At 44.6% G+C, this 53,629-nt stretch carries 59 protein-coding genes and 3 tRNA genes; 41 read left to right on the top strand and 21 right to left on the bottom strand.

What is annotated here, in order from left to right:
• Window positions 1-186: 186 nt before the first annotated feature.
• The 4 genes from thsB to O8C68_10905 form a co-directional block, all read right to left on the bottom strand.
• Window positions 187-1,827, bottom strand: a complete 1,641-nt coding sequence (gene thsB, locus O8C68_10920; GenBank protein MCZ7396304.1) for a thermosome subunit beta — start codon at window positions 1,825-1,827, stop codon at window positions 187-189.
• 319 nt (window positions 1,828-2,146) lie between these two features.
• Window positions 2,147-3,211, bottom strand: coding sequence for an ice-binding family protein (locus O8C68_10915; GenBank protein MCZ7396303.1), 1,065 nt, complete (start codon window positions 3,209-3,211; stop codon window positions 2,147-2,149).
• A gap of 43 nt (window positions 3,212-3,254) precedes the next feature.
• On the bottom strand, window positions 3,255-3,434 hold the full coding sequence (locus O8C68_10910; GenBank protein MCZ7396302.1) for a CsbD family protein: 180 nt from the start codon (window positions 3,432-3,434) through the stop codon (window positions 3,255-3,257).
• Between the two features lie 372 nt (window positions 3,435-3,806).
• Window positions 3,807-4,052 (bottom strand): pro-sigmaK processing inhibitor BofA family protein, encoded by a 246-nt coding sequence (locus tag O8C68_10905; GenBank protein ID MCZ7396301.1) that lies wholly within the window; start codon window positions 4,050-4,052, stop codon window positions 3,807-3,809.
• Between the two features lie 226 nt (window positions 4,053-4,278).
• Between O8C68_10905 and O8C68_10900 the strand changes: the two genes are divergently transcribed.
• Together O8C68_10900 and O8C68_10895 are read left to right on the top strand one after the other, a co-directional pair.
• Window positions 4,279-4,431, top strand: coding sequence for a lmo0937 family membrane protein (locus O8C68_10900; protein MCZ7396300.1), 153 nt, complete (start codon window positions 4,279-4,281; stop codon window positions 4,429-4,431).
• 52 nt (window positions 4,432-4,483) lie between these two features.
• On the top strand, window positions 4,484-4,813 hold the full coding sequence (locus O8C68_10895; GenBank protein MCZ7396299.1) for a DUF488 domain-containing protein: 330 nt from the start codon (window positions 4,484-4,486) through the stop codon (window positions 4,811-4,813).
• A gap of 38 nt (window positions 4,814-4,851) precedes the next feature.
• Here the strand turns inward: O8C68_10895 and O8C68_10890 are convergent, their stop codons facing one another.
• Complete coding sequence (locus O8C68_10890) at window positions 4,852-5,061, bottom strand: hypothetical protein (protein MCZ7396298.1); 210 nt, start codon at window positions 5,059-5,061, stop codon at window positions 4,852-4,854.
• Between the two features lie 90 nt (window positions 5,062-5,151).
• On the opposite strand from O8C68_10890, the gene mgtA reads away from it, so the two are divergent.
• From mgtA to O8C68_10870, 4 genes are all read left to right on the top strand, one after another.
• Window positions 5,152-7,674: a magnesium-translocating P-type ATPase gene (gene mgtA / locus O8C68_10885; protein MCZ7396297.1), complete on the top strand. Its 2,523-nt coding sequence runs from the start codon at window positions 5,152-5,154 to the stop codon at window positions 7,672-7,674.
• Window positions 7,675-7,824: 150 nt separating this feature from the next.
• Window positions 7,825-8,394, top strand: a complete 570-nt coding sequence (locus O8C68_10880; GenBank protein MCZ7396296.1) for a DNA-3-methyladenine glycosylase I — start codon at window positions 7,825-7,827, stop codon at window positions 8,392-8,394.
• A 103-nt stretch (window positions 8,395-8,497) separates the two neighbouring features.
• On the top strand, window positions 8,498-9,007 hold the full coding sequence (locus tag O8C68_10875) for a nitroreductase family protein (protein ID MCZ7396295.1): 510 nt from the start codon (window positions 8,498-8,500) through the stop codon (window positions 9,005-9,007).
• Window positions 9,008-9,352: 345 nt separating this feature from the next.
• On the top strand, window positions 9,353-10,867 hold the full coding sequence (locus O8C68_10870) for a catalase (GenBank protein MCZ7396294.1): 1,515 nt from the start codon (window positions 9,353-9,355) through the stop codon (window positions 10,865-10,867).
• Between the two features lie 133 nt (window positions 10,868-11,000).
• Here O8C68_10870 and glnA read toward each other — a convergent pair whose 3' ends face one another.
• Window positions 11,001-12,455 carry a type I glutamate--ammonia ligase gene (gene glnA, locus O8C68_10865; protein ID MCZ7396293.1) on the bottom strand — a complete coding sequence of 485 codons (1,455 nt, stop codon included), beginning with the start codon at window positions 12,453-12,455 and terminating at the stop codon, window positions 11,001-11,003.
• Window positions 12,456-12,711: 256 nt separating this feature from the next.
• Here glnA and O8C68_10860 point away from each other — a divergent pair, with 256 nt between their 5' ends.
• Window positions 12,712-13,014 carry a hypothetical protein gene (locus O8C68_10860; protein MCZ7396292.1) on the top strand — a complete coding sequence of 101 codons (303 nt, stop codon included), beginning with the start codon at window positions 12,712-12,714 and terminating at the stop codon, window positions 13,012-13,014.
• Here the strand turns inward: O8C68_10860 and O8C68_10855 are convergent.
• Window positions 12,995-13,312, bottom strand: coding sequence for a hypothetical protein (locus tag O8C68_10855; GenBank protein MCZ7396291.1), 318 nt, complete (start codon window positions 13,310-13,312; stop codon window positions 12,995-12,997). The genes O8C68_10860 and O8C68_10855 overlap by 20 nt on opposite strands.
• Before the next feature lie 120 nt (window positions 13,313-13,432).
• Between O8C68_10855 and O8C68_10850 the strand changes: the two genes are divergently transcribed.
• Window positions 13,433-13,687 carry a hypothetical protein gene (locus O8C68_10850; GenBank protein ID MCZ7396290.1) on the top strand — a complete coding sequence of 85 codons (255 nt, stop codon included), beginning with the start codon at window positions 13,433-13,435 and terminating at the stop codon, window positions 13,685-13,687.
• The gene (locus tag O8C68_10845; GenBank protein MCZ7396289.1) at window positions 13,680-14,081 is read left to right on the top strand and encodes a PIN domain-containing protein; all 402 of its coding nucleotides are present in this window, start codon (window positions 13,680-13,682) and stop codon (window positions 14,079-14,081) included. Before O8C68_10850 ends, O8C68_10845 begins: the two co-directional genes overlap by 8 nt.
• Window positions 14,082-14,133: 52 nt before the next feature.
• On the opposite strand, the gene O8C68_10840 is transcribed toward O8C68_10845, so the two are convergent.
• A tRNA-Val gene (locus tag O8C68_10840) sits at window positions 14,134-14,207 on the bottom strand.
• 169 nt (window positions 14,208-14,376) lie between these two features.
• Here O8C68_10840 and O8C68_10835 point away from each other — a divergent pair.
• From O8C68_10835 to O8C68_10805, 7 genes are all read left to right on the top strand, one after another.
• Window positions 14,377-14,592, top strand: coding sequence for a DUF5371 family protein (locus tag O8C68_10835; GenBank protein MCZ7396288.1), 216 nt, complete (start codon window positions 14,377-14,379; stop codon window positions 14,590-14,592).
• Complete coding sequence (locus tag O8C68_10830; protein MCZ7396287.1) at window positions 14,589-15,077, top strand: type IV pilin N-terminal domain-containing protein; 489 nt, start codon at window positions 14,589-14,591, stop codon at window positions 15,075-15,077. The genes O8C68_10835 and O8C68_10830 overlap by 4 nt, the downstream gene beginning before the upstream one ends.
• Before the next feature lie 124 nt (window positions 15,078-15,201).
• The gene (locus O8C68_10825; GenBank protein MCZ7396286.1) at window positions 15,202-15,573 is read left to right on the top strand and encodes a hypothetical protein; all 372 of its coding nucleotides are present in this window, start codon (window positions 15,202-15,204) and stop codon (window positions 15,571-15,573) included.
• Window positions 15,574-15,678: 105 nt separating this feature from the next.
• Window positions 15,679-15,960, top strand: coding sequence for a hypothetical protein (locus O8C68_10820; GenBank protein ID MCZ7396285.1), 282 nt, complete (start codon window positions 15,679-15,681; stop codon window positions 15,958-15,960).
• Complete coding sequence (mer, locus tag O8C68_10815; GenBank protein MCZ7396284.1) at window positions 15,961-16,890, top strand: 5,10-methylenetetrahydromethanopterin reductase; 930 nt, start codon at window positions 15,961-15,963, stop codon at window positions 16,888-16,890. It abuts the gene before it with no gap.
• A complete protein-coding gene (locus O8C68_10810; GenBank protein MCZ7396283.1) occupies window positions 16,891-18,234 on the top strand; it encodes a Coenzyme F420 hydrogenase/dehydrogenase, beta subunit C-terminal domain in 1,344 nt (447 codons plus the stop codon).
• Between the two features lies 1 nt (window position 18,235).
• Window positions 18,236-18,748, top strand: a complete 513-nt coding sequence (locus O8C68_10805; GenBank protein MCZ7396282.1) for a nicotinamide-nucleotide adenylyltransferase — start codon at window positions 18,236-18,238, stop codon at window positions 18,746-18,748.
• Window positions 18,749-18,750: 2 nt separating this feature from the next.
• On the opposite strand, the gene O8C68_10800 is transcribed toward O8C68_10805, so the two are convergent.
• Both O8C68_10800 and hisA read right to left on the bottom strand, forming a co-directional pair.
• Window positions 18,751-20,016, bottom strand: coding sequence for a HEAT repeat domain-containing protein (locus O8C68_10800; GenBank protein MCZ7396281.1), 1,266 nt, complete (start codon window positions 20,014-20,016; stop codon window positions 18,751-18,753).
• A 190-nt stretch (window positions 20,017-20,206) separates the two neighbouring features.
• Window positions 20,207-20,929 carry a 1-(5-phosphoribosyl)-5-[(5-phosphoribosylamino)methylideneamino]imidazole-4-carboxamide isomerase gene (gene hisA, locus O8C68_10795; GenBank protein ID MCZ7396280.1) on the bottom strand — a complete coding sequence of 241 codons (723 nt, stop codon included), beginning with the start codon at window positions 20,927-20,929 and terminating at the stop codon, window positions 20,207-20,209.
• Window positions 20,930-21,076: 147 nt separating this feature from the next.
• Between hisA and O8C68_10790 the strand changes: the two genes are divergently transcribed.
• Both O8C68_10790 and speB read left to right on the top strand, forming a co-directional pair.
• The gene (locus O8C68_10790) at window positions 21,077-21,463 is read left to right on the top strand and encodes a translation initiation factor IF-5A (GenBank protein ID MCZ7396279.1); all 387 of its coding nucleotides are present in this window, start codon (window positions 21,077-21,079) and stop codon (window positions 21,461-21,463) included.
• A complete protein-coding gene (gene speB, locus O8C68_10785) occupies window positions 21,464-22,330 on the top strand; it encodes an agmatinase (GenBank protein ID MCZ7396278.1) in 867 nt (288 codons plus the stop codon).
• 21 nt (window positions 22,331-22,351) lie between these two features.
• Here the strand turns inward: speB and O8C68_10780 are convergent.
• Window positions 22,352-22,426, bottom strand: a tRNA-Pro gene (locus O8C68_10780).
• Window positions 22,427-22,586: 160 nt separating this feature from the next.
• Between O8C68_10780 and O8C68_10775 the strand changes: the two genes are divergently transcribed.
• Complete coding sequence (locus tag O8C68_10775; GenBank protein ID MCZ7396277.1) at window positions 22,587-22,805, top strand: hypothetical protein; 219 nt, start codon at window positions 22,587-22,589, stop codon at window positions 22,803-22,805.
• Between the two features lie 70 nt (window positions 22,806-22,875).
• Here O8C68_10775 and O8C68_10770 read toward each other — a convergent pair whose 3' ends face one another.
• Both O8C68_10770 and O8C68_10765 read right to left on the bottom strand, forming a co-directional pair.
• The gene (locus tag O8C68_10770; protein MCZ7396276.1) at window positions 22,876-25,176 is read right to left on the bottom strand and encodes a DEAD/DEAH box helicase; all 2,301 of its coding nucleotides are present in this window, start codon (window positions 25,174-25,176) and stop codon (window positions 22,876-22,878) included.
• Window positions 25,177-25,191: 15 nt separating this feature from the next.
• A complete protein-coding gene (locus tag O8C68_10765; GenBank protein ID MCZ7396275.1) occupies window positions 25,192-25,410 on the bottom strand; it encodes a hypothetical protein in 219 nt (72 codons plus the stop codon).
• Between the two features lie 75 nt (window positions 25,411-25,485).
• Between O8C68_10765 and O8C68_10760 the strand changes: the two genes are divergently transcribed.
• Window positions 25,486-25,806, top strand: coding sequence for a hypothetical protein (locus O8C68_10760; protein MCZ7396274.1), 321 nt, complete (start codon window positions 25,486-25,488; stop codon window positions 25,804-25,806).
• Here the strand turns inward: O8C68_10760 and O8C68_10755 are convergent.
• The 6 genes from O8C68_10755 to O8C68_10730 all read right to left on the bottom strand — a co-directional run bounded on the left by O8C68_10755 (window position 25,803) and on the right by O8C68_10730 (window position 29,762).
• On the bottom strand, window positions 25,803-26,519 hold the full coding sequence (locus tag O8C68_10755) for a hypothetical protein (GenBank protein ID MCZ7396273.1): 717 nt from the start codon (window positions 26,517-26,519) through the stop codon (window positions 25,803-25,805). The genes O8C68_10760 and O8C68_10755 overlap by 4 nt on opposite strands.
• A 64-nt stretch (window positions 26,520-26,583) precedes the next feature.
• Window positions 26,584-26,826 (bottom strand): hypothetical protein, encoded by a 243-nt coding sequence (locus O8C68_10750; GenBank protein MCZ7396272.1) that lies wholly within the window; start codon window positions 26,824-26,826, stop codon window positions 26,584-26,586.
• 182 nt (window positions 26,827-27,008) lie between these two features.
• Window positions 27,009-27,081 (bottom strand) — tRNA-Gln (locus tag O8C68_10745).
• A 41-nt stretch (window positions 27,082-27,122) separates the two neighbouring features.
• Complete coding sequence (locus O8C68_10740; GenBank protein ID MCZ7396271.1) at window positions 27,123-27,602, bottom strand: hypothetical protein; 480 nt, start codon at window positions 27,600-27,602, stop codon at window positions 27,123-27,125.
• Window positions 27,602-28,711 (bottom strand): AAA family ATPase, encoded by a 1,110-nt coding sequence (locus O8C68_10735; protein MCZ7396270.1) that lies wholly within the window; start codon window positions 28,709-28,711, stop codon window positions 27,602-27,604. The genes O8C68_10740 and O8C68_10735 overlap by 1 nt, the downstream gene beginning before the upstream one ends.
• Window positions 28,712-28,736: 25 nt before the next feature.
• Window positions 28,737-29,762, bottom strand: coding sequence for a methionine synthase (locus O8C68_10730; GenBank protein ID MCZ7396269.1), 1,026 nt, complete (start codon window positions 29,760-29,762; stop codon window positions 28,737-28,739).
• A gap of 87 nt (window positions 29,763-29,849) precedes the next feature.
• Between O8C68_10730 and O8C68_10725 the strand changes: the two genes are divergently transcribed.
• Window positions 29,850-30,011 carry a rubredoxin gene (locus tag O8C68_10725; protein ID MCZ7396268.1) on the top strand — a complete coding sequence of 54 codons (162 nt, stop codon included), beginning with the start codon at window positions 29,850-29,852 and terminating at the stop codon, window positions 30,009-30,011.
• Window positions 30,012-30,197: 186 nt separating this feature from the next.
• A complete protein-coding gene (locus O8C68_10720; GenBank protein MCZ7396267.1) occupies window positions 30,198-30,479 on the top strand; it encodes a DUF1699 family protein in 282 nt (93 codons plus the stop codon).
• A gap of 11 nt (window positions 30,480-30,490) precedes the next feature.
• Here O8C68_10720 and O8C68_10715 read toward each other — a convergent pair whose 3' ends face one another.
• Window positions 30,491-31,069: a class I SAM-dependent methyltransferase gene (locus O8C68_10715; GenBank protein MCZ7396266.1), complete on the bottom strand. Its 579-nt coding sequence runs from the start codon at window positions 31,067-31,069 to the stop codon at window positions 30,491-30,493.
• A gap of 135 nt (window positions 31,070-31,204) precedes the next feature.
• On the opposite strand from O8C68_10715, the gene O8C68_10710 reads away from it, so the two are divergent.
• The 16 genes from O8C68_10710 (at window position 31,205) to O8C68_10635 (ending at window position 47,453) form a co-directional block, all read left to right on the top strand.
• Entirely contained in the window at window positions 31,205-31,552 is a 348-nt protein-coding gene (locus tag O8C68_10710; GenBank protein MCZ7396265.1) for a hypothetical protein, read from the top strand.
• A gap of 588 nt (window positions 31,553-32,140) precedes the next feature.
• The gene (locus O8C68_10705) at window positions 32,141-32,419 is read left to right on the top strand and encodes a hypothetical protein (protein ID MCZ7396264.1); all 279 of its coding nucleotides are present in this window, start codon (window positions 32,141-32,143) and stop codon (window positions 32,417-32,419) included.
• Between the two features lie 114 nt (window positions 32,420-32,533).
• Window positions 32,534-32,689 (top strand): hypothetical protein, encoded by a 156-nt coding sequence (locus O8C68_10700; protein MCZ7396263.1) that lies wholly within the window; start codon window positions 32,534-32,536, stop codon window positions 32,687-32,689.
• Window positions 32,690-32,819: 130 nt separating this feature from the next.
• Entirely contained in the window at window positions 32,820-33,920 is a 1,101-nt protein-coding gene (locus O8C68_10695) for a hypothetical protein (GenBank protein MCZ7396262.1), read from the top strand.
• A gap of 17 nt (window positions 33,921-33,937) precedes the next feature.
• Window positions 33,938-34,204: a hypothetical protein gene (locus tag O8C68_10690; protein MCZ7396261.1), complete on the top strand. Its 267-nt coding sequence runs from the start codon at window positions 33,938-33,940 to the stop codon at window positions 34,202-34,204.
• A gap of 332 nt (window positions 34,205-34,536) precedes the next feature.
• Window positions 34,537-35,637, top strand: coding sequence for a hypothetical protein (locus tag O8C68_10685; protein ID MCZ7396260.1), 1,101 nt, complete (start codon window positions 34,537-34,539; stop codon window positions 35,635-35,637).
• A gap of 20 nt (window positions 35,638-35,657) precedes the next feature.
• A complete protein-coding gene (locus O8C68_10680; GenBank protein ID MCZ7396259.1) occupies window positions 35,658-36,692 on the top strand; it encodes a hypothetical protein in 1,035 nt (344 codons plus the stop codon).
• 21 nt (window positions 36,693-36,713) lie between these two features.
• Complete coding sequence (gene phaC / locus O8C68_10675; protein MCZ7396258.1) at window positions 36,714-37,850, top strand: class III poly(R)-hydroxyalkanoic acid synthase subunit PhaC; 1,137 nt, start codon at window positions 36,714-36,716, stop codon at window positions 37,848-37,850.
• A complete protein-coding gene (gene fabG, locus O8C68_10670) occupies window positions 37,847-38,584 on the top strand; it encodes a 3-oxoacyl-ACP reductase FabG (protein MCZ7396257.1) in 738 nt (245 codons plus the stop codon). Before phaC ends, fabG begins: the two co-directional genes overlap by 4 nt.
• 13 nt (window positions 38,585-38,597) lie before the next feature.
• On the top strand, window positions 38,598-39,776 hold the full coding sequence (locus tag O8C68_10665; GenBank protein MCZ7396256.1) for an acetyl-CoA C-acetyltransferase: 1,179 nt from the start codon (window positions 38,598-38,600) through the stop codon (window positions 39,774-39,776).
• A gap of 5 nt (window positions 39,777-39,781) precedes the next feature.
• The gene (locus O8C68_10660) at window positions 39,782-40,633 is read left to right on the top strand and encodes a beta-ketoacyl-ACP reductase (protein ID MCZ7396255.1); all 852 of its coding nucleotides are present in this window, start codon (window positions 39,782-39,784) and stop codon (window positions 40,631-40,633) included.
• 21 nt (window positions 40,634-40,654) lie between these two features.
• Window positions 40,655-41,908: a patatin-like phospholipase family protein gene (locus tag O8C68_10655; GenBank protein MCZ7396254.1), complete on the top strand. Its 1,254-nt coding sequence runs from the start codon at window positions 40,655-40,657 to the stop codon at window positions 41,906-41,908.
• Window positions 41,909-42,143: 235 nt separating this feature from the next.
• Window positions 42,144-44,516, top strand: a complete 2,373-nt coding sequence (cdhA, locus tag O8C68_10650; GenBank protein MCZ7396253.1) for a CO dehydrogenase/acetyl-CoA synthase complex subunit alpha — start codon at window positions 42,144-42,146, stop codon at window positions 44,514-44,516.
• A complete protein-coding gene (gene cdhB, locus O8C68_10645; GenBank protein ID MCZ7396252.1) occupies window positions 44,513-45,142 on the top strand; it encodes a CO dehydrogenase/acetyl-CoA synthase complex subunit epsilon in 630 nt (209 codons plus the stop codon). The genes cdhA and cdhB overlap by 4 nt, the downstream gene beginning before the upstream one ends.
• A 5-nt stretch (window positions 45,143-45,147) precedes the next feature.
• Window positions 45,148-46,554, top strand: coding sequence for a CO dehydrogenase/CO-methylating acetyl-CoA synthase complex subunit beta (cdhC, locus tag O8C68_10640; protein MCZ7396251.1), 1,407 nt, complete (start codon window positions 45,148-45,150; stop codon window positions 46,552-46,554).
• Window positions 46,555-46,703: 149 nt separating this feature from the next.
• Window positions 46,704-47,453, top strand: a complete 750-nt coding sequence (locus tag O8C68_10635) for an AAA family ATPase (GenBank protein ID MCZ7396250.1) — start codon at window positions 46,704-46,706, stop codon at window positions 47,451-47,453.
• Here O8C68_10635 and O8C68_10630 read toward each other — a convergent pair.
• Window positions 47,434-48,366: an rRNA biogenesis protein gene (locus O8C68_10630; protein MCZ7396249.1), complete on the bottom strand. Its 933-nt coding sequence runs from the start codon at window positions 48,364-48,366 to the stop codon at window positions 47,434-47,436. The two genes, O8C68_10635 and O8C68_10630, sit on opposite strands and share 20 nt — an antisense overlap.
• 373 nt (window positions 48,367-48,739) lie before the next feature.
• On the opposite strand from O8C68_10630, the gene O8C68_10625 reads away from it, so the two are divergent.
• The 3 genes from O8C68_10625 (at window position 48,740) to O8C68_10615 (ending at window position 53,516) form a co-directional block, all read left to right on the top strand.
• Window positions 48,740-49,021 (top strand): AbrB/MazE/SpoVT family DNA-binding domain-containing protein, encoded by a 282-nt coding sequence (locus O8C68_10625; GenBank protein MCZ7396248.1) that lies wholly within the window; start codon window positions 48,740-48,742, stop codon window positions 49,019-49,021.
• Window positions 49,022-49,040: 19 nt separating this feature from the next.
• Window positions 49,041-49,448, top strand: coding sequence for a PIN domain-containing protein (locus O8C68_10620; GenBank protein ID MCZ7396247.1), 408 nt, complete (start codon window positions 49,041-49,043; stop codon window positions 49,446-49,448).
• A 531-nt stretch (window positions 49,449-49,979) separates the two neighbouring features.
• Window positions 49,980-53,516 carry a hypothetical protein gene (locus O8C68_10615; GenBank protein MCZ7396246.1) on the top strand — a complete coding sequence of 1,179 codons (3,537 nt, stop codon included), beginning with the start codon at window positions 49,980-49,982 and terminating at the stop codon, window positions 53,514-53,516.
• Window positions 53,517-53,629 lie beyond the last annotated feature (113 nt).

The following is a 53,629-nucleotide window of genomic DNA, read 5'->3' as shown; positions in this document are numbered from 1 at the left end:
TATTAATAATTAAATTTAGTAGCAACGGATTCTCGCTTTCCTATTAAATTTCTCTTCCTATTGCATTCTCTTCGCGTCCTTTGAGTCTTTTACCGGTTCATGTTAAACCAATCCTTGGAAAAATTTGTAGAGGGCGTTAAGATTCTAATGAATTCGCTAAAAAAAATAGAAGCGGGAAATTCCCGTTTAATCCATTCCGCCCATTCCACCACCCATGCCTCCGGGTGGCATGCCTCCTGCAGGCACGGATTTGCTTGACAGCACATCATCTATTCTCAGGATCATGGTGGCTGCTTCCGTAGCAGAATCGATAGCCTGTGTTTTTACCCTGAGAGGCTCAACCACGCCTTCTTTCCACATGTCCACGACTTTTCCCGTGAATACATTGAGACCTGCGGTATTCTTGCCCTTCTCATGCTGGCTTCGCATCTCCACAAGGATATCAATGGGGTCAAGACCTGCATTCTCAGCCAGGGTTCTTGGGATGATTTCAAGCGCCTCGGCAAATTTTGCGACTGCCAGCTGTTCCCTGCCTATTAATGTGGCTGAGTATTCCCGCAGGCGCAGTGCCAGTTCAACCTCTGGAGAACCGCCTCCAGCTACAAGTGTCTCATCCTCGATTGCAACTCCAACAACACGCAATGCGTCATGAAGCGCACGCTCGGCTTCATCCACAACGTGCTCGGTTCCTCCGCGAAGGATAATGGAGACTGCCTTGGGGTTGTGACACCCGGTAACATATGTCAATGCCTCCTCACCGATCTTTTTCTCTTCTACAAGATCCGCTTTTCCAAGATCAGATTCGCCGATTTCCTTCAGGCCTGTCAGTATCTTTGCACCGGTTGCGCGTGCCAGTTTTTCCATGTCGCTCTTCTTCACGCGCCTTGCTGCGTAAATGCCTGCTTTTGCAAGATAATGCTGTGCTATGTCATCTATTCCCTTCTCAACAAAGACCACATTCGCGCCGCTATCGATCACTTTGCTGACCATATCATGCAACATCTGTTCTTCCTGGTCAAGGAATAACTGGAGCTGGTCGGGTGTTTTTATTGAAATCTCGGCTTTAACTTCCGTCTTTTTGATCTCGAGGGCTTCGTTGAGCAGAAGTATTCTGGCATCATGGACATTCTTTGGCATGTTGGTATGGACTCTTTCCTTATCGATTACCATGCCTTCGATCAGCTCTGATGCTTCTACACTGCCACCCACTTTCTTCTCAACTTTGATATCTTCAACATCTGCTGTATATTTACCATTCTCTTTTTCAACCACCGCTAATATGGCATTTACCGCAAGGTCGGCGAAAACGTCCTTGGACGCTTCAGCTCCTTTTCCGGTGATCGCTGTCACAGCGATTTTCAATAATAAATCCTTATCTTCCAGGGTCACTGGTTTTGCAAGGGTTTTAAGGATTTCTTTTGCTTTTGCCGATGCAAGCCTATATCCGCTGGCGATGACTGTGGGATGCACACCCTGCTCTAAAAGTTCTTCAGCATTCTTCAGGAATTCACCTGCAAGCACTGCTGCCGTTGTTGTGCCATCTCCGACCTCATCATCCTGGGTCTTTGCGACTTCTACGATCATCTTGGCTGCCGGATGCTCGATGTCCATTGCCTGAAGAATAGTCGCACCATCATTCGTGATTACGATATCTCCCAGCGAGTCCACGAGCATTTTATCCATACCCTTTGGTCCCAGGGTCGCCCTTACCGCTGCGGCTACAGCCCTGGCAGCCATGATATTGTTATGCTGCGCTTCTCTTCCTTTTGTTCTTTGACTGCCTTCTCTTAGAATATAGATTGGCTGTCCTGCTAATTGTCCTGTCATAAATATCCTCCATCTCGATCGTAAACCGGTCTTCAACCTTCGTGCCGGGGCACGAAAATCACAAAGTCTGGATGCTTAAAAGGGATTCAAGCCCGGGCGGGAAGCAAATCCATAGTTATTCCGCACACAGTTTTACCTGTTGTTTGGTGTTCTATATCATTCTAAACTTACGAGATTACCACGCAGGTTTAGATAATGATCACCCGGTTTACTCTCCATTTTATATGTATAGCGTTAATGGCATTTATAATTTTGGTTATCGGAACTGATAATTCTCATAGCCATACATGTGTGCGCTCTCCAGAGGAGTGACACAGGCTTATCTTCTCTTTTTGCCGAACAGATAAGCCAATGAAAGTATGGCTATTCCAAGTGCAAATTCAAAACCCGGTACCTTATTTGTCGGTGCAGGCACCGGAGTAGCCGTGCCTATTGGCTTAGCTGGAGTTCCCGTTACCATACCTGTGGTTGTGCCCGCCGGAGTAGCCGTAACTGTTGGATTAACTGGAGTAGCCGTAACTGTTGGATTAACTGGAATAGCCGTGCCTGTTGGCTTAGCCGGAGTTCCTGTTACCATACCTGTGGTTGTTATTGTCGGGGTGTTTGTCGGGTTAACGCCAGAAGACGGGGCGGTGATAACATTGGCAGTTAATGTAACCGCTGTCTGTGCCAGCGCTCTGCCGTTTAGCGTTGCGCCAGTGTTCAGCGAAATCAGCGTTTTAGATAAGATAATTCCCTTGAAGTCAGACGTGGTTCCAAGGGTCGTTTTGCCGGCGACCTGCCAGAAGATGTTCCCGGCCTGTGCGCCCCCGCTAAGAGTAACTTTGGCACCGTTGTCCACGGTGAGATCTTGCGCTATCTGGAAGATCCAGACATCATTTGCGCCGCCCGATAGAGTGACACCACCTGCGGGGATTTTAACACCTGTCCCCCACTTATAAAGACCAGGGGTGAGTGTCATCCCGCCGATATTTCCGGCACCCAGTTCAGTATGATCGGGTGATGTCCGTCTGGCTGCATCGGTGTACGCTGTTTCCATGTCGCTTACGGCCGTGGTCATAGTAGATGGAGTTGGAGGCGCATAGTTGGCTGCATATACTTTTCCCGTCACTACAGATGACGTCGAAAATTCATTCGAGGCATCCATTATTAACCCAAATCCGGTTATGGCAGTGCTGGCGATTGGACTCACTCCAATGTCTCCAACAATCGAGGTCGTGCCAGTGGTTGAGATTCCTGATTTTGCCAGAATCACGAAATTGCCGGCTGTTCCAAGATCTACCGGCGCCTGCGTCACGCCCGCCGTTCCTGCCGCCAATCCCAAAATAATCAGTGTCAGCAGCACAGTAATTATATTTTTGAAAATAGTAGATTCTTTATTCATAATTACCATTTTCCTCCCAAAAAATTATACTAGTTCAGAAATATTACTTTCCAAAGACCTTCTTGATCTGGCCAATCTTTTCTTGAACTTTGCCGGCTATCTTTTCGTCTTTGCCTTCTGTTTCCAGGTCGGGATTCTTGCTGAGTTTCCCGGCGATTTCCTTTATCTCCCCTTTCACTTTGTGGATCTTGCCTTCTGCCTGATCCTGTGTACTACTTTTCATGAAATTCCTCCGTTGTATACTTATATTAATCTTGCAGCGTAATCACAGCTATGTCAGGAGCCTAAGCCGAATAATTCAGAGAATTATCGGTATTATCTACCGTTATAACTGCCACTCGATATTATTTATTATTAATGTATACTATAAAAATATATCGGTGGTTACCAACGCCTACCTAAAACTGATGGCAATTTATTTCACACTATTGTAACATGTTAAATAGCTGAAATCAAAGAGCCTGCTTTTGCTCCATACGTTCATCAACGTGCCTCTGGATGATATTTATTGATTCTGCCCATCTCCTTTCCTCTGAATAATGGATGGTCAAACTTCAGTAATGTTATGCAAATATATTATCTTACTATACTGAGGTCAGAACGCCATATGGAATACATGAAGCAGCATTATAAGGACCGCACCGGGAATTCCCCCGAGTGCGCAAATCAATACTACTGTAGCGGTATAAGCAATGTCCAGTTTAAAAATAATGTTGCCCATAGCAAGAAGAATGAGGCCCAGTATTGAATTTACAATCAGGTACTTTGCAGCCTTCAAAACAATATATATAACAATCACAGCTATAATTGCCAAAAATAAGATTATTGTCTCGACTGCCATGAATGGTAAAAGGAATCTTATATTTATTAAGCATTTTGGCTCCTCTAATTTAACTGCATTTTAATATTATGCGCATTCAACTATGAAGTCCAGAAATATTTGGTTTTATATGCTCATCTTCCGGTACGGGGAGAAAGAATGAAGTTGTAAAATTAACTGAGAGCCAAAAACAAGCGAAAAGATTATTAGCACTTGGTACAAATCACATCTATGGGAGGTTAGATTTATGGACCTATTCTGGACAATAGTTGTAATTCTGGTGATCCTCTGGCTATTGGGATTTTCGCTCGGTTTACTTGGTGGCATAATCCATATATTGCTGGTCGTTGCCATTATCGTGATACTGGTCAGAATCATCCAGGGACGCAAACCATTGTAGCCATTCCTGTTAGAAGAGCCGGGGAAATGTAACATAGAAGAGCTTATTAAAAATGATAAAAGAGACTTATTATAACCAATTTAAAGGATGGGGAACCGAGATTCCCGAAGAGGCACATAAAATAAAGGTAATGCGAAACAATGGAAGTTCTCTCGCGCCGTCCTGGGAACTTCTAAGAGATTGGCAGGCAGAAAGAATAAGATGGGAAGAATATGAAGAGCGATTCAGAAATGAAATGTTAGCTTCAGTGGAAGCAAGGAAAATTATGAAAGATCTTAAAATGCTTTCAAAAGACGTTGATGTTTATCTTATATGCTCCTGCCATAACAAAGAAAACCACTGCCACAGGTTTATTTTAATAGACATGATAAACAAGCTTTAACAGAGGCTTTATTTTTTCATTCGGACACAGCTAAAATATTACTTGAGGGATGGAATGCATTTTTCATAATGCGAGCAAGTTTCAGAACATCCGCATAGAGACATTCTATTTATTCTACAATCGGGAATATTCATGAATCTTCTTTGCGCTGCTCCAAGTTCAGCAATATCCCTCTTTAAATATCCAAAATCGCTACAATCTTCTTTTATAATCATTTTTTCTACCTCTTGAGATGCAATCATTTCCAAGAGCTATATACTTATGTTAATCAAGAATAAATTAACAGGACCGAATTTACCCAATGTGTATATATGCAACATTATAAAAAGAGTAATCCAATGGATCAACCCCCTCTGGCATTCTGGAGCTTCCCTGCTGCTGAACTGCTTGGACAACTCCAGACAACACCGCAGGGCATTACTGGCGATGAAGCACAGCAGCGACTCGCACGTTATGGCTCCAATCTCCTGACGCCCAAAAGAAGAACGGATGCACTTTCGCTTTTACTTACACAATTCAAAAGTCCCATTACCCTCATCCTTCTCTTTGCAGCAGGTTTGTCATTTTTCCTGCATGAACATGTTGACGTTTTCATTATCCTTGCAATCGTTTTCATAAGCGGCCTTCTTGGATTCTGGCAGGAACGAGGAGCTGCCAATGCAGTCGAGAAGTTACTCGCTATCGTGCAGATAAAAGCTATGGTGCTGCGTGATGGAAGCCCGGGAGAAATTCCGGTCGAAGAGATCGTGCCCGGGGATGTTATTATCCTCAACGGTGGAGATATCATTCCAGGAGACTGTCTGATCCTGGAATCCAAAGATTTATTTGTCGATGAAGCGACGCTGACAGGCGAAACATATCCGGTAGAAAAGTCGGCCGGGGAACTGGTGAAAGAAACACAGCTTGGCCGGCGTGGGAACTCGCTTTTCATGGGCACCCATGTGGTGAGCGGCAGCGCGAAAGTGGTAGTTGTCCGCACTGGGACTGAAACCGAATTCGGTAAGGTTTCCGAACGGTTGAAACTGCGGCCGCCGGAGACGGAGTTTGAACGTGGTGTCCGGCGGTTCGGGTATTTCCTTATGGAAATTACGCTCCTGTTGGTAATTGCAATTTTTGCAATCAACGCCTATCAGGCACGCCCAATTCTGGAATCACTCCTTTTTTCCTTAGCACTCGCTGTTGGGCTGACCCCTCAACTGTTACCGGCGATTATCAGCGTGAACCTTGCACACGGCGCAAAGCGCATGGCACAGCATAAAGTGATCGTTAAACGCCTTGCCTCCATTGAAAATTTTGGCAGTATGAACGTTCTCTGTTCAGATAAGACCGGCACTCTGACCGAAGGGGTAGTGCGGGTGCACTCCACTCTTGATGTTGAAGGAAAGGAGAGCGAAAAAGTTCTTTTCTATGCTTATCTCAATGCTTTTTTCCAGACTGGTTTTGCGAACCCGATAGACAGCGCGATCCGGAGCTTTAGCCAGTTTAAGATGCCTGGCTACCAGAAACTGGATGAAGTGCCGTACGATTTCGTCCGTAAGCGACTGAGCATCCTTGTCTCAAAAGATGATAAGCACCTGATGGTGACCAAAGGCGCTCTGCAGAATGTGCTGGCTGTCTGTTCCTCAGCAGAAATTTCCAATGGAAAGATCGCGGATATAGCTACCGTGAAGGAACAGATTCAGCAGTGCTATGAGAAGCAGAGCAGTAAGGGTTTGCGCATATTGGGAGTTGCTTACAGGGATATCGGGTCTGATTCGATTATAACCAAAGACCATGAAGCAGCGATGACGTTCTTAGGGTTCATTGTTCTATTCGATCCGCCGAAGCCTGGAATTGCCGATACTATAAATCAATTACATCATCTCGGTATTACATTGAAGATCATCACAGGAGACAACAAACTGGTTGCTGCCAATGTCGGCAAACAAGTGGGATTGACTGGACCTTCCATACTTACAGGCCAGGACGTTCGCCAGATGAGCGATGAGGCACTCCTTGGGAGGGTGAATGATGTAAATATCTTTGCGGATATTGAACCAAATCAGAAGGAACGCATCATCCTGGCTCTAAAGAAGACCGGAAATGTTGTGGGCTATATGGGGGATGGAATTAATGACGCGTCAGCTCTCCATGTTGCAGATGTTGGCATCTCAGTTGACAGCGCGGTAGATGTTGCCAAAGATGCGGCCGATATTGTGCTGCTGGAAAAGGATTTAGGTGTTCTTGTGCAGGGGGTGCGTGAAGGGAGAATGACATTTGCCAATACCCTCAAATATGTTTTCATGGCCACGAGCGCCAATTTCGGGAACATGTTCAGCATGGCTGGAGTATCGCTTTTCTTGCCTTTTCTCCCCCTGTTGCCCGGACAGATCCTGCTCACCAATCTCATGACGGATATCCCGGAGATGACCATCGCTACTGATAGCGTGGACGGCGAAATGGTTGATCATCCCAGGCGATGGGACATAGGGTTCATCCGCAATTTTATGCTGGTCTTTGGAATCTTGAGTTCCGTATTCGACATTCTTACATTCGGCGCTTTGTTTTTCATCCTCCATGCTGCAACGGACCAATTCAGGACCGGCTGGTTTATGGAATCTGTTATTTCAGCTTCGATGATTGTGCTTGTTATTCGCACAAAAAAACCTTTCTTCAAGAGCATACCCGGAAAGTATCTGTCCGCAGCCACACTGCTGATCGTCGCAAGCGCGTCTCTTTTCCCTTTCATGCCAATCGGGAAAGTATTTGGATTCAGTCAGCTTCCGATTTCATTCCTTCTTATTATGGGATTGATTGTTGCCTTTTACATCATCGCGGCAGAAATAGTGAAAGCGGTATTTTACAGGAGGGTAAAATTTTAAAGTAAATCCGTTGAGAAAGCTATCAATATTTCATAATCATTAGAAATGCGTGGGATGGTCAGGCACGTGGCGTTTGTGTCCTGCATAATGTTTATCTTAACGTATGCATCAAAATGATGCACTTAGATCAGGTAGGCAAGGAAATTCAAGATGATACAAAAACAACGATGTTCATGGCCGAATGATAATCCATTGATGATAGAATACCATGATAAAGAATGGGGCGTGCCGGTCCATAATGATATAAGATTGTTTGAGTTTCTTATTTTAGAGGGAGCGCAGGCAGGGCTAACATGGGAGACTATTTTACGGAAGCGAGAGAATTATCGTAAAGCTTTTTCTGACTTTAATCCGGCTAAGATATCACACTATACGGAAGTCGACGAGGAACGTTTGCTGGCTGATACGGGTATTGTCCGTAATCGTCTGAAAGTTCGAGCTACAATCATAAACGCTGGAAAATTTCTTGAGGTTCAAAAAGAGTATGGCAGCTTCGATAAATATATCTGGCAATTTGTTGGCGGTAAATCAATAATGAATGAATTCAGATCTTTATCAGAAATACCGCCGAAAACCAAAGAATCTGATGCAATGAGTAAAGACCTAAAAAAACGTGGATTCAAATTTGTCGGCTCTACGATTTGTTATGCTTTTATGCAGGCGGTAGGAATGGTGAATGATCACACAACTGACTGTTTTCGGTATAACATTCTTTCATAGTTGTTGTTTGAGAGATACCTATAATTAGAGAAATGCTAATGGAATACCGAGATATTTTAACCGACAACAGAATTAAAAAACAAAGGACTGAAGATTTATGGATGTGCGCAAAGCAATACAATCAAGACGAAGCATAAGGGCGTATGATTCCCGTGAGGTTGAAGAGGATAAATTGGTGAGGGTTCTCGATTCTGGAAGACTTTCTCCCTCAGCAGGGAACCGCCAGGAGCGCAGATTTATCGTAATAAGAGATGCCAGAAAACGACAATTGCTTTCAGAAGCAGCAAGAAACCAGAAATTCGTGGCCGAGGCACCAGTAGTAATTGCAGCCTGCTCAGTTGAATCAGAATATGTAATGTCCTGCGGCCAGCCTGCTTATCCAATTGACACCGCAATTGCCGTGGATCATATGACCCTCCAGTCGGTCGAAGAAGGACTGGGTACATGCTGGATAGGCGCATTCGATGAAAAAAAGGTCAAAGAAATATTAGGCATCCCGGATAATGTACGGGTGGTTGCTCTTCTGCCTCTTGGCTATCCCTCAGCTATCCCGCGCCCTTCATCGCGAAAAAGCCTTGATGAAATCGTTATGTGGGAGAAATGGAGCATTTGAAGCATTTACAGAAGTTGTAAACTACGCAGGGCTGAAGCCCTGAGCGTTTGAGGTTTCCAGTAAAAAGTTGCATATTGTTTTTCCATCGAAGATTTTTGTACCCATAAAAACATTCGGGACTTTACAAAATAATTCAACGAGAGAAGCTTTATCTATAATTAACTGTAACATAATTACGAGAGAGGAATAGTAATTTATTGTTCCAATCTTGATAAGATCTGGGAGTAAAATATACCGCAAATAGTTGTAATCTATCCAAGTACGTCAGGAAATACAAAAACAACGGCGGTGCAGCGTTTGGCTAATCACTGGAAATGATGGAAAAGATGGATTGGGAGAATTATAATGAGTAACAAGAATCAAGAAAAGAAATTAACTACTGCCTTTGGGATACCTGTCGCTGACGATCAGAATAGCCTTACTGCCGGAGAACGAGGGCCTGTCCTGATGCAGGATGTTCACCTGCTGGAGAAGTTAGCTCACTTTAATCGTGAACGCATCCCTGAACGTGTTGTGCATGCAAAAGGAGCAGGTGCAGGTGGATACTTTGAGGTTACCGCAGATGTTACCATGTACACCAAGGTAAAGTTCCTTTCTGAAGTCGGCAAGCGAACCGAGGTATTTGCCCGGTTTTCAACTGTGGGGGGAGAAAAGGGATCAGCAGATGCCGAGCGTGATCCAAGGGGATTTGCGGTGAAATTTTATACCGAGGAAGGAAACTATGATCTTGTCGGAAATAATACCCCGGTTTTTTTCATACGTGACCCTTTAAAATTTCCGGACTTCATACACACGCAGAAGCGTAACCCTGCCACCAACTGCAAGGATCCGGATATGTTCTGGGATTTCCTTTCCCTGACGCCTGAATCAATTCACCAGGTAACCATACTCTTTTCAGATCGCGGCATTCCGGCCACGTTTCGAAATATGAATGGCTACGGCAGTCACACTTTCAAGTGGTATAACGAGAAGGATGAATATTTCTGGGTGAAATATCATTTCAAGACCGATCAGGGAATAAAGAATCTTACCCGGCAGGAAGCAGAGATCATGCGTGCCAAGGACCCTGACCATGCTACAAGGGATCTATTTTTGGCTATCGAAAGGGGAGATTTCCCGTCATGGACAGTCCAGATGCAGATAATGACGCCTGAGCAGGCAGAAGATTACCGTTTTGATATCCTTGATGTAACTAAAGTCTGGCCCCATGCCGACTTTCCGCCCATTGAAATTGGAAAGATGGTTTTGAACCGGAATCCTGAAAATTATTTTGCCGAAGTTGAACAGGCTGCATTTTCCCCGGGAAACCTTGTGCCTGGTATTGCCGCCTCACCTGATAAGATGCTTCAGGGCCGTCTTTTCTCGTATCATGATACCCATATCCACAGACTGGGACCGAACTACCACCTGCTGCCAGTAAATGCACCGAAAAATGCACCTGAGAACAGCTATCAGCGTGATGGATTCATGCGCACTGATTCAAACAGTGGTGGCAGCCCGAATTACTGGCCGAACAGTTTCAATGGGCCTGAGCCTGATATTTCTGCAAAAGAACCTCCTATCGAGATCTCAGGGCGTGCAGATCATTACCCATATACGCATCCCAACAATGATTTTGTTCAGGCCGGCAACCTGTATCGTGATGCGATGACCGAACAGGATCGTGAGAACCTGGCAGGTAATATTATCAGTCATCTTGGTGGAGCGCAAAAGCGTATTCAACTGCGCCAGACTGCTCTATTTTTCAAGGCAGACCCTGATTATGGTCGTCGGGTGGCTGAGGGACTTAAACTGGATATAAAAGAAGTTGAGAATTTGGCTAAGATGTCAAATGATGAACGGGTGAAAGCAACATCATAGATACTCTTTTCCTGCTTTTTCAAAATACATTTTATTTTCAACACCTTATGCTGCTATGCATATAGTCCCCCAACGTTAAAAAATATAAAAGCCATTCCACCATGCCCTGAAGCACGCTGGAATGGAACTGGAATTATATATCGAAGTACTGGTAGAACTCGTACGGCGTGGGTCTTATCGAGTTCTGCTTGTATTCCTCGGATTTGAGCTCTATCCACATATCGATGGCATCACCCGGGAAGATCGGCTCAAGGAATTTCCTGTCAGACTCCAATTCACCAAGTGCCTCAAGCAACGAGCCCGGGCACTCCTTGATTCCCATCTGCTTCCTGCGCTCAGGCGTGAGGTGATAGATGTTCTCATCGCACGGGTCTCCGGGGTCGGTCTTTCTCTTGATGCCGTCAAGCCCTGCTGCAGTGAGCGCGGCAAACGCAAAATAGGTATTGCAGCTCGTATCAGGCGGTCTGAACTCGATTCTCTTCGGAGCCTCCTTGCCCTTCTCATACACAGGCACCCTTATGCTTGCCGAGCGGTTGCGCTTGCTCCATGCGATATAGACAGGAGCCTCGTAGCCAGGAACAAGCCTCTTGTATGAGTTCGTGGTGGGCGAGGTGATGGCGCACAGTGCCCTTGAATGTTCCATCAGTCCGCCGATGTAGTAGCGGCAGGTCTGCGATATCTCCGCATACTCGTCGTCCGGGTCATAGAAGGTATTCCTCCCTTTCTTCCAGAGCGACTGGTGGATATGCATGCCTGAGGCATTGTCGCCGAATATCGGCTTTGGCATGAAGGTGGCGATCATTTTCATATTGTATGCCACGTTCTTGACCACGTTCTTGTACGTGAGCACGTTATCAGCCATCTTCGTGAGCGTGTCGTACTTCATATCGATCTCGCACTGTCCTGCGGTGGCTACCTCGTGGTGGTGCGCATCGCAGATTATGCCGAAGTAGTCGTAGAGCAGCCCTGTTACCTCGCTGCGGTATTCCTGCAGTGTGTCCTGTGGGGGTGCGGGGTAGTAGCCTTCCTTGAACCTTATCGGGTGGTTTATGCCGCTCGTTTGCGACCAGGGGGCTTCTTTTGATTCTATCTCGTATCCGGTGCCAGACCAGGCATCGCGTGCCGAGGAGAAGCTTGGATACATCCTGAACGAGTCGAACACGAAGAACTCAAGCTCGGGTCCCCAGTATGAGAGGTCAAAACCCGCTTTGTTTACAGCCTGCTCTGCCCTCTGCGCTATGTGCCTGGGGTCGCGTGAGAACCGCGGTCCTCCGAAGGCATCGTAGAGGTCGCATATCAGGCGGAGCGTCCTGTGCGGCGTGTTGTCGGTCCATGGGAGGATGGCGCAGGTACTCGGGTCTGGGAACATCCTCATATCAGACTCGAAGATGGCCTTAAAGCCCTTGATGGAAGAGCCGTCCAGCTTTCCTATGCCGTCTGTGAAATCTTCTTCTTTCAATGTGTATGAAGGGATCGTGATGTGCTGTATGTAGCCAGGGATGTCCATGAACTGGAGGTCTACCCATTTTACGGTCTTTTCTTTTATGAATTCCAGAAGCTTTTGCGGTGTTGGTGTTGATGATGACATTATTCTTTCTCCTGTGTTTATGGTCCCCACATATCCTTATTCGGTTCCATTGCATATTCGCCAGTTGAGCCCAAGTTTTAACTGTTACAATCCAAGTTTTAACTGTTACAATGTATGTTATTTACCCAACTTGAGAGACGACTCAAATGAAGGATACACTGAGACCGACCATAGGCTACCGTTTATATACTTAAATAGTTTTTCTTTTCCGTTTCAGGTTATAGTTCTTATATTGCTTTTGACCATAACACCCCACATGGAAATCCGGCTATCCCGCCCGTGCGTTGAAGACCGCTCACGGTATATTGCAGAGTGCCACCTCGGAAAAAGACTGGTTATGGAGAAATTGTGCGACGTCCTGAGACGCACTGGCGTAAAGGAGCTGAAGTGCTCGATACGGCTTGGCGTTGCACGCTTTGAACTGGAAGGAAGGAGCGTGATGTTATACCAGAGTGGGAGAGTGGATATCCGGAGAATCCAGAACACCGGCGAAGCCCGGGACGTATTGGAACAGATAATATCTCTTGTGAAGGACGCCTTCAGCGATATATCTTCTTAGAGAACTCGCCTATGGTATTGCTGGTTTTTTGGACATAGGCATCCATCTTTTTATCAAGATGCTCTTCAACACCTTTGATGTTTATCCTGATTGACCGCTCCTTTGCGTCAAGTGAGGCTTCAAGCTTCTGCAATCTGTTGCTGACGAACAATAACATTGCCGCCAGCGAACCGATAAGAAGCATGGCAGATATGATGATAACAGCGTCAGAATCGCCAAGACGGATGAGCCATTTATAAGTCAATACTATTGAAGACAGTGTCATAACCACGGCAAGAACAATATCTTTTGTTTCCATTCGACCACCTCTTTATAATAACTCTTCTCGATATATATAGATTTAGCTGTACGAGGTGCAGAAAAGAATGTGTAAACAAATATAAGCAATAACAAACCAATATAATTCCTGTGAAGTTAAATGATATCAAAGAATAGGTATGAGAACATCGTATTAAAAGAAATTCAGGGGCTTTCTCAAAGTGAATTATTTAAAGTTATAAAAACTATACACTTTCTTAAACAGGAAATTTTAATGAATAAAAAAGGGAATGTTGCAGAAATCCTTAAATTCGCAGGAATCTGGAAGGATATTCCTCAGAATAAGTTAGATATTTTCTCAGAAATTTTGAAAGAACGACAAAAATTCAGCGAAGGAAGGTCGGTCTTTGGATAGTTTCACGTTGGATACGGACATTGTTATAGAAATTCTTCGTGGGAACCAGAAAGCAATAAAGAAGATGAAGAGTCTTCCGCAAAACACTTTAATTTGTATAACGGGTCTGACAGTTTATGAATTATATAAAGGTGTTTTATCCGTAAGGAATACGAAGCTGGAGAGTGATGTGAGAAAATTTATAGAGAGTGTTGAGGTTCTTCAGCTTGATTCGGATATTGAGAAAGCAGCAGGGGAAATCTACGTATATCTTAGAAAGAAGGGAGAACTTATAAACGATGCAGATATCCTGATTGCGGCTACCGTTTTAGCCAACAATAGCGTGCTGGTCACAAATAACGAGGAGCATTTCAAAAGAATAGAGTCTTTAAAACTTGAAAATTGGCTCCAATAGCAAGGGATAGAATATTGTAACAGGATTAGGTTACGCGATAGTAGGTATATCATGGGCCCGCTGAGATTCGAACTCAGGATCTCCGCTGTGTGAGAGCGACGTCATAGCCGACTAGACCACGAGCCCGGTGAATTGCTGTTTGATGGCATGTATTCCTAATAAGATTTTGCATTCCTTGTTTTATCCTTCCTCCTCATCATACATAACATTTAAATACCCTTATCATTATAATGACAGAGTATGGGAAGGAGACTACGCACTGCGTGTGTGAATCCTTTTCTATCAGGAGAAAACAATGGCGAAAATAATGCACGTTCAAACAGTTCTTGTGGTGGAGGATATCGAAGCCCTGAAAATTAAAACAGGCGAAACCAGCACCAAAGACGCTCTCGCCAAGGCAGTCTCACATTTTCTCGAGTGCGAATATACGCAGGATAAGAATATGTGGGCTAAGAAACTTGAAAATGTTGTAAACAAGAGAAGTAAACATGAGGAGGAAATAGCAATATGAAATTTAGGAAGAATGAAGAGGCAGTATCGCCTGTCATCGGTGTGATATTGATGGTGGCGATCACTGTGATACTGGCAGCGGTGATAGCTGCATTCGTGTTTGGTATGGGAACGCCCCAGAAAGCGCCGCAGGCAAGCATAGTGATAACGAGCGCCACGACGTCAACAGGTTATATAAATCTCACACACAGTGGTGGAGAATCCATAGATTTGTCTAAAACAAGGGCAATTATAGATGGAAATAGCAGTTCATACCATGATGTTATTAGCCAACTGAGTAACAACAGTAAGTTCTTTGGCGTAGGAGATCTCCTGGCAATAAATTCCAGCAGCAATACAGTCGTTCTCAATAACGTTGTCCAAAATCCAGTGCTTCCAAGTGCACCGGGTAACTTCCCCGTAGGTCTCGGTACGATAACGATAACGTTAATAGACACCGCTTCCAGCCAACAGATAGCGAAGATTACAGCTTCAGTAGTATCATAAATATATACGCCCCCTTTTCTTTTTTTCGGGGGCATTTCTTAAGCTTAGACAAAAGGCATTTAAAGGAAGCTATCAGTAGATGGTACAGGTATGTTGAACATGAGAACTATCAATCACTGGATGGATGATTAAAATGCAGCTATCAGATATCATCCTGGAATTCTTTCAGATATACACCATAGCTACTGCCTTCGTATTGATCTTCCTCATCGCGCAGATTCTTTACATGATGAGCACGGTGGACAAGGACCTGCTGAAAGCCAAACTATTCCTCAATGAAACGGTGATGCAGCGCACATGGATATATATCTCGATTGCAGGAGCTTCATTTGCCCTCAATACCTTTATCAAGTTCGCTACACAGTTAGCAGGCTGGGGTGAAATCCTGACAGCCTATCACCTGTATGAAATAACCCAGCTCGTTTTCCTTGTTGCTTTCATCCTTGCGGTCTATAACTGGTATGTGTTCATAGGCAGCTTCGCAAGCAAGGATTAAATTTTGCCTTCAGATATTATGCAGGAGACTATAATTCCATTTTCCGCAGTCGGAGAGGCAGAGGCGCAGAAAAGTTTTAAGTAGAATTCCGAACATCATAGAATTATGGCAATAGGACTCGGCGACATCTACGAAAAACTCAAAGAACTTGTTACGATTACGGACAAGGTCAGGAAGAACACCGATAGGATTGTAACTTTAGAAGAAGAAGTGCATGGTCTTAAGGAGGAATTCAGAGCATTCCGTGAAGAATCCCGTTTGAGCAATTCTGAACTGAGAGGGGACATCAAGGCAATTTTAATCCAGCTCAAAACCGAAGAAAGAATGGACTCTTTAGAAGCAATGATCAAAGAACATATAGCAGTCTGCGAAAAAGCAAAGGCTTAGATTCTAAATCAAAAGCAAATTTTCCAGCATTTTTATACCCTAAAAACCGACCATTATAACAACCGGGACGTGTACACCACGCTCGCGGTACTGGCATTGAACACCAACAGGATTAAACTGGGGACAGGGGTAACGAATCCCTATACGAGGAACATCGCGATCACAGCCCAGAGCATAGGTGCGATCAATGAGATATCGGGAGGACGCGCAGTCCTGGGCATAGGTCCTGGCGATAAAGCCACCTTTGATGCCATGGGCATCGAATGGGTGGAACCAATGACCACCATCAGCGAGAGCATAGTTGCGCTCAGGGCATTCTTTACAGGTAAAAAAGTCTCGCAGGACGGAAAACGGGTAAAAATAGGCGGCGCAAAACTTGCATTTAAGACCGGGAATATCCCAATCTATATGGGCGCCCAGGGTCCGAAGATGCTTGAACTCGCAGGAAAGATAGCTGACGGCGTGCTCATAAACGCATCCCATCCCAAAGACTTTGAATTTGCGATAAAACAAATAGCATTAGGCGCCAAAGCGGCAGGCAGGGACCCAAAGAGCGTGGATGTAGGCGCATACGCATGCTTCTCCATTCACAAGGATGCCGAGAAGGCAAAGGGCGCAGCCAAAGTAGTGGTTGCGTTCATTGTTGCAGGTTCGCCAGATACGGTTCTACAGAGGCACGGCATCGAGGTAAGCGCAAAGAAAATAATCGGCGACGCCATTGCCAAAGGAGACTTCCCGGGCTTGAACAACCTCGTTACCGAAAAGATGATAGATGCATTCTCCATATGCGGGACACCCGCCGACTGCAAGGCAAAGGTTGAGGCATTAAAGAAAATCGGCGTCACGCAGATAGTGGCAGGCTCTCCGATAGGTCCTGATAAGGAAGCCGCGATTAAGTTGATAGGCAAAGAGATAATCGGAGGAAAATAGGTGCAGGCAGAAACGCACAGCGAAACACCCGGCGTGCCAGTATCGAGAGGAATCCTTAAATCAGATCAAACCCGGGTGCTCGCAAGACTTGGCAGTATGTATGCCCCAGATGCGGGATTGCCCAAAATCGCGGATGTAGGGGAGTACAATTACTGCTCCTCCTGCGGCACATGCGAATCCATATGCCCTATGAATGCACCCGTGGTGAGGCGCGAGGCTGTTGACATCTCCAAAGAAAAGAACAGTTACAGGAAAATGGAGTTAAAAACCGAGGCGCTTTTCCAGTCCATCAATCCCTTCAAGGTTGACATTAACCCGTGTGTACAGTGCTATGCATGCGAACGGGTGTGCCCCATACTTGACGGTTTCCCTGTAGATGAATTCAATAACATAAAGGTCATGAAAGCCGGCAGGAGCAAAACGCTCCACGGTCAGGATGGCGCCGTTGTTTCGCAGATATTGAAATCCCTGCTCGAGCAGGGAGAAATAGACTGCGCGCTCGGGGTTGTGAGGAATGATAAATGGGAGACAAAAGTGGTGATGTTCACGAGCCCCGAGGATGTGACAAAAGCAGCAGGCACAAAATATACCTACCAGCCCGTGGTAGCCAGCATGCGGGATATCCACCGCGCATACGCAGACACATTTCAAAAGGGACTGAAAAAATATAAGAAAGTTGCGCTGGTGGGAGTGCCGTGCCAGGTGCACGGAGCTTCATTGTTCAGGGAGAATTTTAACAGGATCGAATTGATAATCGGGCTCATCTGCATGGAAAGTTTCTCGGAAGAGGTCATGTTTTCCGAAGTTATCCCGAAAATAATGGGCGTGGATATAAGAGACGTTGTTAAGATGAACTTCCATAAGGGAAATTTCATCGTTGAGACCACCAAAGAGACAAAGGAAGTGCCCATAAAAGCGGTTGCTCCGATGGCACGACATGGATGCCATTTCTGCCAGGACTATACTTCATATTACGCAGATATATCCGTTGGTTCGGTTGGTTCTGATGACGGCTGGAGCACCATCTTCGTCAGGACTGAGAAGGGTGAGAAATATCTCAATAAGGTTACTGATATAGAATATTCGGACAAACCAATTGTACTGGATATTGTCAAAAAACTGGCCGGCATGAAGCACAAGCACAATAGCTGGGACTGGCGTACCTTCATGAAGGAAATCTGGAGCCGCGATTCCCCCATAAGACCGTGGGGGAGAGAGAGGCTAGCGAAGATTCCACCCCCGCCGCCAGAAAAAATAGAACCTGTGGGGAAGGAAGAGAAAGCGGAGAAGGAAAAAACAAAAAAAGCGGAAATAGCCGCAAAGCCAGCTCAGCCTGAAGAATGATATGCGACGTGGACTTTATCTTGGAAGGTTTCAGCCCTATCACTTAGGGCACCACCAGGTTTTAAAACAGATTGCAAAGGAAGTAGATGAAATCATCATCGGCATAGGAAGCGCCCAGAAAAGCCATGAAATAGAGAACCCCTTCACAGCAGGCGAACGCGTGCTCATGGTCTCAAGCGCGCTTCTCGAATTCGGTATAAAGCATTACGTGATTCCTATCGAGGATATACAGCGCAACTCACTGTGGGTATCGCATGTGAAGTCCATGGTTCCGCCTTTCGAGATAGCCTATACCAATAATCCATTGGTGATTGAACTGCTAAGCGAAGCCGGAATCGAGGTCAAGCAGTCACCGCTGTTTAAAAGGAATAACTACTCTGGCACCGAAATAAGAAGGAGGATGCTTAAAGGTGAAAAATGGGAGCACTCAGTGCCCCAGAAGGTTGTTGAAATCATAAAAGAAATTGACGGCGTAAAAAGGCTGAAAACCGTGGCGAAGTCGGACCAGGACTGATTCTAATACTTTTCAGCAGATTCTCCTATTTTTACAAGAGTCTCTGCTGCTCTCTTTCTAACCTCCATGTCCTCACTTTTCAGAGCTGCAATGAGTGGTCTGACCACAGATTCTCCGATTCTCACAAGAGCTTCGGCTGCCTCCTCTCGAACATGCTCGTCCCTGTCCTTTAAAGTCTGAATAAGGGTTTCCACAGCAGGTTCTCCTATATTAACAAGAATCTCTGTTGCTGCTTCTCGAACATGCTCGCCTCCCTCCTTCATTGTTTGGATGAGATATTCTACCGCAGGTTCTCCTATTTTTCCAAGAGCTCCTGCTGCTCTCCATCTGACATCCAGGTCTTCATCCTTCAAAGCTTGAACGAGAAGTCCTGCAGCAGGTTCTCCGATATTCGCAAGTGCATCTGCGGCATCATCCCGGATATCAGGAAAAACATCTTTCATAGCCAGAATGAGCGGTTCGACTGCCCTGTTATCTCCTATCTCCCCAAGGGCTTCTGCTGCTCTCTTGCGAACATCTAAATCCTTATCATTCAAGGCTATAATGAGTGGTTTTATTGCCCTTTTATCTCCTATCTTTCCAAGAGTCTCTGCTGCTCTCTTCCGAACATTATCATTTCTATCTTGCAATGCCAGGATAAGAGTTCCAACCGCCCTTTTATCTTCTATTTTTACAAGTGCATCTCCGGCTTCCTCCCGGACATACTCGTTTTCATCTTTCAATGCCTGAATGAGAGGTTCTACCGCTTCCACGTCACCTATTTTTCCAAGAGCTTTCGCCGCTTCTTCCCGGATATACTCGTTTCCATCCTTCAATGCCTGAATGAGGGGTTCTACCGCTTTTTTATCTCCTGCTTTCCCAAGAGCTTTTGCCGCCTCTTCCCGGACATACTCGTTTTCATCTTTCAATGCCTGAATGAGAGGTTCTACCGCCCTTCTATCCCCTATCTTTCCAAGAGCTTCTATCGCTCTCCACCGAACATACTCGTTTTCATCTTCCAATGAATTAATAAGAGACGTTATTGCCCTTCTATCCCCTATTTCTCCAAGAGCTTCGACTGCTCTCTTTCGAACTTCCCAGTTTTCATCATTTAAAGCCTGATTAAGAGCTTCTATAACGCTTTTATCTCCTATTTTTCTAAGAGCTTCTACAGCTTTCTTTCGAATGTACTTATCTTTTTTATGATTCAATACATCTTTCAATGCCTTAACATCCCTTTTCATTTCCATTTTTTCTACGTCAGGCTTGAAAAAATCAAGTATTCCCATATTGCATCTCCCACCAGATGTCTGTTTTATTCCTCGCTTCCAGCAAGCATCGGTGCCACCTAAGAATGCTGTCTTATGAATCCAATTTCGTTCCTCAATCACATTGGAATATATATTTGTGTTGCTTTAGAAATTCTAAAGAATTTTTATCAAACTCGGAATCCAAAAAATCCATATTTCTCTCACAACGCTAGCTCTCTTCCAGCATCAGCGCTTCATGGAGAGTGAATTTCCCAACATACAGCGCCGCCCCGACCACCACCCCGCTTGCGCCTGTTTTTTTGATTGCTTCGATATCCGAAAGCATGGTGATGCCGCCTGAGGCTATTACAGGTATATTGAGCGCCTGCACCAGTTCTTTTGTCGGCTCAGGATTTATCCCTGACAGAAGCCCTTCGGTGTTGATGTCGGTGAAAAGGATGCTTCCTGCTCCGAGTTTCTCAAACTTCCTTCCAAGCTCCACAGCGGTGAAAGCCGAGCGCTTTGCCCAGCCGTGTGTGGTTACCCTGCCGTTTTTTGAATCAAGCGCTACCATGATGCGCTCGCTTCCAAATTCCTTGACAAGCCCTTCAACGAAGGAAGGATTGTTAACAGCAGCAGTACCGAGAATTACCCTGTCCACGCCAAGCGCAAGGAGCCCGGATGCATCTTCTTCTGACCTTATTCCCCCCCCAACCTGCGTTTCGACATTGAATTTTTCCACGATGGATTCGATTATGGAACTATTCAAACGTTTCCCCTCGATAGCGCCGTCAAGGTCGATGAGGTGCAGTACACTTGCGCCTTCGCTAATCCAGCGCGCTGCGATTGCAAGCGGGTCGGCGAGTGAGACGCGCTCGGTGCCAGGGATTCCCTGCACCAGGGAGACGCATTTTCTGTTTTTCAGGTCGATGGCAGGGATTATTTTGAACATCTGGGTCACTTCTAAGTTAAGAGAGTTTACTGGCTCTATGATGGTTTATTAAATAATGGTTTCTTTGATTATGTGTCTGCAGCAACACAATCTTTTAAATCGACATATTTATTATATTAGAAGCTATCTTAGGCGAGGAGAATCGAAATGAAGGAACAAGTGGAAGTAAGGACATTAAAGGAAGGAAAGTATGTCTTGGTCGACGAGGAACCCTGTGTTATTAAAAGTATTTCTCATGCGAAAACAGGAAAACACGGCTCTGCAAAAGCAAGAATAGATGCCATCGGCATATTCGACGGCTCCAAACGCTCAATAGTTGCACCTGTAACAGACAAGATATACGTCCCGCTTGTAGAAAGGAAAAACGGGCAGGTATTATCAGTGGCAGGCGATGTTGTGCAGATAATGGATAACGCTGATTATTCCACGCTGGAACTTAAAATACCGGATGAGCTCAAAGATAAAATCGAGGTAGGAAAAGATATTTCTTATCTGATTTCGATGGGAAAAATAAAGATCGATATGCGTATATAGATGCGAAATACAATTTTTGCCGATGCAAACTCCAGTTATAAAAAAGCCAGATATGTAATTTGCGGGGTGCCATTTGACTGCACCTCATGCTTCAGGAAGGGGAGCCGGCTTGCGCCGCAGCAGATGCGTGGCGCCTCATACAATTTTGAGACGTTCAGCAGCTTTTTTGATGTTGACCTCATAGACGTTGAAATCCATGATGCTGGAGATCTTAAAGTAGCTGAGAACATCGACGATACGCTTTCGATGATTTCGGTTCATGCCAATAAGTATGTTAAAGAGGGGAAAATCCCTATAATGCTCGGCGGGGAGCATTCCCTGACGTTTCCTTTTGTGAATGCCTGCAAGAAAAAATATCCCGACCTTGGATTCGTGGTTCTCGATGCACATCTTGATTTAAGGGATGAATACGAAGGTGAACGAAACAGCCATGCTTGTATATCAAGACACATTATCGAAGACGTCACTAAAAAATACGTTTCCTTGGGCATAAGGAGCGGGACACGCGAAGAATACCAGTATGTCAATGATAACAATGTTAAAGTGTTTTCAGCAGAAGAAGTTTTTTCATCGGGTATCGAGAAGATAATTGCTGAAATCCATGATTACATTAAAGGTCCTGTATACTTATCCATAGACATGGATGCCATTGACCCTGCCTATGCCCCTGCGCTCGGGACTCCAGAACCCTATGGGCTGACTCCGCGCGACGTCAGGGCAGTAATTTCATGCCTTGCGCCTTATATAGTGGGCTTTGATATTGTCGAGATTGCGCCTGCTTACGATTCAGGTAATACAGCATTGCTGGGCGCAAAGCTTGTGCGCGATTTTATTGCAGCGAACGCGAAAGCTGGATTGGAACAATAATTAAACACAGATTAATTTTAATGGGATAGCGCGGATTTGAACCGCGGTCTAAGCGTCCCAAACGCTCAAGGATGGACCAGGCTACCCTACTATCCCTCGGGCGACTCAATAATAGCGTGGGAAGATAAAAAGATTGCTCAACTTTCAACCTGTGCAAATGCAAACATAATAATTTATGACAAGCAATGCTAGTGCAGTATGGCGCGTACCTGCTATATTTTTAAGGTTTAAAGTAGTTAGAACATAAAGTGGTAAAATGAAAAGCAAAATGGTTACCATCAATGAAGTTCTTGAGGAGACCGAACATTTAGACGTAGATGACAGGGAGTACCTGCTAAATATTCTTTCCAAAAGATTAGTTGAGTTTAAAAGGGCAAAAATATCAAAAAGGGCAAAAGAAGCTGTCAGGGCATATAAAAAGGGGACAGTAAAGAGCGGTAAATTCAACGATTTGTGGAAAGACCTGAATGATTGAACTCGTTTGGGATGAGACATTTAAGTTTTAATAAGGACAAAGTCACCATTTTTGAGTGAAGCACGAATGTTCACCCCTTATATTCCCCGCTCACCACTTCCTTAATCCTGTCCGCAGTCTTCGGACCAACAAGCTCCACCTTCATTAATTCCTCGCGCGATGCCGTCATCACCCTCTCCACGCTCCCAAAATGCCGCAGCAGGTTCCTCGCCACAGCAGGTCCGATATCGGAAATTGCCGATACAAGATATTCCTGCTGCTCCTTGAGCGTGGATGCTGATTTCTTCCCGTGCATGTTTATATCCCGTTTTGAGTCGAACTGTTCCCTTTTTGCTATTATGCTTACCAATGCAGCAGTATCCTCTTCGTCCTTGCTGAAGATAACAGGAACCCCGAAATCAATGGTGATGGCAGCAAGTACCCCGCGTATTGAATTTGGATGTATCTGCCTCGTGGTATAAAGCCCCTCGCCTTCGATAATTAATAAGGGGCGCTCATATGCGCGCACAAGGTCTGATATCTGGCTGAAGAGATCCCTGCCGTCAAGAAGCGTAGCCAGGAAATCCTCTGAAGTTTTTCTCTCGATGCCCACACGGTCGCTCACCACGTAGTCGCCCACTTCAAGCGTTGTCAATGAAACATCCATTCCCAGTTTTTCAAGGGCATGAGCAACATGGGAGCGAATCTCCCGCTGGTCAACGAAAACCTTTGCAGCGGCTTTGGTGGTTTTTGGCTCCTGCGTTTGCTGCGCAGGGAAATCTGGTAATTTTGTCTGTCCGTTTGTACCATGCGGAACGTCCACTGCCACAGCGACAGGCGTATCTTTTGTAATTGCCGGGGCATCTATTTCAAGATCAAGATTTTTCATGGTTCTTAGCATGGTTTTTTCCTTTCGGTTGCTCGTCCAGTGATAGGCTTCGTCCTTTGACCCTTTTGCCATAAGTATGACGATGCGCCCGGCATGTTTCCTCCCGGTCCTTCCTTTTCTCTGGATGCTCCGGATCTCTGAAGGAACTGGTTCAAAGAAAACAACAAGATCGGTTGCGGGTATATCAAGACCTTCCTCAGCCACCGAGGTAGCCACAAGGGTATTATACTCGCCCCCCTTGAATTTCGCAATTATCTCAACCTGCTGTTTCTGGGTCAAGCCCGTGTCCTTATACTTACTCGCCTGTCCCACAAACCTCACCGGTTTTATGCCGGGAACTTCCTTGAGCGAGTTAGCCACAAGTTCTGCCGTATCCCTGTAGTTGGTGAAAACTATGACCCGTGATTGCGGGTTCTCAAGAACCTGCTTCCCCACGAGTTCTTTTATTGCATTCAGTTTTGGATTGTTGCCGTCGCATCCTGCAAGATGATACACTGCCTGGCGCATGCTCATATCCTCCATCAGGCGCTTTGCAGCCTTGCTCCCGCTTTTTGATCTCGCCTCGTTCTCAAGTTTCTCGAAATATCTGGATAATGCAGATGCCCCCTGGGTTTCCGAAAGCTCGATGGCATGGCTGACTTTGAATATCTCGGCAAGGAGCGATATGCCCTGATAGATCTTCTGGTCAGGGAATGAACGCAGCTGCGACTGCAGTTTCGCCTGCAGCTCAAGCATTTCCCTCTTTGAAAGTCTTTTCTGGTATGGGGATATGAAACCGAGCTGGCAAAGTTTATTTAACCTGTCTGAAAGGACTTTATCCATCAACTGTTTTAACCCTTTTATCTCGACAGGGATAGTAACATACCTCCACTCGATATCCTTATCGAAAATGTAAGGTCTGACATCAGGGTCAGAGTCAATCCTCATCTCCACATTGCTGATATGCAGGTTTGTGCATACCTCCTGTATCTTATCAGGGTCGCTGCCCGGGCTTGCTGTAATTCCCAGCACAAGCGGCTCCTTCTGTAAGGCGTACTTCTCTGCGATATACACATAGGAGTAATTTCCAGTTGCCCTGTGCGCCTCGTCAAAAATTATACACGAAACATTATCAAGGTTAATTTTTTTCCCCAGGAGGTCGTTCTCTATAACCTGAGGCGTGGAGACCACGAGCTGTGCTTTTTCCCACATATTAGTTCTTTTCCCTGGAGGGGTATTGCCCGTGAACAGCACCACATTTTCAGGCGGGATATTAAGCGCCTCCTTGAAAAAAGCGGCATGCTGTTCGACAAGCGGCTTCGTTGGCGAGAGAAGGAGAACCTTTCCTTTCGGGAGGCGTGAAACCATCACAAGAAGCGCAACGATGGTTTTCCCAAGACCTGTTGGAAGAACCACAATGGTAGATTTCCGAATGGCTTCCCCGGCAAGGGAAAGCTGGTATAATCTCTGCTCGATTGTATCTGGTTTTATGAGAGGATGATTAATGTATTCCACATCATTCATTCTTAATTGAGAGCATTAATCCATTGTTTCGCCGGTATCTTTCGAGCGAAGTTCGGATAAAGAATATGCCACATTTCTTAATCTCAGTCTTTCTTCAGCCGTTGGTTCGTCGCCTTTCTTGATGGCTTTTATCCTTTCGGTGTCTATACCTGAATATTTACCGACCTGTTCATATGTAAGCTTATGTTTGTGAAGTAATTCAATCAGATAGCGTTTTGTTGCTGGTAATACCATAATTGTCACCGTTCTTTAATGCGTATACTTTAATACATAAAACGGGTATATCAAGGTATCTTAGGATGATATAAAATGGCTGATGATGATATTGATGTGGTACAAACTACTGAAACAGAAATAGGCGGAATCAGAAAAAGATTAAAGAAAATCAAAAGGAAATGCACAGTCGTACGTGTCGCACAGGCTAAAGCATGGAGAAATGTGGTTGTGCAGGATCCCAAAACAAATAAGAAATACTTTTTCGGCAAGGTTATCAATCCGCCTCCTGAGATTAATACAGGCGATGAATTGTATATCGGTTATGAAGACCTGCCTTATGAACTCCCGGGCATACAGCAGAAGATAATCCTCATGACCCTGGACGGTCTTCAGCTTGACTGGACTATGGTCTAAGATTCCACGATAATACTACCATTCAGGTTTTTATTTTCTTTAAGATAGAAATTATAAGTCCCTGATTTCAAGAATATATAGTTTGTGCGTTTGCCATTATTCAAGAATCTATCCTCAAAAAGACCATCAGAACTGACAAGAGTGAGAGCATCTGACCCTTCATTTGTCCAGATGACATTATCCCCGGTTTTGATATTCAGGGTGCTGTCGATAAGACTGAAAAAGCCCCTGTATCGATCAAGTTTTATCCCTACTATTACACCCGTTGGGGTAACTTCTGGAACAGGAGTACCTGTCGGCTGTGCAGGGGTTTGTGTAACTGTCGGTGTTGCAGCTGGCGTTGTGACACTTGTCTGCTTTTGTGAAGCTGGATAAAGGTAAAAAGCCCACACAATTCCACCTAGCACAAGTATTGCCAGAGCTATGGTTATGATTTTATTGATATTAGCCGAAGGCAAAGGCTTTGGCTGCGCTGTTGGAGGCGCGGCTTTCGGGGGTGCAGCTTTTGGCGGTGCAGGCGGTTTTACTTCCTTTTTTTTCGTCTCCTGAACTTGGGGCTTTGATACTATATCACCGGCACCTGTCAAATCCTTGCTCCAGTGGCATTTCGGGCACTCCTGGGAAATCGGATAATCAATACTGCCATACCCCAACTCTTTTTTAATGGTCCTGGTTATTAAAGTCTCACCGCATTTCGGGCATTTATCTTGCATTTCGACACCATCCTAAAAACCCTTCTTAGCCCTATATAAACATATCGAATAATTTAGTCCAATCTTAGAGAGAAGTTTCAGGCCCTGAAACTTTCCCATCTTTTAAGATTTCCCTTGCAATATAGGCGCTCCCTGCCGCATTTGCAACCAGTCCGGCTATTATAATTGCATTTTTGTATTGAGTGAGAAATGATGAAGCTGCAAGAATGAAACCCAAGGCAGGCAATAAATCACTCACATGATGAAGGCAGCATAATACCATCGTTGCCGATGAGGTAAAAGACCTTATATTGCGCTGTATTCTCATCGACCTGCATTCCACAAACAGGGTCTATCTGCATATTTATCTTCTCCTTTAAAGTTTATTCAGCTACAGGTGCTTTTTTGCGTTGATTTTTTAATGGATATATCAATATATGTACTTTACTGTAGATGTAAAGTAGATACATGGCCCAGCGGAGTACAGATTTAGTTTCTAAGGAAAAAATATAGTCCCGGGCGGATTCGAACCACCGTCTCCGGCTCCAAAGGCCAGAAGGATTGACCACTACCCTACGGGACTGGGTTTTAAATTGCAACTAAACTACTTATTCTTTATGTTTGTTACAAATATGCCCTTCCGAGCCTGTCCTTATGTTCAATGTATTTCCTACGAAAAGCCGGGTCGCCCATCATCCTGTTAACCTGCTGCTTAAGTTTTTGCTCAAGCTCCGCCTGCCTGCTCGAAAGATGCTCCCTGCACAGGAGGCTGGATGAATCAGAAGAATATGTCTGTATTCCTGCCATTATAATCGATATCTTCCTATCCCTGGGCGTCACCGTTCCGAAGGGCACAGGAGAACCGTTTTTCATTATTTTCGTAAGCTCATCATCACAACTCGATACTTTCATGCCCACAGCAACAAATTCGCCAGGCTTGACCTCTTCGGATTTAATCTGCCACAGGTTATTATCGCCTGCTATAAAAGTATCATGGTATCCGCGGTTCATGCCGTGGAGAACACGCCACCCGGATTTTTCTTTACTTTTATCGTATAATTCCTTCAGATTCCCAATCAGGGTTCCGATGCTTTTTATTGCCATTATGCGAACATTCCTTTCGGCGGCTCTGACTTCTTCCCGAACACTTCAGCAAGTGCTGACTCAAAATGGGTTTTTGTTACTTTGCTGCCTGAAAGTATGGCTTTATGGAGTGCATTCTTAAGTAATTTTTCAACAAGGTCGCGTCCTGAGAAGCCATGCGTCAGCTTCGCTATCGCTTGGAGGTTCACATCTTTTCCAAGTTTCTTTGGGAATGTAGTCGTGTAAAGTTCCAATAGCTCAAACCGCTCCTTTACATTGGGGAGGGTGAACTCGATCTCCTCTTCAAAGCGGCTTCGTATGGCGGAATCAAGGGTATGGATCATGTTCGTGGCTGCAATGGTGCATATCCCGTCTCGCTCTTCTATTCCATCCATCTCTGTGAGCAGTGCATTCACAATCTCAGCCACATCGCCGCGTATTTCCTGATAGCTCCGGTTCAGGGCAATGGCATCGAATTCATCGATAAAGATTATGCACGGCGAAAGCTCTTCCGCCTTTTCGTAGAGCTGGTGTATCTGACGAGCCCCGTCACCCACGAATTCTCCTATCATCTTGGTGGCTCTTACAGGCAGGAAAGGAACATCGGTTGCATTTGCCAGCGCCTTTGCCATCATGGTTTTTCCTGTCCCTGCGGGTCCATGGAATAATATATTTCTGGGCATCCAGTTTCCGAATTTCTCAGGTTTTTTTAGGAAACGCTCGATAAGCCTGCATTTCTGTTTGGCTTTTTCCTGCCCTATGATATCTTTAAAGGTGACTGTACGTTTAATCTCGGGAACAAAAAAATCCGAATCATAATCTAAGACCACAAATCTTGTATTTTTGCCTATCTCAGAGTTCTCAGGTTCAATATCTATAACCTTGAAAGCAAAATCTGGAAACATTCTGCGATCAAAAAGGTAGTCTCCCTTCTTTACTATAAAACCGTTCCACTGCTCCCTTGCATAGAACTCAAAGACATCCAGTTCCGAAGGTTCGGGATATTCATGGAAAATTCCTTTCAGAGGGTAACCTGCCGGCTTCACTGTTACCGTTTTTGCACCGCAGCCTTTGGATACAGATTTATATTTGCTGCTCTTTTTATTGTTTACCCGCTGTTTTGTTCGCATAAAATCAGTAATTGTCGGGCATCTATTAAATCTTATTCTTTAGAAATTCTTTTATTCCAAGCCCTGTGTTTTGCAGGAGTTTGAAGGCAAGTTCCTGTGAAGGCCATGAACCAAGTCCGCAGTCTGGACCTGCATATTTTATCCTTTCGCCAAATAATCCATACGCTTTTTCCAGCCGCTTTTTTATGGTCTGCGGGGTTTCCATTTGGGTTGTTATTTCATCAAGCTTTGAAGGCTCTTTCCATACGTTCGTGCCGTATTTCTCATTCAGTGCCGCTGCCATTCCGAAAATGTCAGTGCGTGCCACACCCATCCTGAGGAATTTATCATGCTCTTCGAGGTCCTTTTTATCTATAAGGTCAAGATACGACGGGCTTGCGGCAGATTCGACGCCTATTATACCTATCGAAGGCACCCTGCATACAAGTTTATAATGGAGTGGGGAGTGCAGGTGGATTTCAGTATCTATTTTATGTGATGCCGATGTTTTTGCAGCTTTTTCCAGGGCTTCTATAATATCGATATCATTGAACATAATCTGCGGATTTATCCCTATGCTGGGTTCATCGATAGAGACCGTGGATATATTGAGGTGTTTTGCACTGTCGATGGAATTGCTGATGAACCGGTCGATGCTGGTTGCAAATGCGTTCAACACATCCTTATATGCTGTCGCCCCGAACTGTTTCAAATACAGTTCCACGGGTCCTGTGACGCATACCCTCACATTTAATTTCCTGCCGTTTTTTTTGTAATATTCCTCTCCGACCTCTTCAATAGCCTCAAGCTCCATTATCCTTGCCCTTTCCGTGCGGACTATAAGAGGCTCTTCTGATGCGGATTCGTCGTTGATTATCCCCAGAAACTGCTGGTTCATGTCCTGGAACTGGGGATATGTGGGCACTTCCACTCCGGCAGTTATTTTTTGCTGCATTGCATCTTTTAGAATGCTGATTAACTCAGGGTCACGGTTTTTTACAGCCTGAGCTACCCATTCTTTATTTGTTCCTGCCGGCAGGGGATAGCTTCCGATATCATCGAAGAGTATCATTGGCTATTGATTGTACTTTGCGGTTTTATAGTTATTGAAGCCTTTATAAGCGATACAGTTAAGCTTTGTAGTTAAAATGTGTAATATATGGAAAAGTGGAAATGTACTCTCTGCGAATATGTATACGACCCTGCTGTTGGAGATCCAGACAACGGGGTTGCGCCCGGAACTGCTTTTGAAGACATTCCTGATGAATGGGTTTGCCCCTGGTGCGGCGCGCCCAAAGGCGCATTCAAAAAGCTTGGGTGAATCCCGGTTTTTTCCGTTGCATCACAGGAACGTTCAAATTTTTGTTTAACGTTTATGTAGTGCCTATCTATTTTGCTCTATACGAAACCTCTGCCGCATCTTATCCACGTATCTGCGGTTCATATTTGTTTGCTTGGACTTACAAAAGTAAAAAATATAAATAGTATGAATACCAGATAATGCATTATGAAAGCGGTTTTCAGAATCATTGGCTCCATGGAAGACCTCAAAGATATTGAGGGAAACGAAGAAAATGTGCATTTTTGCTTCAGGCCATCTGAAAAAAATATTTTTGAACTGGTGACAAAAAACCCGAAACTGAAGAGAATACAGTTACCCTCTTCGTATCACAAAACCATTTCAAATACAACGAAAACACTTTTAAAAATGAAAAATATAAAACTCATGACAGGGGATATATGGGGTCACAGAACCGATATTGACAGGTTTGCAGAAATTGAAATTTAAATCCTTTTAGTTCATCTCCTGGTGCCTGCTATTACAGCGAGTTGCTCGAACATGAATCTTTCCTGGAGCTTATCTTCCACTTCATAATTCAGGGACTTCATCTTCGACTTCACCTCTCCGATTCCGGTCAATGACGACACTACCATCAAAACTCGCCCATTTTCAACAAGGTGAGGCAGTGCATCCTCAAGAAACCGGTATATTATTTCCCTGCCATCGTATCCCCCGTCCAGAGCAATGTCAATCCAGTCCTTTCTTGTCCCTTCACGACCTGGAAGATACGGCGGATTGAATATTATCATATCAAATTTTCCTTTGATGCAACTTAGCAGATCCCCCCTTATTGCTTCAACTCCATTTTGTTTTGTGCAGGCTGCAGCGAATGGGTTTATGTCAATCCCAGCTATTCTTGCTTTTGTATTGGCTTTTATGACAGCAGATATTATCCCGCTCCCGCACCCCAGTTCTAAAATCCTCTCCTTGTCTTTTATCTCGGATAATGCAACCTCTGCAAGCAGGAAGGAATCCTCTGAAGGTTCGTAAACTAACGGTGTGGTTTTGATAACAGTATTTTTATAGCGAAATTCCATTTTGCAGTACTCAGGATTGTGGGTTTAACTTGATAATATTTACCTTTTATGAAAAGCCGGGTGAAATAACATCTGCTACAAGGCATCCACACCCACCGAAAGTTTTATTGTGCGACAAATCTATTATATAAAGTGGTGATAGGAATGGGAATATATGAAGATACGCTTAACGATATAGAGAAGACATTGGGAACAGTACCTAGCTTAATGAAGTTTTTTCCCAAGGAAAAACTTGTCCATGACTGGCCTTCATGGAAGAGCCATGAGGAGATAGAGCTGGAGAGTGTCGTGAAGTTCTGTATTCAGTGCCGTGAGGCTACTTCGTGGAGGAACCTCGGGGAGATAGACTTGGAGAGAGCAAGATACTTGCTAAGCACAGATGAAATGGTAGAAAAAATGTTGAGCGAAACGCAAGGTAATGTTGTACCCACGCCCATAAAATCCAGTGGCGGCTCTGAGGCAGCGCAAGAAGAGAGCGCCTAATGTTGTACTCGCACCAGTGAAACATTTAAAATTGAAATCCGAAGGCGTTTGAGTCAATGTTATTGCTTTTGAATTGCTGACACATATTACTTTAATTCAGGTATGGGCTATGGATTAAGAAATTGTTTGGCTACAAATTGAATCTTTAAAAGGTCATTCCAAAAATATCTAATCTAATTATGCCAAGCAGAATTGACATTAAATTCAAACGGTTTTGATGATTAGAAAAGCGAAATTTTTATGGCAATTATTTCCTCATCCAATCCTTTTTCAGAATGAATATGCTAAAAACAGCCTTTTTACGTAGATTAAATATTATTGACGTAATAGAGATATTTGGTGATTCTGAATGAATACAATAAAACAAAAAAATGATTGAAGGATAGAATGATAAAAGCTGTGTGAAATTAGCATTATTATTATAATCATGATAAGTTATATATATGGCCAAAGCCTACATAACATTTACCAAAAAAATTAGGGTGCTAAAAAACGTATCTCATGGGGCACTGTAGGAGGAATAATAACATGGAAATCTATACAATAGTCAAAAAAAGTCAAACAACTGTAAACAAAGGGGTGAATTAGATGGCATTTAAAGAAATAAGCGAATCCAATATGCTTGACGATTTCGTCCAGGAAATTGATCTTGAAGGGTCATTTGCTGACATCGCGGTTGATGTGGGAAATGGAGAGTATATCAATTCCAATGTCAACCTTGATGAGTTATATGAAGATACGCTTGAATGTATAGAGAATATCCAAAAATGGTCTTCATGGAAGGGTCTTGCGGAGATAGACATGGAGAGAGCAAGATACCTGCTGAGTGCAGACGATATGTTAGAGGAAATGCTGGGCAAAACCTGAGGATAAGATATTCCTAAATTTAATGATTAATAATTAAATATAATCATTAATATAGAAAGAAAATCTTATATATGAGTATGACTATGCAGGTATTGCCTAGGGAGTTGATGACATATGGATATATTTGATGTATTGGCAGCAATTTCAAAAAGAAAAATGGCATTCATGCATACAGGTGTGAACGAAAATGAAGCCTTAATCAAGGCTGAATTTGATGTATCTAAAGATTATCACATATCGCTGCATGATATCAAAAAGTTGGTGGGTTGAAATTCAATCATACTGAACTGGCTAGCCTATATACTGTATATAGATAACGTTTATGCTCTCAGTGTTGAAATCCAATCATACTGAACTGGTTAGATAAAATAATAAAAAAACTAAATAGGAGTGAATAAATATGGTTAAAAAAACTGAAGAAAGAAAAACTGAAGAGAGAAAAGTTGTGAATGAAGAAAAGAAAGATGTTTTCAAGATATGGGCTGACAGCCACATAGGCATTTCAAAATTGTGGGAGGATTCCTACTTAAAGCTGTACAAGCCGTGGCTTGAATCCACAGGAGAACTGTTTGAGAAAGCGGCTCTTCTCCCAAAGGATGCTACACCAAAGCAATATAAGGAATTTTATGACGAATGGGTGAAAACATACCAGAATACCTTTGGTGATTTTTATCCCATCCCGACAGTGAAATCCAATAAAGAGACTCTTGAGAAACTCTTGCTCAGCGCAGAGGAATCGAATAATCTCTACAGGTCATGGATTGCCAGGTTAGAGGAGAATTCCCAGAAGACAAGAGAGGTACTCGAAGGCGAACAGGATCCTGCAAAATATAAAGAAGTCTATGATCTGTGGATAAAGTCGTACGGAAAAATATTCGATGAGCTTCTTGAACTGCCAGCCCGGGAAAATATAAAAGAGGCATTTGAAAATTACACAGGCGTACCCGATTTCTACTCAGAGACCTTTTTGCGGATATCAAAATTATGGAAGAATTCGTATGCTAAGCTCTACGAGCCGTGGATGGCATCCATATCGAAGCTATCCGAGAAAGCAGCAGAAATCTCCAAAGGAGGCGCAAGTCCCGAAGCTTATAAGGAATTTTATACCCTGTGGCTGGATACGTATAATGAAACCTACGGCAAGTTGTTTGATTTCCAATCGCAGCCTTCAAAGGATGTGTTTGAGAGTTTCGCACAGAGCGCAAATATTTATCTGAACCTTTACAAGTCCTGGATAGCAGCACTTGAAAAACTGTCAGAAAAGGCTGAGGAGCTATCAAAACGAACCAATGATCCTGAGGCTTCAAAAGAATTTTATAACCTATGGGTAAAGACGTATGAAAAGGCTTTTGACAGCTTCTTTGAGGACACTCCTGCGGTCGGACCGATGAAAGAGATTCTGGAGCCTGTAAAGAATGCGGCTAAGATATATGCAGACACATTTACCAAGTTCTCCAAGCTGTGGGTGAATTCGTTTTCCAGCGCTACAAGCCGGGTTTGAACAAAGAGGCGAATTAGATGGGATTTAGAGAAATAAGCCTGGACGGTGTCGTCCAGGAAATCGACCGTGAAGCATCGTTTGCTGACCTTGACGTGGGAAATGGAAATTATATCTACAATGTCAAGAAAGAAGCATACGAAGACACGCTTGAAGATATAGAGAGGACATCGGGAATAGTCCTTGGCATGCCTTCATGGAAAAGCCTTGCGGAAATAGACCTGGAGAGAGCAAGATACCTGCTAAGTGCAGACGATATGTTAGAGGAAATGCTGGACAAAACATAGAGTAAGATAACAGATAATATAAAAGTGGAATTTGCTTGGAAGGTAAGGATCGTATGTTGCGGATTATTTGATGAGCGACATACAGGGCAATGCCCATCAACGAGTTCATCGAATAACTTAAATGAGAATACATCGATTCTTCTTTAATATAATGATTAATAATAAATATAACGATTAATATAGAAAAAAATCTTATATATGAGAACGAACATAAAGGGCATAGTCCGTGGAGTTGCGAGTGCGATCATTAGTGCATAAAAGCAACAAGTCTGCAGGGTTTATAAAAGACCCCGTATTTAAATACAGGGACTAATTAAAACAGGTGAATTATTATGGTTAAGAAAACTGAGGAAAGAAAAGATACAACTGGAGAGAAGAAAGATATTTTCAAGACGTGGGCAGATAGCTACACAGAAGTTTCAAAAACGTGGGAGGATTCCTACTTAAAGCTGTACAAGCCCTGGATTGAATCAACGGGAGAGATGTTTGAGAAGGCGACTCTTCTCTCAAAGGAAGCTACACCACAGAAATACAAGGAATTTTATGATGAATGGATGAAAACATACCAGAACACCTTTGGTAAATTTTATCCAGTCCCAACGCTGAAGTCCAATAAAGAAACGCTTGAGAAATTCCTCTCAAGTGCAGAGGAATCGAATAGACTATACAGAGGATGGATTGCCGAGTTAGAGGAGAATGCAAAGAATACCCAGGAGATACTCAAAGGCGAAACTGACCCTGCAAAATATAAAGAATGCTATGATATGTGGATAAAGTCGTATGAAAAAATATTCGACGAAATTCTTGCACTCCCTGCTCAAGAGAGTACAAAAGAGATATTTGAAAAATACACAGGCATACCGGATATCTACTTGGAGAGCTTTGTCCAGATGTCAAAACTATGGAAGAATACATACTCCAGGTTATACGGTCCGTGGATTGAATCCATGCAGAGGCTTTCTGAGAAAATGGCAGAACTTTCTCGGGGAGATGCAAGCCCCGAAGCTTACAAGGAATTTTATACTATATGGATGGAAACATATAAAGAGACCTATGGCAAGTGCGTGCAGTCTATGCAGCCTTCAAAAGAAGTATTTGAGAGTTTCGTGCAGAGCACCAGTATTTATCTGAACATGTACAAGGCATGGATTGCTGCACTTGAAAAAATGGCAGAAAAGACCAAGGAGCTATCACAACAAGCCACTGATCCAGAGGTAGCTAAAGAATTTTATACTCTCTGGATAAAAATGTATGAAAAAGCTTTTGACAGCTTCTTTGAGGACATGCCCCTGGCAGGCCCGATGAAAGAAATGATGGAGCCTGTAAAGATTATGGCAAAGATATATACAGACACCTTTGCCAGAATGTCAAAGATGTGGGTAAAATCTGATTTAGGTTCAGCGTCAGCGTATCCTGGAAAGAATAAAAAATGAGAGATTCAGACAGGTTAAATATGGAAAAATCTAGTTTTGAATCATCGACGCAGGAGTTTTTTGACCTGTGGTTAAAGACCTACAATGCCACTATGGGCAGAATAGTCGAAATGCCTGCCGTGGGCCCAGCGCGTGAGAAATCCGAAAAAATGATGAAGGGTTTCTCTACATTTGTTGAACTTTATACAACCTGGATGGACTCCAATGTCAATCTCCAGAGCGTATTCATGGAAGCAATGCGCAGAATGCATGAAAAGGTGGGAAGCGAGATAGAGGGAGAAAACAGTCCTGATAAATATAAAGATTTTTACAAGATCTGGATAGAGACGTATAGCGAGACCTTCAAGGAATTCCTGAAATCAGGCCATTTTGCGGAAGACATGGGGAAATTAATGTCGCATTTTATGGAGTTCCAAAAATACAACCGGGAGATGCTTGAAGAGAATTACCTGAAACCAATGAATCTGCCCACGAAGACCGACATCGATGAGATTAATAAAGAGTTGTATTCTCTTAAGAAAGCAGTAAAAGAGTCGAATCTGAAAACAATGGATCTCCCCACGAAGAACGAAATAAATGAGATAAACAAAGAGTTGGATTCTCTCAAAGGAACAGTAAACGAGTCGAATCTGAAAACAATGGATTTCCCCACGAAGACCGAAATCGATGAGATAAACAAAGAGTTGGATTCTCTCAAAGGAATAGTGAAAGAGTCGAACCTGAAAACAATGGATCTCCCCACGAAGACCGAAATCGATGAGATAAACAAAGAGTTGGATTCTCTCAAAGGAACAGTAAAAGAGTCGAACCTGAAAACAATGGATCTCCCCACGAAGACCGAAATCGATGAGATAAACAAAGAGTTGGATTCTCTCAAGGAAACAGTAGGGGAATTGACCAGCCAGATCAAAGAATATTCGATGAACCGTTTTAATGAACAGAGAACCTTGGTTCCTCAAACTAAAAAGGATGAATCTCGTAAAATTCACAAAACTTTGATGAACCCATCTAAAAAGGATGAATATGTTGGGGTTCATCAAACCAAGAAAAAATGATGTTTTGGGTAAGGAAACGCCATGAACGAACTTAATTCAATAGAATTTGTTGAGAAATTCAAGCACGGGATGGAACTGTTCTTGAAAGCTTCTGATTTTTCGGTTGGAACAACGCCTTCCGAAATCATCTACACCGAAGATAGGATGAAACTTATCCATTATATCCCAGCCGTAGAAAAACCATATCCAGTTCCAGTACTCGTAGTGTACGCACTTGTGAACAGGTACTACATTCTGGACCTCCAGCCTGATAAAAGTGTTATAAAGAAGCTGCTGGATGAAGGTTTTGATGTCTATGTCATTGACTGGGGATATCCCAGGGGTGTGGACAGATACCTCACTATTGACGATTATGTAAACGGTTATGTAAATAATGCTGTTGATAAGATCAGAGAAAGGTCGGGACTGGATAAGATAACGCTGCTCGGCGTATGCCAGGGCGGGACTTTTTCTGTGATGTATGCTGCATTGCATCCTGAAAAGATAAAAAACCTTATCACTTTAGTGGCGCCTGTAAACTTTGATACGGATAAAGGACTTCTTCATATATGGGCAAAGAGCCTGGATGTGGACAAGATCGTGGACTACTATGGAATAGTGCCCGGTGATTTCCTGAATGCTGGATTCCTGCTCACAGATCCATTCAGGCTTATGATTGACAAGTATGTAGGTCTTTTTGAGCGAATCGAATGCGAACCAGAGGATAAAGAATGCGAGCTTAGAAATGAAGACACAGTCAAGAATTTCCTCAGGATGGAGAAATGGATATTCGACAGTCCTGACCAGGCAGGTGAAACCTTCAGGCAGTTCTTCAAAGACTGCTATCAGAAGAACCTCCTTATCAAAAACAAGATGATGCTCGATGGTAAGAAAATTAATTTAAAAAATATAACCATGCCTCTTCTTAATGTAATGGCAGAATTTGACCACCTCGTTCCCAATGATGCAAGTAAACCGCTGATTGATGCAGTATCAAGTTCGGATAAAGAGATGCTTGTTTTCCCGACAGGACATATTGGTATCTTCGTGGGCTCCAAATCCCAGAAAGAGGTCTGCCCTAAGATTGCCGAGTGGTTAAAGCCGAGGTCACTCGTGGATGGAGAAGAGAAGTTTGAACAAAAAATAAAGATTCGCAGATCAAGGAGGAATATAAAATGAGACTTGAAAATAAAGTTGCAATTATTACAGGAGCCGGGAGCGGTATTGGTAAAGAGACTGCACTCCTGTTTGCAAACGAAGGAGCTAGAGTTGTTGTCGCCGATGTAAATGAAAAGGGCGGTAATGAAACAGTAGCAGAGATTAAGAAAAACGGAGAGGGATTTTTCGCTAAACTGGATGTAACCAACAGGGAACAATCTAAACAGATGGTTAAGGATACTCTGGAGAAATACGGTAGAATCGATATTTTGATAAATAATGCTGGTATTGTTCAGGATGCCCTCGTATTAAAAATGACAGAGGAACAGTGGGATAAAGTCATCAACGTTAATCTTAAAGGAGTTTTTAACTGCATCCAGGCTGTGGTTGAAGTCATGGTCAATCAGGGAAATGGTGTAATTATCAATACCTCTTCCATTGTAGGGATAAATGGCAATGTCGGTCAGACCAACTATGCTGCAACCAAAGCCGGTCTGATTGGCATGACAAAGACCCTGGCAAAGGAACTCGGGAAAAAAGGGATAAGGGTCAATGCAGTAGCCCCAGGATTTATAATGACTCCCATGACGTCGAATGTGCCTGAAAAAATCCTTGAATTGATGAAAGAAAAAACTCCTCTGCGCAGGCTTGGTGAACCGGGGGATGTTGCACAGGCATATTTATATCTTGCTTCAGAAGAGGCGAAGTTTGTTACAGGTGCGGTGCTTTGCGTGGACGGTGGGTTGGTAATATAAAAAGGTGAGAAAAATGAATAATGTAGTTATTGTATCGGCAACAAGAGCAGCAGTCGGGAAATTCGGGGGAAGTCTTAAGGATTTCAGTCCCGGACAGCTTGGTTCTGTTGTATTGAAAGATGCCCTGAAAAGGGCTAATGTTGAACAAAGTGCCGTCGACGAGGTCGTCATGGGAAATGTTCTTTCTGCAGGTCACGGTCAGAATGTGGCAAGGCAGGCTGCAATTGGAGCGGGAATTCCAAAAGGGGTACCTTCCTATTGCGTGAACAAGGTATGCGGCTCTGGTTTAAAATCGGTTGTTCTGGGTGCGCAATCCATCATGCTCGGCGATGCGGATGTTGTGCTGGCAGGCGGCATAGAGTCCATGTCCATGGCTCCTTATGCCCTGAAAAAAAACCGCTGGGGAGCAAAGATGGGCAACGATGAAGTCGTGGATTTGATGATATATGACGGGCTTTGGGATATTTTCGGAAATTACCATATGGGAATAACAGCAGAGAACGTGGCAGAAAAATACAATGTAACGCGGGAAGAGCAGGATGAGTTCTCAGCAATTAGCCAGAATAAAGCAGAGGCTGCAATTAAAGCAGGTAAGTTCAAAGAAGAGATAGTCCCAATAGCAATCCCCCAGCCAAAAGGCGAGCCCGTGCTCTTTGATACGGACGAGTTTCCAAGGTTCGGCACAACAAAAGAGATCCTCGCAAAACTAAAACCTGCGTTTAAAAAGGACGGAACAGTAACTGCAGGCAATGCTTCTGGCATCAACGATGGAGCTGCCTGTGTCCTTCTGATGTCCGAAGAAAAGGCAAAAGAAAAAGGACTTTCGCCCCTGGCGACCATCAAAAGCTACGGCTTCTGCGGCGTGCCTCCTGAAACAATGGGCATGGGTCCTGTTTGCGCAACCAAAAAAGCCATAGAGCGCGCTGGTATTGCCACAGGCAAACTTGACCTGATAGAACTCAATGAAGCCTTTGCAGCGCAAAGCATTGCGGTTATCAGAGAACTGGGCTTGAATCCTGAGCATGTTAACGTCAATGGCGGCGCTATAGCCCTCGGGCATCCCATAGGAGCCAGCGGCACAAGGATACTGGTCACACTCCTGCATGAATTAGCAAGAAGGAAAGGTACATACGGTCTTGCAACTCTCTGTATCGGAGGAGGGCAGGGTATCGCCATGGTGGTAAAGAGGTAGATAATATGGGAAAGAAAGCAGGACTGGAAGGTAAAGTCGCTTTAGTTACGGGAGGCTCAAGGGGGATAGGTCAGGCGATTGCTTTGCGCCTGGCGGAAGAAGGAGCAGATGTTGCCATTAATTATCAGAGTACCAAAGAGAAAGCTGAGAGGGTATCAAAACTAATAGACCAGCAAGGCATGATGGACGAATTTGAGAGGTTATCCCTGATGATAGACCAGATGGAGACAAAGGAGCACGCAAAGGAAGTATCAGAGTTAATAGATTCTATGGGCAAGCATTCTATCATATGCCAGGCAAACGTCAATGACTTTGAACAGGTGAAAAGGATGCGGGAGGAGGTTGTCAAGCAGTTCGGCAAAATAGACATACTGGTTAATAATGCGGGAATAGTAAGGGATAAATCGTTTGTAAAAATGACTCCCCAGATGTGGTCAGAAGTCCTATCTGTGAACCTGGACGGCACTTTCTACTGTACCAAGGCGGTCATAGAGGGAATGCTGGAGAGGAAGTATGGCAGGATCGTGAACATATCCTCGGTCATCGGGAGGATGGGGAACCGCGGGCAGGCGAACTATGCAGCCTCAAAGGCAGGAATGATAGCTCTTACGCAAACGCTGGCAAAGGAATTTGCAGGCAAGGGTATAACTGTTAATGCAATAGCGCCGGGGTTTATAGGAACTGACATGCTAAAATCTGTTCCCAAAGAAATAATAGAGAAAATCCTTGCCCAGATACCCCTCGGAAGACTCGGGAAGCCATCCGAGGTGGCAGGAGCGGTGGCATATCTGGTCTCAGAAGACGGGGATTACATAACTGGACAGGTCATTGATATAAACGGGGGACTTTACATCTGAAAATCAGGGGGTTTGACTAATATGAAAAAAATTGCCATAGCATGCCAGGGTGGCGGAAGCCATACGGCTTTTACCGCTGGCGCGCTGAAAAGAATTCTAAAAGAAAATAAGAAAATGTACGACATTGTAGCTCTTAGCGGGACATCAGGTGGTGCTATCTGTGCTCTGTTGACCTGGTATGGTTTATTAACAGGTGGTAATGATAAAGCAGCCAAATTGCTGGATTCTTTCTGGAAAGATATTTCTGCGAATACATTTGGAGATTTGCTCTTGAACGATTGGTTCGTTGGGGCATCTCGCATGCAAAATGAAGGTTATGCAATACCTCAGGTTAGCCCATATCTGTATCCTCCGTTTGCACAGGAGTATCTGAGATCCCTTCTAGAAAAGCATGTAGAATTTGAAAAAATCAAGACATTTACTAATCCTCAACCTGAATTGCTTGTTGGGGCGGTTGATGCTCTTTCTGGTGATTTCAATGTTTTCAAGAATAGCAGGATTACTTCTGATGTAATTTTAGCTTCAGCGGCAATACCAACTTTCTTACGGGCTGTGCCAGTAGATAAATATCTATTTTGCTGGAATAAAATTCCAGGCGCTGATAATGAAAAGCTCATGGAATTTCTAAAACAAGATTTCAATATTGAATGGACTGAAAATGCAAAAATTGAAAAAACCGATAATGGCAATATCATAAGAGTTTATAAAGGAACAAAATCTCTTTTGTTGGAACTTAACGATAAAAAAACCTTTGTATATTTAAAAATCAATAAAAATAAAACGTATGAGTTTATCGTGAAGATGGAAAATGAAGAGCTGAACATAGTCAAAAAAAGTGAGTATTGGGACGGCTTGTTTTCCCAGAATCCTCCCGTAAGAGATTTTATTTCTGGAATTGATGAAAAACCTGACGAGATATGGGTAATACAGATTAATCCAAGAACAAATAAAAAATTGCCAGAGTCAATAGAAGCTATCGGCCATAGGCGAAATGAGCTTGCCGGAAATCTTTCATTATATCAGGAATTATTCTTTATAGAAAAAGTCAATGAATGGATAAAAAAAGGATATTTTGAAGAAACCAAAACCAATTATAAACCTATTCAGGTGAGATTTATTAAGATGCTTCGCGAACTGGATCTCGAAACAAAGCTTGACCGCAGTCCGGAATTCATAGAAGAAATGAAGAGCTATGGCGAAACACAGGCCGAGGAATTTGTGAGGCAGCCAGCCAAGCGCCATATGGAACGATTACGCAACCTTGTGGTTCAATGATCATGCTGACGTTAATGCTGCAGGAGTATGTCAGAATTGCTATCTCTCTGTGCTATGCTCTATGAAAATATAATGTATTATAATGATAGATACAAAAACATTTAAGTACATTGATGTGAATCAGGGTTTTAACCCATTGTCAGAGCAATCAGATTGCATCGGTAAATTATAATATTATGAGAAGCAGTCAGGCCAGGAAAATCCCGCAAACTCACAATTTTATCGGAGATAATAAATGATAGTTAAAAAAGGAAGTTTTGTAATAGAAGGACTGGAGAATGTCCAGATAAACATAGGCAAGGTAGTTGAGCCAGGACAGGCTGAAGTGGAAGGACCTACACCAAGACCTGAGATCATCAGCCTTCGGAACTGGGATTACCGCATCCTCGACAGGTACAATCCTGTATACACGCCCACGAGCGATATGTGCGATTACTGCACATACGGTAAATGCGATCTCACGGGCAACAAGGAAGGGGCATGCGGCATTGACCTTGAAGCCCACTCTGCACGGGAGGCGCTGGTGACAAGCATAATGGGAGCAGCCTGCCATACAGCACACGGACGTCATCTTCTTAAGTACCTGATTAAAAAATATGGCGAGGACCATCCCATAGACGTGGGTCCGAGCAACCTCAAAGCCCCGCTTACCGAGACTATCATGGGCATCCAGCCGCAAACAATAGGGGATTTCCTCCCTGTGCTTGATTATGTTGAAGAGCAGTTGACCCAGCTCATCGCTGCAGCCAATACAGGACAGGAGGGCGCTTCGCGTGATTTTGAGTCCAAGGCGCTCCATGCGGGAATGCTTGACCTTCTGGGAATGGAGGTTGCGGATATAATCCAGATATCGTGTATGGGGCTACCCAAATCAGATGAAAAAACACCAATGGCTGAAATAGGGATGGGAATCCTTGACCCCAAGAAACCTGTGGTGATATGCGTGGGGCACAACATTGCCGCGCCGGCATACATCCTGGATTACATGGACGGCAACGGTCTTTTTGATAAGATAGAGATAGCCGGGCTGTGCTGCACTGCCCATGACATGACCCGTTATAATAAAGCGTCAAAAATCATAGGTTCAATGAGCAAGGAACTAAAATATATCCGCTCAGGAATACCCGATGTACTGGTTACCGATGAGCAGTGCGTTAGAGCCGATATACTGAAGGAAGCACAAAAACTTCATATTCCTGTAATTGCCACCAACGAAAAAATCACATACGGATTACCGGACAGGTCGAATGACAGCGTGGATGACATCATAGATGACCTGGTGAGCGGAAAACAGGCAGGTGTACTGCTTCTTGATTTTGAAAAAATCGGGGAACTTGTCCCGAAACTTGCCATGAAGATGGGACCGATAAGGAAAGCCAAGGGGATTACTGCGCTCCCGAATGATGAGGAATTCAAGAAACTCGTTGCAAAATGCACGAAATGCCTCCAGTGCACGCGCGACTGTCCGGAAAGCCTTCCGATTTCAGATGCTATGGCGGCGGCAGTAAACGGCGACCTTGCGCCATTTGAGATACTCCATGACAAATGCGTGGGCTGCGGAAGATGCGATTATAGCTGTCCCGTGGACATCCCTGTGCTGAACGTCATCGAGAAAGCCTCACAGCGCGTGATAAGAGAAGAAAAAGGCAAGGTCAGGATTGGAAGAGGACAGATTGGCGACCCCGAGATACGCGAGGAGGGAAGAAACCTTGTGCTCGGCACAACGCCTGGCGTGCTTGCTTTCGTGGGCTGCGGCAATTACCCCGATGGCACCAAGGACGTGTATGATGTTGTGGAAGAGATGATACAGCGCAGTTATATTATCATTTCATCGGGTTGCGCTGCGATGGATATCGGAATGTACAAGGATAAGGAAGGTAAAACGCTGTATGAGCGCTACCCCGGGCGGTTCATCAAAGGCAATCTCCTGAACACGGGTTCATGCGTATCCAATGCCCACATAGCCGCAACCACAATAAAAGTGGCATCCATATTCGCAGGAAGAAAAACGAAAGGCAACTGGGAAGAGATAGCAGATTATGTTCTGAACAGGATCGGAGCGGTCGGGATAGCATGGGGCGCATATTCGCAGAAGGCTTTTGCCATCGCCACGGGCTGCAACAGGCTTGGCATTCCTGTTGTCACAGGACCGCACGGCACCAAGTACAGGCGCGCCTTCATAGGCAAACCTTACAGGAAAGAGACTTGGAATATTATGGACGCAAGGGACGGCTCTGTAATCAATGTCGAACCTGCGCCCGAGCACCTCATGATAACGGCAGAGACCAAGGATGAACTCATGCCTCTCCTGGCGAAGCTGTGCTTCAGACCCAGCGATAACAGCCTTGGAAGAGCCATTAAACTCACGCATTATATCGAACTTTCCGAGAAATACCTGAAAAAGATGCCAGACGACTGGCATGTCTATGTGCGAAATGAAGCTGACCTTCCTGTGGCAAAGCGGGAGCAGCTCCTGAAGCTGCTTGAAGAAAAGGGATGGAAGATTGACTGGGAAAAGAAAAAGATAACCGAGGGACCGCTTCGGAAAGTGGATGTTTCATTCCAGCCCACCAATGTCCCCCGACTGTGCAAGGAGGCTAAGAAATGAATAAAAAGCCAGCAGCAAAACATGCTGAAACGCCTGTTGAAAAACATCCAGCAAAAACAGATACTCCTCCTGTACAGCAGGCTGAAAAAACAATAGATACAACCCGCCAGGCTGTGCCTTTTGATACAGGGAACATCCCGGGACCGAAAATGGCAAGGGCTGTGATGCCCTCGGTTTCCGGGAAGATGCTTGCAAAAGCCAGGCGCCCTTTGCTGATAGTGGGTTCGCAGGTTCACGACGAAGAGGTGCTTTCAAGAGCTATTGCCATGGGTAAAGAAGGGCTCCAGATTGCAGCAGTGGGAAATGCCTACGTCTCACTGGGGAATAAAGGGCTTGACGTGCATTATGCGAATATGCATGCGCTTGCATCATACCTGTGCGACCCTGAATGGCAGGGGCTTGATGGAAAAGGCAATTACGACCTTGTTGCGTTTTTCGGGGTGACATATTACTATGCATCGCAGGCAATATCGGCTCTTAAGAATTTCTCAAAAATAAGAATAATATCCATGGATAAATACTATCACCCGAATGCGGATATGTCCTTTGGCAATCTCAAGAAGGATGTGTTCACTGCTGCACTCGATGAGGTTATAGCAGAGCTTCGAAATAAGAAAACAGGATGAAAATTATGGCAAACGAATTTCCCTTTGAAATCTCCCCAATGTTCGAGGGCGAACGTGTACGAAAAGATGATATGTTTGTTGAGCTTGCAGGCCCCAAGTCGCGAGGTTTTGAACTTGTGAGGGCAGCAAGTATAGATGAGATCGAGGACGGCAGGTTCACGCTCATAGGACCTGACCTTTCAGGGATGCAGGAAGGTTCGAGGCATCCGTATGCGATGATATACAGGATTGCAGGCAAACTGGTCGAGCCTGACCTTGAAGCGATAGTGGAGCGGCGAAACCATGATTTCCAGAATTACATCCAGGGCTACATGCACCTCAACCAGCGCTACGATATATGGGTGCGGATAGGCAAGGATGCGATGAAAAAAGGGCTCAAGTCATTCGAGCAGATAGCCAAAGCCACAATGATGCTCTTTAAGAACGAGCTGCCTTTTATCGAGAAGATAGAAGCTACATACATTACTGACCCTGAAGAAGTCGAGAAACAAAGAGCCGAAGCACTCAAGGTCTATGAAGCCAGGGACGCGAGAACAAAAGGTCTCCACGACGAGGACGTGGATGTTTTTTACGGCTGTACCCTGTGCCAGAGCTTTGCCCCAACAAATGTATGCGTCGTGACGCCGGACAGGATATCCTTATGCGGCGCAATAAACTGGTTTGACGGGCGGGCTGCTGCCAAGGTTGACCCCGAGGGACCTCAGTTCGCCATTCCCAAAGGCGAAATCGTGGATAAAACAGGCGGGGAATACTCAGGTGTCAATGAGAAGGCTGCTTCCCTGTCCGGAGGTGAATTCTCACGCATCAAGCTGCATTCCTTCTTCGAGTATCCTCACACAAGCTGCGGGTGCTTTGAAGTGGTAGGGTTTTACATACCTGAAGTGGATGGTATTGCATGGGTTGACCGCGATTTTACAGGCACTGCGCCAAACGGGCTTGCATTCTCGACCATGGCAGGACAGACAGGCGGGGGAAAGCAGATAATAGGATTCCTGGGCGTTGGCGTAAATTATTTCCGCTCACCCAAGTTCATCCAGGCAGACGGAGGATGGAACCGCGTAGTGTGGATGCCCAAGAATCTGAAAGAGAAAATAAAAGCTGATATACCTGCGGAACTTATTGATAAAGTCCCCACTGAAGAAGATGCAGCGGACTTAAAGACCCTCCGGGAATATCTTGAGAAAAAGCAGCATCCTATAACCCAGCGCTGGGCAAAGGAAGAGGCTGTGGAGGCAGCGGCGCCGGAGGCGGCTGAAGTGGCGCCTGCGTGGTCTGTGCCTTCTGGTATGACAATGCCTGCTGGAATGCCCATGATACCCATGCAGTTTGGCGGCGGAGAGGGCGTGAAACTTGTTTTCAAGAACGCCAGGATCACCATTGACCGTGTCGTATTGAAAAGCAAGGAAAAATGAGATGGAGTTAATTTAAAAATTTTAACAACGAATTGGTACGAACTCTGAGTTCGTTTTGAGTTCGTTGTTTTTCTTTGCGCCCTTTGCGTCTTTGCGGTTAATTAAACAAACACCGCAGAGGCGCAGAGACCGCAAAGTATTGGAACGCTATGAGAGTAATCGCAATCACAGGCAAGGGCGGAACTGGCAAGACTGCAGTAGCCGGGATGCTGATAAAATGCCTGTCCTCAGGCAATAAAACGCTCCTTGCCATCGACGCTGACCCGGATTCCAACCTGCCCGATGTTCTTGGCGTGAAAGTGGATAAGACGATAGGGGACATGCGGGAGTTCATGCTGCAGGAACGCGACAGGATGCCTCCCGACACCAACAAGGAAAGGTTGCTTGAGTCAAAGGTGTACGAGGTTCTGACCGAGACGCCACGGTACGACCTGCTCGTGATGGGGCGTCCTGAAGGCTCAGGATGCTATTGTTTTGCGAATAACCTGCTGCGCGGGATAATGGACAGGATACTTAAAAACTACGATTTAACAATAATAGATACTGCAGCCGGGCTTGAGCATCTTTCCCGAAGGATAATCCGCGACGTGGATGAACTCTTGGTTGTTACTGATGGCTCGCGCAGGGGTTTGCAGACAGCGGAGCGGATACGCGAGCTTGCGAAGTCGCTGAATCTTAACATCAAAAAAATGCATGTGATAGCAAACAAGGTAACGCCGGAGAACCGTGCAAGGATAGAGGAATACGCAAGGGAGCTGAGGATGGACATCGTTGGAGTTGTGCCTTTTGATGAGACTCTTGCAAAATTCGATCTTGAAGGAAGACCGCTGTCTCTGCTGCCCGGGGATTCAGAGGCGGTGAGGGGAGTCGGGGAGATTGCTAAGAGGATGGGGTTGTAGGATTTGATTTCCTGCCCTGTTTGGGATAGCGTTTCTTAATATCCTCTACTTTCGCTGTCAGTTCAGGAACCAGGTTTTTTTTTAACTCTCCTGAATAATGATCGTACCGGGCTGCAAGCGATATTTTCGAGGATAGCGCTCTTGCAATCTTTCCCCGCTGCCATCTCGGTGCAGTATTGATAAGCGGGTGCCTGAAAATTATGCCGTGCTTTGGCGAGGGGGCCTTGCCTTTCAGGTGCTTGAAGAGCGCATTGTTCGCCCCGATTACCTGAACCGTGCTTGAAGGCATTGAAGCCAGCCTTTCAAGGCTTCCAGCGATGCTTAAAAGCCGCGCTCCGAGGGCGTGCCCGGCGATGTTTGTGAGGTTCGGGGCGATAACGGGCATTTTTTCCTTCAGGTATTCTTCGATTGAAAGCCTTGCGCTGTATAACCCAAGAAGCGATGCGGCGAAACTCTGCATGAGCTTTAAATCTTTCTCCAGGGTTTTTTCCGTGACTTCCATCCCGATTATATGATGCGCAAGGTCTTCACCTTTTAAGTGAGTCTCATCGAAATTGAGGATGTACCATTCTTTTAGCCTGTCGGCAAGGATGTTGCCTGTCTCATCGATGTCGTCAATAGCCTCAATAGCAGCTATAATCCGCCTGTCAGGTGTCACAGCCTGTGCTATCCGTTTTTTTGCAAGCGCAATATTGAGCTCATGAAGCATGCGGTCGTACTCCTCGCCTGACCGGACAAAACCAAACTTCACTGCCAGGTCGCTGATGTCCTCACCTGCAACCTCACCCCTTAACAACATTGGTTCTTCAATTATTCGTTGTGTGAGAGAATCAATGTCTTTCTGGAATAATTCAACATTGGTTATCCTGCCTTCATCCAGTGTGAAGCTGCCAAACCATGTTTTAACTTGCATACCCCTAATTTTTACCTGATAGTACTAAACCTTTTACCGCGCCGGGGCAAGCCCAGACCCAATGGAGGCGCCGCCTGATGGACATCGAAAAATAGAAGAAATCCCAGATAAGCCGAAACTTCGGCTTGCGCAGTGTTGGGTAGCTTCGCATACCCCTCCCCAGTCACGCTTCGGGAGGGCGTGTCCCGTATGGCGCGCCATACCCGTCGTTGATAAACCTTTTTCAAAGGTTTACGCGGATAAACGGCGATACTTACCTCAGCAGCCACTCATCCTGTACTGTCAACGGCTGTGCCTGTCCAATTTGAATAACCCGTTCAGATTATGATAAAATATATATTTCTTGGAGTCTTACTTGTAGGTGGTGTAAGACATGGAAGACATTGAAACAATAACCATGAGCGCGAAGGGACAGGTTATCATACCTGCCAGAATCAGGAAAAAGTTTAGACTTAAAAAAGGTGATAAACTTCTGCTTGAGGTTGACAATAGAAATATCAAAATGACACCGAAAACAGTTGACCTTACAACACTGGTTGGATCGGTAAAAGATCTTGATATGGAACTTGTAAGAAAGCAAATAGAAGAGATGCGGAAAGATGATGAAGAGAGGGAGAGGCTAATAGAAAAGGCGATTAAGGTTAAGAAGAGATGATTGCAAAGCAGGTGATTAGATGAATAAGATTCTAATCGATACAATGCATATAGCCTCACTTCTCACAGATGAGGGCGGTTCTTATCTTGAGCTTGCTCAGGCGGTGAAGGATCAAAAGATTATCGGGATAGTTTCAGTGGTGACACTTACAGAATTGATTAAGACGCTTGGTATAGATAACAGGCACAAAATAAATGACTTAACTTATACGAAGTTAGTTTTTATAAACGTCACCCAGAGAATAGCAATGCGTGCCGGCGATCTGCGCTTGAAATATGCCGTCCCTACTATTGACTCATTGATTGCTGCAACCGGCATAGTTGAAAACGTCAAGCATATTCTTACGTATGACATTCGTCATTTTGAACCTGTTAAAAATCTGATCAAACCAATTGACCTGAAGACGGCTTTAAAAATGGCTGAGTGAAAAAAAGATTTTTGCTTTTTTTATTCGATTTCACTGGAATTTCATGGAGACGTTATATGAAAATATCACATCAAGATGATTGAACCGCTCTAAAAACACTATGGTGTTTGGACGATTTTCTATATGCGGCATAAATCATTACATTCGGCAAAGGTCTTTTCTTAATTCGACTATAAGTGAACTCCGATTCGTCAATTGTACCTATGCCTCCGTATTTTGACCACAAAAGATTTAATATAGCGAAGGCATAAGAACATGCAAATACTCATCAGAAAATGATGGGTAGGAGGAAACAGTTTAAGGTATAATTTCTATACCGAGGCATATTAGTTAATCGGAGTATCCGATTACCAAAATACTTTAATATATGCACGAATGTATAGATACTGTAGTATCGTATGACGGGTGGCGCGACCGAGTTGCTGAAGATTCTCCGGATGATTCGGCTGATGCGGCTTCTAAAAGGGCTGCGGTTGTTTTCACTCAAAATAATTAGAAGGAGGCTCTTAGAGAAGGAGAAAAGAAATAATTATGACTAAAAAATCGAATAGTATTAAAAATATAACAACTGTGCTTCTGGCACTGCTGCTTTTAGGGATTGCGGCGGCGCCGGCGAGCGCGACATTGACGGTTACCTTAAATGGCACGACGCCTGCAAACGGGATAGGTAACACCAATGTGTCATTAAACATGACTATAGTGGATAGTGCAAATTTCACAGATTTTTACAATATCACATTACCGAATTTTACAGTAACTGGGGTTACAAATACGAGTAACCTAACGAATTTTGGCATGGTCAACTCTTGGAATAAGACATTCGGTGGTTCTGGTACAAGTGCAGCATGGGTGAATGTTAGCTTAAGCCAAGAAAATACAACGAATGTCACTCAAAGTGGAACAGCCATTTACATCAATTTATCAGGTATAACCGCGCCCCAAGTACTAAACACCACCACTCCAACAAATACCATAACAATTGCGACGAATGCTACAACAACCGGTGGAAGTGGAAATGCTACCATAACCTTTACCAGCACTGTTTCAACGGTTGCAAATGCTGGATTGGTAAACCTTTCTCTGTTTAAAGTAGCAAACAACAGCGATATATTCAATCTGGTATTAAACGCCTCAGATGCATTTGGTAACGTTGTCGGTGGTCTCACCTTTGCAGGTACATCTGTCGGGAATACCAGTACGGATGCTGTTGCAGTAAGTGCTACAAACGTTACAGGCTGGGCATTAGTTAACGTCACAAGCAAACTGGCAGGCCAGAGAAATATTACGGTAACATCTGGCAACGCCACGGCAAGCAACACTAATGTGGTCTTCATAGCAGGTCCGCCAACGAATCTTGCAATCATTGGTCCGAACAGTGTAACAGGGGTTACAACCCTTAACCAGACCGTTGCAATAGTGGATGCTTTCGGAAACAACGTTACAGCAGACCAACTTACCCCAAATTTTCTGCTAACGGCAAGCATTACCTCAGGTAATGCCAGTATTACAAGCACGAACCCGTTAACCATAACAAGTGCAAATGCAGCCAACATAAGCGGCACTTCAGGATTCCCGTATAACTACACTGCTACATATAACGACAATTTCACCATAACAGCAGCATCGGTTGGAGCAGGAGCGGTTACCCTACAGGTTACAAGCAACGGCAGCATTACAGGAACAAGCAAGACGGTCACGTTCTTTGGAGCCATAAATAGCCTTGGCATAAGCACTAACACGACATCCATGCACGCAAACAATGGAAACGATTCAGTGCTTCTTACCGTCCAGTTAAAGGATTCAAGCGGCAATAATGTTCAAGCAGCCGGGGTTACAATACAGCTTGGTTCTCTGACACCTACATTATTCAACAGCACCGACATTGCAACACCCAATAGTACAAATACAAGCGGCATAGCCACCTTCGTGGTCAAGTCGACGGGCATATCCGGCTCAGGTACTATTAGCGGTACAGTAACAGTTAACCCGGCAGGCGGAACCGGTCAGACTGGAAGCACCCAGACAATTACCCTGCTGCAGGCGCCGAGCTTTGGAAACTCTGTGGTTGTTAACAGCACAAGTGGAGTTATATCGACTGGAAAGAACTCCACAATAACAGCCACAATCAAGGATTACAACGGCACGGGTGTAGGAATCTTAGGGCAATCTGTGACCTTCAACATCACAACAGGTGATGCCACATTCGCAAACAACGGCCTTAAGTTATACACTGCGACCACTGTAACTGGTGGCAATGCAACTGCAAATATAACAAGCACCAATGCATCCACAACCATAAGCGTGAACGTAACAATTGCGGATGAGAACAGTGTAACAAAACAGGTTGGCTCGTTGCAGAACTTTAGTGTAACACCAAGTGCGGCAGCCAAGTTTATAATACTACCAACCAGGAATAAAGGCTTGACAAACTTGCCCGGAACTCCGCAGGTATTTACCATAAACTCAACTGACAGCTCGGGCAACGCCAACACCACAGCCAGTGGAACCATAAACATCACAACAAACAACCCAAGTCTGGGCAACATGACAAACGGCACAGCGACTGTGAACAACAATTTGACTGTAACTGTAACTGGTGGCAATGCAAGCTTCACTTATACTGTCAACAGCAGCACTGCAGGAACAGCAATCTTACTCCTTAACTCCTCTTTGGGTAATGATACAATCACAATTACCACAAGCGGAGCGGCGGGAATAAGCCTGACAGTCAACAAGACTGTACAGAATGTTAATAGTCCTGTTATGGCAAGCGCACAGCTTACTGATGCTTCAGGTAATGCACTGGGTATAAGCAATACAAATATCAGCTTTGTTGTGACGAATGCAACCGGTGTAATTCAGAGTGTATCTGTGAATGCCACAAATGCAAGCGGCATCGCAGTATTCAACGTCACCCAGTCAGTTGCAGGAGTTTATACAGTTGCAGCATCCAATACAACACTTGGATTGAGCAACAGTACCACTGTTACCTTTGCAGGACCGGCGGCAAGTATTGTAGTAACAGCAAACAATACTTCACCACAGGTGAACCAGACGGTAACCATTAATGCCACTGTCAAAGATGCAAGTGGAGTTACCTCGGGATCACTGGATACCGGAACTATGGCGTTCCTTGCAAATGGTGCTCAGTTTGCCACAGCAACCATTACAAATGGTCTCGCAAGCACAACCTATACTCAGGCAACGACAGGCGCTGTAACCATAACAGCCTTCTTCAATGCAACATTGCAGGGAAGCACGACCGTGACCTTCGGTGTAGTAGCGCCAACCCCGACACCAACACCGACACCGACACCAACACCGCCAGTGATACTGGTATCGTCCATAACGCCGACCAGCAGGAATGCAGTGATAGGCACACCTGTGACGATATTCATGTCAGTGATTAACGGCGGAACAGCAACAGCCACCAACGTGAGCATCACACAGGATTCCAGCTTGCCAGTAACTGTAAGCTATACGCCATGGAACGGAACAGCATTCACAGGTCCAGCAAACACACCGGTGAACATAGCTGGAAACAACGGAGTGGCAAACTTTGTGCTGACCATCACAGCAACATCGGCGATCAGTAGTGGTTCGTCGCTGACCTTCAACGTGTCAGGCACCAATGCAGCAAAAGCCCCGATAAGCGGAGTGAACACGCTGACAATGGCAGCAACAACACCAAGTGCAGCCCTGGCGGATGTCATCATGATATCCACAAGCCTGAATGTAAGCACAGCGGTCAACACACCAACATTCTTTGCAGTAGCTACATCGAACGTCGGTGTCACTGCAACCGGTGTAAGTCTTGTCGTGACTGTACCGGGTTCGATGCCAGGACTGGCAAACCAGGTGAACCAGACCAATCCATCAACCGGAGCCATCATCGGTCCGGCAACCGGATTGACCATTAACGCTGGCGCTCAGCCGAGCTTTGGAGTGTTCCTGACACCAACACAGCCGATAACCTTCGATCCAACACTCCACAGGATTGTGCTGACGTTGATCGATGGCAGCGGCAACGTAATCGGATCCCAGTCGGTGGCAATATCCACAAAGTAAAAGAACACAATGCAATGAGAGAGGTGTTTATGAAAATAAACACCACCTCTTTTTTTATTTTTAATTCCGTCAATTAAAGTCTTTTTCTTAAAATAAACGCACCTATCACTATA

Origin of the sequence: Candidatus Methanoperedens sp. (genome assembly GCA_027460525.1) — an archaeon.
In the GTDB taxonomy this organism is placed as follows: domain Archaea; phylum Halobacteriota; class Methanosarcinia; order Methanosarcinales; family Methanoperedenaceae; genus Methanoperedens.
Note: the sequence above shows the minus strand (reverse complement) of the source record. Positions and strands in the feature narration are given on the sequence as shown.

Excerpts from the sequence above, each read along its gene's own strand:
- thsB (MCZ7396304.1), bottom strand. The coding sequence starts at position 1,827 with ATGACAGGACAATTAGCAGGACAGCCAATCTATATTCTAAGAGAAGGC.
- O8C68_10915 (MCZ7396303.1), bottom strand. The coding sequence starts at position 3,211 with ATGAATAAAGAATCTACTATTTTCAAAAATATAATTACTGTGCTGCTG.
- O8C68_10910 (MCZ7396302.1), bottom strand. The coding sequence starts at position 3,434 with ATGAAAAGTAGTACACAGGATCAGGCAGAAGGCAAGATCCACAAAGTG.
- O8C68_10905 (MCZ7396301.1), bottom strand. The coding sequence starts at position 4,052 with ATGGCAGTCGAGACAATAATCTTATTTTTGGCAATTATAGCTGTGATT.
- O8C68_10900 (MCZ7396300.1), top strand. The coding sequence starts at position 4,279 with ATGGACCTATTCTGGACAATAGTTGTAATTCTGGTGATCCTCTGGCTA.
- O8C68_10895 (MCZ7396299.1), top strand. The coding sequence starts at position 4,484 with ATGATAAAAGAGACTTATTATAACCAATTTAAAGGATGGGGAACCGAG.
- mgtA (MCZ7396297.1), top strand. The coding sequence starts at position 5,152 with ATGGATCAACCCCCTCTGGCATTCTGGAGCTTCCCTGCTGCTGAACTG.
- O8C68_10880 (MCZ7396296.1), top strand. The coding sequence starts at position 7,825 with ATGATACAAAAACAACGATGTTCATGGCCGAATGATAATCCATTGATG.
- O8C68_10870 (MCZ7396294.1), top strand. The coding sequence starts at position 9,353 with ATGAGTAACAAGAATCAAGAAAAGAAATTAACTACTGCCTTTGGGATA.
- glnA (MCZ7396293.1), bottom strand. The coding sequence starts at position 12,455 with ATGTCATCATCAACACCAACACCGCAAAAGCTTCTGGAATTCATAAAA.
- O8C68_10860 (MCZ7396292.1), top strand. The coding sequence starts at position 12,712 with ATGGAAATCCGGCTATCCCGCCCGTGCGTTGAAGACCGCTCACGGTAT.
- O8C68_10855 (MCZ7396291.1), bottom strand. The coding sequence starts at position 13,312 with ATGGAAACAAAAGATATTGTTCTTGCCGTGGTTATGACACTGTCTTCA.
- O8C68_10850 (MCZ7396290.1), top strand. The coding sequence starts at position 13,433 with ATGATATCAAAGAATAGGTATGAGAACATCGTATTAAAAGAAATTCAG.
- O8C68_10835 (MCZ7396288.1), top strand. The coding sequence starts at position 14,377 with ATGGCGAAAATAATGCACGTTCAAACAGTTCTTGTGGTGGAGGATATC.
- O8C68_10830 (MCZ7396287.1), top strand. The coding sequence starts at position 14,589 with ATGAAATTTAGGAAGAATGAAGAGGCAGTATCGCCTGTCATCGGTGTG.
- O8C68_10825 (MCZ7396286.1), top strand. The coding sequence starts at position 15,202 with ATGATTAAAATGCAGCTATCAGATATCATCCTGGAATTCTTTCAGATA.
- O8C68_10820 (MCZ7396285.1), top strand. The coding sequence starts at position 15,679 with ATGGCAATAGGACTCGGCGACATCTACGAAAAACTCAAAGAACTTGTT.
- O8C68_10805 (MCZ7396282.1), top strand. The coding sequence starts at position 18,236 with ATGCGACGTGGACTTTATCTTGGAAGGTTTCAGCCCTATCACTTAGGG.
- O8C68_10800 (MCZ7396281.1), bottom strand. The coding sequence starts at position 20,016 with ATGGGAATACTTGATTTTTTCAAGCCTGACGTAGAAAAAATGGAAATG.
- hisA (MCZ7396280.1), bottom strand. The coding sequence starts at position 20,929 with ATGTTCAAAATAATCCCTGCCATCGACCTGAAAAACAGAAAATGCGTC.
- O8C68_10790 (MCZ7396279.1), top strand. The coding sequence starts at position 21,077 with ATGAAGGAACAAGTGGAAGTAAGGACATTAAAGGAAGGAAAGTATGTC.
- speB (MCZ7396278.1), top strand. The coding sequence starts at position 21,464 with ATGCGAAATACAATTTTTGCCGATGCAAACTCCAGTTATAAAAAAGCC.
- O8C68_10775 (MCZ7396277.1), top strand. The coding sequence starts at position 22,587 with ATGAAAAGCAAAATGGTTACCATCAATGAAGTTCTTGAGGAGACCGAA.
- O8C68_10770 (MCZ7396276.1), bottom strand. The coding sequence starts at position 25,176 with ATGAATGATGTGGAATACATTAATCATCCTCTCATAAAACCAGATACA.
- O8C68_10765 (MCZ7396275.1), bottom strand. The coding sequence starts at position 25,410 with ATGGTATTACCAGCAACAAAACGCTATCTGATTGAATTACTTCACAAA.
- O8C68_10760 (MCZ7396274.1), top strand. The coding sequence starts at position 25,486 with ATGGCTGATGATGATATTGATGTGGTACAAACTACTGAAACAGAAATA.
- O8C68_10755 (MCZ7396273.1), bottom strand. The coding sequence starts at position 26,519 with ATGCAAGATAAATGCCCGAAATGCGGTGAGACTTTAATAACCAGGACC.
- O8C68_10750 (MCZ7396272.1), bottom strand. The coding sequence starts at position 26,826 with ATGAGAATACAGCGCAATATAAGGTCTTTTACCTCATCGGCAACGATG.
- O8C68_10740 (MCZ7396271.1), bottom strand. The coding sequence starts at position 27,602 with ATGGCAATAAAAAGCATCGGAACCCTGATTGGGAATCTGAAGGAATTA.
- O8C68_10735 (MCZ7396270.1), bottom strand. The coding sequence starts at position 28,711 with ATGCGAACAAAACAGCGGGTAAACAATAAAAAGAGCAGCAAATATAAA.
- O8C68_10730 (MCZ7396269.1), bottom strand. The coding sequence starts at position 29,762 with ATGATACTCTTCGATGATATCGGAAGCTATCCCCTGCCGGCAGGAACA.
- O8C68_10725 (MCZ7396268.1), top strand. The coding sequence starts at position 29,850 with ATGGAAAAGTGGAAATGTACTCTCTGCGAATATGTATACGACCCTGCT.
- O8C68_10720 (MCZ7396267.1), top strand. The coding sequence starts at position 30,198 with ATGAAAGCGGTTTTCAGAATCATTGGCTCCATGGAAGACCTCAAAGAT.
- O8C68_10715 (MCZ7396266.1), bottom strand. The coding sequence starts at position 31,069 with ATGGAATTTCGCTATAAAAATACTGTTATCAAAACCACACCGTTAGTT.
- O8C68_10705 (MCZ7396264.1), top strand. The coding sequence starts at position 32,141 with ATGGCATTTAAAGAAATAAGCGAATCCAATATGCTTGACGATTTCGTC.
- O8C68_10700 (MCZ7396263.1), top strand. The coding sequence starts at position 32,534 with ATGGATATATTTGATGTATTGGCAGCAATTTCAAAAAGAAAAATGGCA.
- O8C68_10695 (MCZ7396262.1), top strand. The coding sequence starts at position 32,820 with ATGGTTAAAAAAACTGAAGAAAGAAAAACTGAAGAGAGAAAAGTTGTG.
- O8C68_10690 (MCZ7396261.1), top strand. The coding sequence starts at position 33,938 with ATGGGATTTAGAGAAATAAGCCTGGACGGTGTCGTCCAGGAAATCGAC.
- O8C68_10685 (MCZ7396260.1), top strand. The coding sequence starts at position 34,537 with ATGGTTAAGAAAACTGAGGAAAGAAAAGATACAACTGGAGAGAAGAAA.
- O8C68_10680 (MCZ7396259.1), top strand. The coding sequence starts at position 35,658 with ATGGAAAAATCTAGTTTTGAATCATCGACGCAGGAGTTTTTTGACCTG.
- phaC (MCZ7396258.1), top strand. The coding sequence starts at position 36,714 with ATGAACGAACTTAATTCAATAGAATTTGTTGAGAAATTCAAGCACGGG.
- fabG (MCZ7396257.1), top strand. The coding sequence starts at position 37,847 with ATGAGACTTGAAAATAAAGTTGCAATTATTACAGGAGCCGGGAGCGGT.
- O8C68_10665 (MCZ7396256.1), top strand. The coding sequence starts at position 38,598 with ATGAATAATGTAGTTATTGTATCGGCAACAAGAGCAGCAGTCGGGAAA.
- O8C68_10660 (MCZ7396255.1), top strand. The coding sequence starts at position 39,782 with ATGGGAAAGAAAGCAGGACTGGAAGGTAAAGTCGCTTTAGTTACGGGA.
- O8C68_10655 (MCZ7396254.1), top strand. The coding sequence starts at position 40,655 with ATGAAAAAAATTGCCATAGCATGCCAGGGTGGCGGAAGCCATACGGCT.
- cdhA (MCZ7396253.1), top strand. The coding sequence starts at position 42,144 with ATGATAGTTAAAAAAGGAAGTTTTGTAATAGAAGGACTGGAGAATGTC.
- cdhB (MCZ7396252.1), top strand. The coding sequence starts at position 44,513 with ATGAATAAAAAGCCAGCAGCAAAACATGCTGAAACGCCTGTTGAAAAA.
- cdhC (MCZ7396251.1), top strand. The coding sequence starts at position 45,148 with ATGGCAAACGAATTTCCCTTTGAAATCTCCCCAATGTTCGAGGGCGAA.
- O8C68_10635 (MCZ7396250.1), top strand. The coding sequence starts at position 46,704 with ATGAGAGTAATCGCAATCACAGGCAAGGGCGGAACTGGCAAGACTGCA.
- O8C68_10630 (MCZ7396249.1), bottom strand. The coding sequence starts at position 48,366 with ATGCAAGTTAAAACATGGTTTGGCAGCTTCACACTGGATGAAGGCAGG.
- O8C68_10625 (MCZ7396248.1), top strand. The coding sequence starts at position 48,740 with ATGGAAGACATTGAAACAATAACCATGAGCGCGAAGGGACAGGTTATC.
- O8C68_10620 (MCZ7396247.1), top strand. The coding sequence starts at position 49,041 with ATGAATAAGATTCTAATCGATACAATGCATATAGCCTCACTTCTCACA.
- O8C68_10615 (MCZ7396246.1), top strand. The coding sequence starts at position 49,980 with ATGACTAAAAAATCGAATAGTATTAAAAATATAACAACTGTGCTTCTG.